This is a genomic window from Pseudomonas sp. TNT2022 ID642, assembly GCF_028656995.1.
Lineage (GTDB): Bacteria > Pseudomonadota > Gammaproteobacteria > Pseudomonadales > Pseudomonadaceae > Aquipseudomonas.
Genome location: NZ_JAMDGW010000013.1, coordinates 57,672 through 113,683 on the forward strand (window position 1 = coordinate 57,672; position 56,012 = coordinate 113,683).

General features: G+C 59.7%; 58 protein-coding genes and 1 tRNA gene (2 of these 59 cut by a window edge). 11 read left to right on the forward strand and 48 right to left on the reverse strand.

What is annotated here, in order from left to right; all coding sequences use genetic code 11:
- From M5G26_RS13870 to M5G26_RS13880, 3 genes are all read left to right on the forward strand, one after another.
- Positions 1-257, forward strand: partial view of an MFS transporter gene (locus M5G26_RS13870; RefSeq protein WP_273915732.1) — the final stretch only. Its footprint begins 940 nt before the window's first position; the window shows 257 of its 1,197 coding nt (coding positions 941-1,197); its start codon lies off the left edge, out of view; its stop codon occupies positions 255-257.
- An 82-nt stretch (positions 258-339) separates the two neighbouring features.
- Complete coding sequence (locus M5G26_RS13875) at positions 340-681, forward strand: hypothetical protein (protein ID WP_008085503.1); 342 nt, start codon at positions 340-342, stop codon at positions 679-681.
- Between the two features lie 44 nt (positions 682-725).
- Positions 726-983, forward strand: coding sequence for a hypothetical protein (locus tag M5G26_RS13880; RefSeq protein WP_016986009.1), 258 nt, complete (start codon positions 726-728; stop codon positions 981-983).
- Between the two features lie 166 nt (positions 984-1,149).
- On the opposite strand, the gene M5G26_RS13885 is transcribed toward M5G26_RS13880, so the two are convergent.
- From M5G26_RS13885 to M5G26_RS14015, 27 genes are all read right to left on the reverse strand, one after another.
- The gene (locus M5G26_RS13885; protein WP_273915733.1) at positions 1,150-2,079 is read right to left on the reverse strand and encodes a PfkB family carbohydrate kinase; all 930 of its coding nucleotides are present in this window, start codon (positions 2,077-2,079) and stop codon (positions 1,150-1,152) included.
- The gene (locus M5G26_RS13890; RefSeq protein ID WP_038364464.1) at positions 2,072-3,538 is read right to left on the reverse strand and encodes a purine-cytosine permease family protein; all 1,467 of its coding nucleotides are present in this window, start codon (positions 3,536-3,538) and stop codon (positions 2,072-2,074) included. The genes M5G26_RS13885 and M5G26_RS13890 overlap by 8 nt, the downstream gene beginning before the upstream one ends.
- 227 nt (positions 3,539-3,765) lie before the next feature.
- Complete coding sequence (locus M5G26_RS13895) at positions 3,766-4,764, reverse strand: ADP-ribosylglycohydrolase family protein (protein ID WP_273915734.1); 999 nt, start codon at positions 4,762-4,764, stop codon at positions 3,766-3,768.
- On the reverse strand, positions 4,761-5,474 hold the full coding sequence (locus M5G26_RS13900) for a GntR family transcriptional regulator (RefSeq protein WP_134176402.1): 714 nt from the start codon (positions 5,472-5,474) through the stop codon (positions 4,761-4,763). The genes M5G26_RS13895 and M5G26_RS13900 overlap by 4 nt, the downstream gene beginning before the upstream one ends.
- A 312-nt stretch (positions 5,475-5,786) precedes the next feature.
- Positions 5,787-6,755: an L-arabinose ABC transporter permease AraH gene (gene araH, locus M5G26_RS13905; RefSeq protein ID WP_026000669.1), complete on the reverse strand. Its 969-nt coding sequence runs from the start codon at positions 6,753-6,755 to the stop codon at positions 5,787-5,789.
- A 12-nt stretch (positions 6,756-6,767) separates the two neighbouring features.
- Positions 6,768-8,312 carry an L-arabinose ABC transporter ATP-binding protein AraG gene (gene araG / locus M5G26_RS13910; RefSeq protein WP_102900019.1) on the reverse strand — a complete coding sequence of 515 codons (1,545 nt, stop codon included), beginning with the start codon at positions 8,310-8,312 and terminating at the stop codon, positions 6,768-6,770.
- Between the two features lie 48 nt (positions 8,313-8,360).
- Positions 8,361-9,365 carry a substrate-binding domain-containing protein gene (locus M5G26_RS13915; protein ID WP_095120568.1) on the reverse strand — a complete coding sequence of 335 codons (1,005 nt, stop codon included), beginning with the start codon at positions 9,363-9,365 and terminating at the stop codon, positions 8,361-8,363.
- 136 nt (positions 9,366-9,501) lie between these two features.
- Positions 9,502-10,320 (reverse strand): SDR family oxidoreductase, encoded by an 819-nt coding sequence (locus M5G26_RS13920; RefSeq protein WP_273915735.1) that lies wholly within the window; start codon positions 10,318-10,320, stop codon positions 9,502-9,504.
- A gap of 271 nt (positions 10,321-10,591) precedes the next feature.
- A complete protein-coding gene (locus M5G26_RS13925; protein WP_273915736.1) occupies positions 10,592-11,467 on the reverse strand; it encodes an SMP-30/gluconolactonase/LRE family protein in 876 nt (291 codons plus the stop codon).
- Positions 11,468-11,602: 135 nt separating this feature from the next.
- Positions 11,603-12,319, reverse strand: a complete 717-nt coding sequence (locus M5G26_RS13930) for a FadR/GntR family transcriptional regulator (protein ID WP_273915737.1) — start codon at positions 12,317-12,319, stop codon at positions 11,603-11,605.
- Between the two features lie 136 nt (positions 12,320-12,455).
- On the reverse strand, positions 12,456-13,016 hold the full coding sequence (locus M5G26_RS13935) for a DUF1285 domain-containing protein (protein WP_134176405.1): 561 nt from the start codon (positions 13,014-13,016) through the stop codon (positions 12,456-12,458).
- A 15-nt stretch (positions 13,017-13,031) separates the two neighbouring features.
- Positions 13,032-13,637 carry a DUF4823 domain-containing protein gene (locus M5G26_RS13940; RefSeq protein WP_007908280.1) on the reverse strand — a complete coding sequence of 202 codons (606 nt, stop codon included), beginning with the start codon at positions 13,635-13,637 and terminating at the stop codon, positions 13,032-13,034.
- A gap of 170 nt (positions 13,638-13,807) precedes the next feature.
- The gene (locus M5G26_RS13945; RefSeq protein WP_273915740.1) at positions 13,808-14,776 is read right to left on the reverse strand and encodes a GTP 3',8-cyclase MoaA; all 969 of its coding nucleotides are present in this window, start codon (positions 14,774-14,776) and stop codon (positions 13,808-13,810) included.
- Between the two features lie 137 nt (positions 14,777-14,913).
- On the reverse strand, positions 14,914-15,552 hold the full coding sequence (locus M5G26_RS13950; RefSeq protein WP_007908276.1) for a TetR/AcrR family transcriptional regulator: 639 nt from the start codon (positions 15,550-15,552) through the stop codon (positions 14,914-14,916).
- Positions 15,553-16,006: 454 nt separating this feature from the next.
- Positions 16,007-16,798 (reverse strand): TatD family hydrolase, encoded by a 792-nt coding sequence (locus M5G26_RS13955; protein WP_273915741.1) that lies wholly within the window; start codon positions 16,796-16,798, stop codon positions 16,007-16,009.
- A gap of 15 nt (positions 16,799-16,813) precedes the next feature.
- Positions 16,814-17,170, reverse strand: a complete 357-nt coding sequence (locus M5G26_RS13960) for a PilZ domain-containing protein (protein WP_273915742.1) — start codon at positions 17,168-17,170, stop codon at positions 16,814-16,816.
- A gap of 42 nt (positions 17,171-17,212) precedes the next feature.
- Positions 17,213-18,196, reverse strand: coding sequence for a DNA polymerase III subunit delta' (locus M5G26_RS13965; RefSeq protein ID WP_134176408.1), 984 nt, complete (start codon positions 18,194-18,196; stop codon positions 17,213-17,215).
- Positions 18,189-18,821, reverse strand: coding sequence for a dTMP kinase (tmk, locus tag M5G26_RS13970; protein WP_122597220.1), 633 nt, complete (start codon positions 18,819-18,821; stop codon positions 18,189-18,191). The genes M5G26_RS13965 and tmk overlap by 8 nt, the downstream gene beginning before the upstream one ends.
- 19 nt (positions 18,822-18,840) lie before the next feature.
- Entirely contained in the window at positions 18,841-20,016 is a 1,176-nt protein-coding gene (gene mltG / locus M5G26_RS13975) for an endolytic transglycosylase MltG (protein ID WP_273915743.1), read from the reverse strand.
- 3 nt (positions 20,017-20,019) lie between these two features.
- Positions 20,020-20,835 carry an aminodeoxychorismate lyase gene (pabC, locus tag M5G26_RS13980; protein WP_273915744.1) on the reverse strand — a complete coding sequence of 272 codons (816 nt, stop codon included), beginning with the start codon at positions 20,833-20,835 and terminating at the stop codon, positions 20,020-20,022.
- Positions 20,835-22,079, reverse strand: a complete 1,245-nt coding sequence (gene fabF, locus M5G26_RS13985; protein WP_273915745.1) for a beta-ketoacyl-ACP synthase II — start codon at positions 22,077-22,079, stop codon at positions 20,835-20,837. The genes pabC and fabF overlap by 1 nt, the downstream gene beginning before the upstream one ends.
- A 111-nt stretch (positions 22,080-22,190) precedes the next feature.
- A complete protein-coding gene (acpP, locus tag M5G26_RS13990; protein ID WP_003175607.1) occupies positions 22,191-22,427 on the reverse strand; it encodes an acyl carrier protein in 237 nt (78 codons plus the stop codon).
- 196 nt (positions 22,428-22,623) lie between these two features.
- Entirely contained in the window at positions 22,624-23,367 is a 744-nt protein-coding gene (gene fabG, locus M5G26_RS13995) for a 3-oxoacyl-ACP reductase FabG (protein WP_034155354.1), read from the reverse strand.
- Positions 23,368-23,383: 16 nt separating this feature from the next.
- Positions 23,384-24,322: an ACP S-malonyltransferase gene (gene fabD / locus M5G26_RS14000; RefSeq protein WP_038364480.1), complete on the reverse strand. Its 939-nt coding sequence runs from the start codon at positions 24,320-24,322 to the stop codon at positions 23,384-23,386.
- 123 nt (positions 24,323-24,445) lie between these two features.
- Positions 24,446-25,456 carry a phosphate acyltransferase PlsX gene (plsX, locus tag M5G26_RS14005; RefSeq protein WP_273915746.1) on the reverse strand — a complete coding sequence of 337 codons (1,011 nt, stop codon included), beginning with the start codon at positions 25,454-25,456 and terminating at the stop codon, positions 24,446-24,448.
- A 4-nt stretch (positions 25,457-25,460) separates the two neighbouring features.
- Complete coding sequence (rpmF, locus tag M5G26_RS14010; RefSeq protein ID WP_003179396.1) at positions 25,461-25,643, reverse strand: 50S ribosomal protein L32; 183 nt, start codon at positions 25,641-25,643, stop codon at positions 25,461-25,463.
- Positions 25,644-25,656: 13 nt separating this feature from the next.
- Entirely contained in the window at positions 25,657-26,184 is a 528-nt protein-coding gene (locus M5G26_RS14015) for a YceD family protein (RefSeq protein WP_038364482.1), read from the reverse strand.
- 105 nt (positions 26,185-26,289) lie between these two features.
- Between M5G26_RS14015 and M5G26_RS14020 the strand changes: the two genes are divergently transcribed.
- Entirely contained in the window at positions 26,290-26,868 is a 579-nt protein-coding gene (locus M5G26_RS14020; protein ID WP_273915747.1) for a Maf family protein, read from the forward strand.
- A gap of 87 nt (positions 26,869-26,955) precedes the next feature.
- On the opposite strand, the gene sppA is transcribed toward M5G26_RS14020, so the two are convergent.
- The 3 genes from sppA to rluC are packed head-to-tail and all read right to left on the reverse strand — an operon-like array spanning position 26,956 to position 29,578.
- A complete protein-coding gene (sppA, locus tag M5G26_RS14025) occupies positions 26,956-27,945 on the reverse strand; it encodes a signal peptide peptidase SppA (RefSeq protein WP_273915748.1) in 990 nt (329 codons plus the stop codon).
- Between the two features lie 24 nt (positions 27,946-27,969).
- Complete coding sequence (locus M5G26_RS14030) at positions 27,970-28,632, reverse strand: HAD-IA family hydrolase (RefSeq protein WP_273915749.1); 663 nt, start codon at positions 28,630-28,632, stop codon at positions 27,970-27,972.
- Complete coding sequence (gene rluC, locus M5G26_RS14035) at positions 28,619-29,578, reverse strand: 23S rRNA pseudouridine(955/2504/2580) synthase RluC (RefSeq protein WP_038364486.1); 960 nt, start codon at positions 29,576-29,578, stop codon at positions 28,619-28,621. The genes M5G26_RS14030 and rluC overlap by 14 nt, the downstream gene beginning before the upstream one ends.
- 699 nt (positions 29,579-30,277) lie before the next feature.
- Here rluC and rne point away from each other — a divergent pair.
- Complete coding sequence (gene rne, locus M5G26_RS14040) at positions 30,278-33,520, forward strand: ribonuclease E (protein ID WP_273915750.1); 3,243 nt, start codon at positions 30,278-30,280, stop codon at positions 33,518-33,520.
- 365 nt (positions 33,521-33,885) lie between these two features.
- On the opposite strand, the gene M5G26_RS14045 is transcribed toward rne, so the two are convergent.
- From M5G26_RS14045 to M5G26_RS14100, 12 genes are all read right to left on the reverse strand, one after another.
- Positions 33,886-34,482, reverse strand: coding sequence for a nucleotidyltransferase family protein (locus M5G26_RS14045; RefSeq protein ID WP_273915751.1), 597 nt, complete (start codon positions 34,480-34,482; stop codon positions 33,886-33,888).
- Positions 34,479-35,459, reverse strand: coding sequence for an XdhC family protein (locus tag M5G26_RS14050; RefSeq protein WP_273915752.1), 981 nt, complete (start codon positions 35,457-35,459; stop codon positions 34,479-34,481). Before M5G26_RS14050 ends, M5G26_RS14045 begins: the two co-directional genes overlap by 4 nt.
- Complete coding sequence (locus M5G26_RS14055) at positions 35,459-37,780, reverse strand: xanthine dehydrogenase family protein molybdopterin-binding subunit (RefSeq protein ID WP_273915753.1); 2,322 nt, start codon at positions 37,778-37,780, stop codon at positions 35,459-35,461. The genes M5G26_RS14050 and M5G26_RS14055 overlap by 1 nt, the downstream gene beginning before the upstream one ends.
- Positions 37,777-38,247: a (2Fe-2S)-binding protein gene (locus tag M5G26_RS14060; protein WP_134178193.1), complete on the reverse strand. Its 471-nt coding sequence runs from the start codon at positions 38,245-38,247 to the stop codon at positions 37,777-37,779. The genes M5G26_RS14055 and M5G26_RS14060 overlap by 4 nt, the downstream gene beginning before the upstream one ends.
- Before the next feature lie 314 nt (positions 38,248-38,561).
- Entirely contained in the window at positions 38,562-39,581 is a 1,020-nt protein-coding gene (murB, locus tag M5G26_RS14065) for a UDP-N-acetylmuramate dehydrogenase (protein ID WP_273915754.1), read from the reverse strand.
- Positions 39,578-40,042 carry a low molecular weight protein-tyrosine-phosphatase gene (locus tag M5G26_RS14070; protein WP_016986041.1) on the reverse strand — a complete coding sequence of 155 codons (465 nt, stop codon included), beginning with the start codon at positions 40,040-40,042 and terminating at the stop codon, positions 39,578-39,580. The genes murB and M5G26_RS14070 overlap by 4 nt, the downstream gene beginning before the upstream one ends.
- Entirely contained in the window at positions 40,042-40,806 is a 765-nt protein-coding gene (gene kdsB / locus M5G26_RS14075; RefSeq protein WP_273915755.1) for a 3-deoxy-manno-octulosonate cytidylyltransferase, read from the reverse strand. Before kdsB ends, M5G26_RS14070 begins: the two co-directional genes overlap by 1 nt.
- The gene (locus M5G26_RS14080) at positions 40,803-40,988 is read right to left on the reverse strand and encodes a Trm112 family protein (RefSeq protein ID WP_003174668.1); all 186 of its coding nucleotides are present in this window, start codon (positions 40,986-40,988) and stop codon (positions 40,803-40,805) included. Before M5G26_RS14080 ends, kdsB begins: the two co-directional genes overlap by 4 nt.
- 21 nt (positions 40,989-41,009) lie before the next feature.
- Entirely contained in the window at positions 41,010-42,020 is a 1,011-nt protein-coding gene (gene lpxK / locus M5G26_RS14085; protein WP_273915756.1) for a tetraacyldisaccharide 4'-kinase, read from the reverse strand.
- Positions 42,020-42,448, reverse strand: coding sequence for an ExbD/TolR family protein (locus tag M5G26_RS14090; protein WP_007908223.1), 429 nt, complete (start codon positions 42,446-42,448; stop codon positions 42,020-42,022). The genes lpxK and M5G26_RS14090 overlap by 1 nt, the downstream gene beginning before the upstream one ends.
- Positions 42,445-43,080, reverse strand: a complete 636-nt coding sequence (locus tag M5G26_RS14095; protein WP_038364506.1) for a MotA/TolQ/ExbB proton channel family protein — start codon at positions 43,078-43,080, stop codon at positions 42,445-42,447. The genes M5G26_RS14090 and M5G26_RS14095 overlap by 4 nt, the downstream gene beginning before the upstream one ends.
- Before the next feature lie 101 nt (positions 43,081-43,181).
- Positions 43,182-45,416, reverse strand: a complete 2,235-nt coding sequence (locus tag M5G26_RS14100) for a DNA internalization-related competence protein ComEC/Rec2 (RefSeq protein ID WP_273915757.1) — start codon at positions 45,414-45,416, stop codon at positions 43,182-43,184.
- A 136-nt stretch (positions 45,417-45,552) separates the two neighbouring features.
- Here M5G26_RS14100 and M5G26_RS14105 point away from each other — a divergent pair, with 136 nt between their 5' ends.
- A complete protein-coding gene (locus M5G26_RS14105) occupies positions 45,553-46,071 on the forward strand; it encodes a DUF2062 domain-containing protein (protein WP_273915758.1) in 519 nt (172 codons plus the stop codon).
- 142 nt (positions 46,072-46,213) lie between these two features.
- Here the strand turns inward: M5G26_RS14105 and M5G26_RS14110 are convergent, their stop codons facing one another.
- The 4 genes from M5G26_RS14110 to M5G26_RS14125 all read right to left on the reverse strand — a co-directional run bounded on the left by M5G26_RS14110 (position 46,214) and on the right by M5G26_RS14125 (position 49,372).
- Positions 46,214-46,993 (reverse strand): ABC transporter permease, encoded by a 780-nt coding sequence (locus M5G26_RS14110; RefSeq protein ID WP_100847682.1) that lies wholly within the window; start codon positions 46,991-46,993, stop codon positions 46,214-46,216.
- Positions 46,990-47,922 (reverse strand): ABC transporter ATP-binding protein, encoded by a 933-nt coding sequence (locus M5G26_RS14115; RefSeq protein WP_134178199.1) that lies wholly within the window; start codon positions 47,920-47,922, stop codon positions 46,990-46,992. Before M5G26_RS14115 ends, M5G26_RS14110 begins: the two co-directional genes overlap by 4 nt.
- A gap of 123 nt (positions 47,923-48,045) precedes the next feature.
- On the reverse strand, positions 48,046-48,669 hold the full coding sequence (locus M5G26_RS14120; RefSeq protein ID WP_273915759.1) for a glutathione S-transferase family protein: 624 nt from the start codon (positions 48,667-48,669) through the stop codon (positions 48,046-48,048).
- 43 nt (positions 48,670-48,712) lie between these two features.
- On the reverse strand, positions 48,713-49,372 hold the full coding sequence (locus M5G26_RS14125; RefSeq protein ID WP_038364514.1) for a transglutaminase-like domain-containing protein: 660 nt from the start codon (positions 49,370-49,372) through the stop codon (positions 48,713-48,715).
- A gap of 248 nt (positions 49,373-49,620) precedes the next feature.
- Between M5G26_RS14125 and M5G26_RS14130 the strand changes: the two genes are divergently transcribed.
- Positions 49,621-52,068 (forward strand): acyl-CoA dehydrogenase, encoded by a 2,448-nt coding sequence (locus tag M5G26_RS14130; RefSeq protein ID WP_273915760.1) that lies wholly within the window; start codon positions 49,621-49,623, stop codon positions 52,066-52,068.
- 74 nt (positions 52,069-52,142) lie between these two features.
- On the forward strand, positions 52,143-52,550 hold the full coding sequence (locus M5G26_RS14135; RefSeq protein ID WP_007967565.1) for a PA2817 family protein: 408 nt from the start codon (positions 52,143-52,145) through the stop codon (positions 52,548-52,550).
- 109 nt (positions 52,551-52,659) lie between these two features.
- On the opposite strand, the gene M5G26_RS14140 is transcribed toward M5G26_RS14135, so the two are convergent.
- Positions 52,660-53,658 (reverse strand): LysR family transcriptional regulator, encoded by a 999-nt coding sequence (locus M5G26_RS14140; protein ID WP_134178203.1) that lies wholly within the window; start codon positions 53,656-53,658, stop codon positions 52,660-52,662.
- 91 nt (positions 53,659-53,749) lie between these two features.
- Here M5G26_RS14140 and M5G26_RS14145 point away from each other — a divergent pair, with 91 nt between their 5' ends.
- The 3 genes from M5G26_RS14145 to M5G26_RS14155 all read left to right on the forward strand — a co-directional run bounded on the left by M5G26_RS14145 (position 53,750) and on the right by M5G26_RS14155 (position 55,876).
- The gene (locus M5G26_RS14145; RefSeq protein WP_134178204.1) at positions 53,750-54,376 is read left to right on the forward strand and encodes an alanyl-tRNA editing protein; all 627 of its coding nucleotides are present in this window, start codon (positions 53,750-53,752) and stop codon (positions 54,374-54,376) included.
- Between the two features lie 89 nt (positions 54,377-54,465).
- The gene (locus tag M5G26_RS14150) at positions 54,466-55,236 is read left to right on the forward strand and encodes a 2OG-Fe(II) oxygenase (RefSeq protein WP_007908184.1); all 771 of its coding nucleotides are present in this window, start codon (positions 54,466-54,468) and stop codon (positions 55,234-55,236) included.
- Between the two features lies 1 nt (position 55,237).
- A complete protein-coding gene (locus M5G26_RS14155; RefSeq protein WP_273915761.1) occupies positions 55,238-55,876 on the forward strand; it encodes a LysE family translocator in 639 nt (212 codons plus the stop codon).
- Between the two features lie 127 nt (positions 55,877-56,003).
- Here M5G26_RS14155 and M5G26_RS14160 read toward each other — a convergent pair.
- Positions 56,004-56,012, reverse strand: a tRNA-Gly gene (locus M5G26_RS14160); it runs 67 nt beyond the window's last position.

The following is a 56,012-nucleotide window of genomic DNA, read 5'->3' on the forward strand; positions in this document are numbered from 1 at the left end:
TGACGTATTCGGTAATCAATGGCCTCGCCGCCAACGAAGCACCGAACGGCACCACATCGCAGGCGTTGTTGCTGTTCAGTCTTTCGTACTTCATCGGTGTATTTGGTTTCCCGCTATTGGCCGGGAAAATCATCGTCGAGCACGGCATGAGCACGCTGCTTTTGACGGTATTGCTCGTCGCGTTGGCCAACTGGCTGATCACCCTTGGGCGCTTGCTCTGGCGCCGTATCAAGGTCAAGACCGCAGCGACGATCTAGACCGTTCGTCGTTCATCAGGCACCAAACCGCTCAGAGGGCAGACCAACGACAGGTAAGGATTCCAATCACTGGAGACGCCCTATGATCCCGTCAAGGTTGACCGCTTTCGTATTCAGCGCCCTGCTCTGCCCTGCGGTTTTCGCCGCATCCGCCACCGCAGCGGGCACTGGCCCTACCGACCCGACTCCGCCACGCGCCCCCGCCATCAACAGTGCCCCCGGTATGAACACCGATGGCTCGGGCGTGCCTTTGATCAATCAGCCTCCTGCGACGGGTACCGATCCGCGCACTCAGGGCAGTGATCCGGGCCGTCAGGGCGGCATGAACACCCCCGATGCCCCCGCAACGCCAGACAATGCTGGCCCCGGCATCGGCTCCAAAACCACCACTGGTGGCTCCGGTTCCGAAGGCTCCGGTCAGTAGTTCGCCGACGCGAGCGTCCTATTCAATCCAATGAAGAGGTAACCATGAACGTCGATAAAAACCTGGAAAAAGAAGTCCTCACCCGCCTGCTGCACGCCCACCCGAGTGGTCTGGGCAAGGAGGTGCTGGACAATTACCGGGGCGAGAAAGTCGTGGCCAGCGCCCTCGCCGCCTTGCAGGATCGCGGACTGATTCACCATGGTCATGTGACCTGCAACGAGGCCGGCGAACATTCGTTGAACCTGCCGATCAAGCTCAGTGCGGCCGGGGTTGAAGCAGCGCGCAAGCTGGATCTGCAGTAGCGATGAAGCCGCTCGCTGCTGATGCGGCGAGCGGCCAATTCAAGTTTTGATTTGAAGCTGATGGCCTAATCGCTGGCAAGCCAGCTCCCACAGAAACCAGGGTGTACACAAATGTGTGCTCACCACAAAAACTTGTGGGAGCTGGCTTGCCAGCGATGGCGGTAGATCAGGCGCCGCCAGACTCGCGGATAAACGCATCCACCTCAACCGCGCCCGGCGAAGTCGCCGGCCCCCAGCGCGTCACCGCCAACGCCGCTGCCGCATTCGCCCGTCGTGCTGCTTCATGCGCCGTCAAACCCTGCGCCAGTCCCGCGACAAAGACGCCGGCATGGGCATCGCCAGCGCCATTGCTGTCCACTGCTTTCACGGCAAACCCCGGCACATGCCGACGCTCGTCACCTTGATGAATCCAGCAGCCTTGCGGCCCGTCACGCACAACCATCAGCACGTCGTTGGGCAGATGCTCAGCGAGACGATCAAGCGCCACCGCTATCTCTTCAGCCCCGGTAAAGCGCAGCGCTTCAACACTGTTGCTGGTCCACACATCGATGCGCGGCAGCAGCGCTTGCATCATCGGTGAATCCGGCGACTCCACCAGTGGCCCCGGATCGAACACCACGTTGATCGTTGCCGGCAACGCCAGCGTCCAATCGAGCAATGCCTTTGCCTTGCCTTCGTGGAGCAGGCTGTAGCCGCTCAGATAAACGTAATCGCCCGCCTCGGCCGCGACGCTGTTCAAATCCTCTTCAGTCACTTCACCTTCGGCACCGATATAGGAAATGAAACTGCGCTCGGCCGACGCATCGGTCAGCGCCACACATAAACCGGTGTCCTTCTGCGCGGGTTCGGTGATGCCGATGTGAATCCCCTCGGCGTTCATCGCCTGACGCGCCAGATCGCCGAAACGCCCGCTGCCATGCCGACCGAGATACACCACCGGCAGGCCGTTACGCACCGCCGCCGCCATCACGTTGAAACCGCCACCTGCTTCGAAACTTGCCGACTGCGCCAGCACATCACCGCCAATCTGCGGCAGTTTATCCACGGCCATGACCAGGTCGATGATGACCTGGCCGGTGTGCAACATCTTAGGCATGAGCATTCTCGGTTTGCGCGGCGCGGCGATCTTTCGCCCCGCCGAGGACGAAGTAAATGCCACCAGCGACGACGAAGGTCACGATCCAGCCGAGGCCGTTGTGGCCCAGCCAAGAGTCGGACAGGAAGCCTTTGAACCAGACGTTCTCGGCAGTGGTGCCGATGGTGGTGAAGCTGAAGCCGAGGACGATGGCAATCGCCCACGCGCCGAACGCGCGCCATTCGATCCCGCCGCGATACCAATAGGCGCTGCTCGGGCTGACGTCGAGCAAATCTGTCGGGCTGTAGTAGTGACGGTGAATCAGGTCGACGACGAAGATCCCGACCCACGCGGTGATCGGTACCGCCAGCAGGGAAATGAAGGTAATGAACGGACCGTAGAAGCTGTCGGCGATCAGCATGAAGTAGATCGAACCGGCGAAGATCGCGACGATATCCACTACCACGGCGTAGACGCGTTTGACCTTCAAGCCAAGGGTCAGCGTGGTCAAACCGGCGGAATACACCGACAGGTTGTTCGACAGCAGCAGGCCACCGAATGCGGTGATCAGGTACGGCACCGCCATCCACGTTGGCAGCATGTCGCGGATTGCCACGATCGGGTCAGTCGCCGACGCCAGATCGTTGTTGCCCACCGACAGCAGACCGCCGAGGGTAATCAACAGCACCAGCGGAATGCCCGCACCGAATGCAGCGGATGCAACCAGACGCACAGCCTTGACGCTGCGGTGCTGATAGCGCGACATGTCGGCGCCAGCATTGGCCCAACCGATGCCGGTGCCCGCAGCCATGGTGCCGATGCCGATGATCATTGCGCTCATCGGCGCTGGCGTGGCGTTGAACACCGCGCTCCAGTCGATGGTCGCGCAGAGGAAGCCACCGACCAGAATGTTCAGCGCACCGAAGACGTAGGTCGCCCACTTCTGAATCACCAGCAAGGTCGCATGGCCGAGGCCGGACACCGACAGGGTCAGCAGAACGAAAATGGCGATGAAGATCAGCGTCAATACCGGTGCGCTTTTCGCTTCGACCGGCGAGCCGAACAGGATCGAGCACAGCGACAGCAACACGAATGCCGCAGTGGTGGTATTGACCGTTTCCCAACCGAGACGCGACATCAGCGAGACCAGCGTCGGGCCGATATTGCCGCGCACACCGAAGATCGCCCGCGACAAAGTCAGGCTCGGTGCACGGCCACGTCGGCCGGCAATCGAGATGATCCCGACCACCGCGAACGAACCGGCAGCGCCGATGATCGCGACGATGATGGCTTGCCAGATCGCCAAGCCGCGAAATGCGACCAACGTGGCGCCCAGCGGCAGGCCGAGGATGGAAATATTGGCGGCGAACCAGACCCAGAACAGTTGCAGCGGATGGCCGTTGCACTCGGCTTCCGGCACCGGTTCGATGCCGCGGGTTTCCAGTTGCCCGGCGCTTTGCCCGGCGTTTGATGAACTCATGAAGGTGCTCCTGTTTGCCTTTTTTGTGGTTGTGGCAATGATGCAAAACGACAAGACATTGCGGCCATCCTCGGCCTGTCTGCGCGATCCATTGCGGGTTGAAAATTCGATTATGCGGTGCGCCTATCGCTGGCAAGCCAGCTCCCACAGGGATCAGGGTGTACACAAATGTGTGTTCACAGCAAAAACCTGTGGGAGCTGGCTTGCCAGCGATGGCGTCAGTTCACTCAGCGCAACGCCAACAGCCCCTGCACCAACGGTTCAAGCTCCAGATGATTAACGGCCTTAACCGTCTCGATCATCTCGGCAGGCCAACTCTCAAGACCCAGGCAAGCCCCGAGCATCGCGCCAAGAATCGCCGCGATGGTGTCAGTGTCACCGCCAAGACTGGCAGCCATGCACAGTGCATCGAACGCGCTCATTTCGCCGACGGCCACTTGCTGCGCCAGCGCGAACGAGACCACCACCGACTCCTGCGACGCTACCGAAGTGCCAATCACGTCGTAGAGCAGATCCGCCAGCAATGCCTTGTCGCTATCGACACTGATGGTGCGCGCCCAACTGATCCGCGAACCAATGCGACCACCGGCGACCCAGTGACCGTGCGCCTCCGCTTGCTGAGCGATTTGCTGGCCGAGGTTGAGCGCCTCGCCCAGATCCACGCCATTGATGCCGGCAGACACCACCGCCGCCACCGCCGCCGCACTGGAAATCCCCAGCGTGGTGTTGTGCGTCACTTGGCAGGCCTGCACCACCGCCGCAATAAACCGCTCTGGGTCGGCAACGTCTGTAGCGATCCCGACCGGGGTAATGCGCATGGCCGCGCCGTTGGTGGTGCCGTAACGCCCCGCTTCCTCCGGCGAATGGCCGGCGAGGATCATCTCGATTGCGCGTTTGGTCGATGGCCCGAGCAAGTCCTGCGAGCCCTTGGCCTGCATCTCGGCTTCCCACTCGATCAAGCGTTGCGCAAGGATTGCCGGTTCGATGCGGCCCTTGCCTTCGACCAGCAACTCGCCGACCAGAATCGCCTGTTCGGTGTCGTCGGTGATCGAGCCTTTGGGCATGTTCGCGGCGATCGGCTGCAAGGGTCCGGCGTCCTGCAGATCGGTGATCTGGCCGAAGCGGGTCTTGATGGTTTCGCGGTTCAGCGATTGCGTCGGCATGCCCAGCGCGTCGCCGAGGGCCAGGCCATAAAAAGCGCCGAGGGCACGGTTGAGCGCAGTCATTTCGATTCTCCAAATTGCAGGTGCAGACGGAAATGCACCGGGTCGAGCAGGCTTTCGACCTGCTCCATGAAACGGTTCTGCCGGTCGTAGGTGGTGCGCAGAGCCTTGAGGAAAACGGTGCCAACCGGGCGCCCGAGCAGTTCGGCGTCTTCGGCATTCAGCGGTTCGGCACCGATCCACTGATCGCCGCGCTCGCCGATGTAGCCGTAGGCGGCCAGGGTGATGGTCAGGGAGTTGTCGATCAGGCCGACGCGCGGCAGGCTTTCCAGGCCGCCGGTGGCCGGCATCAAAGAGCGTTCGAGGGACACCAGCGTGCCGTCGTTGGCACGGCGACGACGGTCGAGGGTGATGAATTGATCAGTGCCGAAACGCGAGAGCAGATCGGCCCGGGTCACGGCTTCCAGACGCAGCACTTCGGTGTTGACCAGCGCTCCGCTGTCGGCCAGCGCCTGCGCCCAGCCACTGCGCTGGTCGAGCGCCACACCGTCGAAGGTGACGATGGAACCGACGCCGCTTTGCGTGGCAATGTAGTTGCGCCGTTTCAGTTCGGCCAGCGCTTCGCGCAGCGTGCCACGGCTGACTTTGAATTCTTGAGCCAACTGATGCTCGCCGGGCAACAGAAAGCCGTCCTCCATGAGGCCGCTTTCGATGCGTCGGACGAGCTCGTCGACCACCCGTTGTTTCTTGTCAAATCGTACCTGTCTAATCATGTACAAATTGATACCCGAAACTAGCGTGGGCGGGCAAGGGATATTTAGCGAGAGTGACGAAAGGCGGGAGAATCAAAAGCCCCCTCACCCTAGCCCTCTCCCGGAGGGAGAGGGGACTGAATGGGGGATATTTGGTAGATACATCGACCTGAAAGTGCTTCGCCGAATCCACAATCGACCTGAAAGTACTTTGCCGAATCCATAATCGACTAGGTCTTTCAGGTCGATGCAGGACGCAAAGCACCCCGGTCGGCCCCCTCTCCCTCCGGGAGAGGGCTGGGCGGGCGGCGTTCCGATGAGGGGCTCTTAATTTTAACGTTGCTTCAGTCGGTCAATGACCACAGCCAGCAGCAGGATCGACCCACGAATCACATACTGATAAAACGTATCAATATTCTTCAAGTTCATCGCATTCTCAATAATCGCCAAAATCAACACCCCGGCAATCACATGCCGGATCATGCCGATCCCGCCGCTCAGCGACACCCCGCCCAGCACGCAAGCCGAGATCACCGTCAGCTCAAATCCCTGACCAATCATCGGCTGCCCCGAGGTCATCCGCGACGCCAGAATCACCCCCGCCAACGCACCGATAACACCGTGCACGGCAAAGATAATGATCTTGGTCCGGTCAACGTTCACGCCCGCGAGCAACGCCGCTTCCTGGTTGCCACCGATGGCCATGGTGTTGCGCCCGTAGGTGGTGTAATTCAGCAGCCAGCCAAAAAACAGAAAGCAAACGATGGTGATCAGAATCGGCACCGGCACGCCAAACAGCTGGCCGTTACCGAAGACGAAGAACGATTCCTGCGACACGCCCACCGCCTTGCCGTTGGCAAAAATGTACGCCAGACCGCGAACAATCTGCATGGTCGCCAACGTCGTGATCAAGGCGTTGACGCGCAACTTGGCAATCACGATCCCGTTGATCAACCCGACAATCAGGCCCATCACCAACGCTGCACTGACACCGAGAAACACGCTGTTGGTGTCACGCATCACCACCGCCGCGACCACGCCAGCGCAGGCAATCACCGAGCCCACCGACAAGTCGAAATGCCCCGACGCCAGGCAATACAACATCGTGCACGCGGCAATCCCGGTGGTAGAAATCGCCAGGCCCAGGCCACGCATGTTCAGCGGCGAAAGGAAGTTGTCGATCAGCAGCGTACAGGCAACGAAGATGCCCACGGCCGCCAGCAGCATGACCCAGTCGTCGAGGAAGCGGCGCATGTCCAGAGGTTTGCGCTCTTTGGGCAGGGTTTCGTTTTGGGTTGTCATCATAGTCACCTCTCAGTTCGCCACGCCGTCAGCGCGGTGGCGCGGCAAAGCCAGTTGCAGCAGGTTGGATTCATTGGCCTGGTCGCGGCTGATTTCGCCGCGCAGAGCGCCTTCGCAAAGCACCAGAATGCGGTCGGAAATGCCCATCACTTCCATCAGATCGCTGGACACCACGATCACCGAAATGCCGTCGGCGGCAAGGTTATGGATGATCTGGTAGATCTCGGCCTTGGCGCCGATGTCGATACCGCGCGTCGGCTCGTCGAGCAGCAAGACCTTCATCGGCATCGACAGCCAGCGACCGAGAATGGCCTTCTGCTGATTGCCACCGGAAAGGAATTTGATCTGCTGGCCGGCATGCGGGGTTTTCACTTTCAGGGCTTTGATCTGTTTGTCGGCGTTGCCCTTTTCCCACAAACCACGAATCAGGCAACCGAGACCCGAATGCGCGCCGCGCGCACTGATGTTGATGTTCTCGGCAACGCTGGCCAGCGGGATGATGCCTTCCTTCTTGCGGTCTTCCGGACAGAGCAAAATGCCCGCCGCAATCGCGTCGCGCGGTGAACGCAGTTTCAGTTCATGACCGCGCAATTCGAGGCGTCCGGCGGTGTTGCGTTCCAGCCCGCTGAGCAGGCGAAACAGCTCGGTGCGCCCCGCCCCGACCAGTCCGAACAAACCAAGGATTTCACCTTTGTGTGCCTCGAAACTGATCGGCTCGCGCAGACCCGGGCCGAGCAGGCCGGAGACCTTCAGGGCCACTGCGCCGCGTGGACGATGGCGATAATCGTAGATGTCCTGAATGTCGCGACCGACCATGCAGGTCACCAGTTGATCATGGGTCAGCTGGCTCATGTCCTCGAAAGTGCGCACGTAGCGACCGTCCTTGAACACCGTCACCGCGTCGCAAATGCGGAACACTTCTTCCATGCGATGGGAAACATAAAGCACAACTTTGCCTTCGTCGCGCAGGCGGCCGATGATCGTCATCAAGCGGTCGATTTCGCGGGCCGAAAGGCTGCTGGTCGGTTCGTCGAAAGCGATGACGTGGGCACCACGCGACAGCGCCTTGGCGATTTCCACCAGTTGTCGCTGGCCGAGGGACAAGCGTCCGACCTTGGTCTGCGGATCGATTTCATCGGCCAGGCCTTTCAAGCAATTCAACGCTTGCTGGCGTAACACACCGCGATTGATCAAACCGAAACTGGCCGGCAGATGGCCGAGAAACAGGTTCTCGGCGACGGTCATTTCCGGCACCAGATGCAGCTCCTGGTGAATCACCGCGACGCCGCTGCCGATGCTGTCAGCCGTCGATTTGAACGCCATGGTCTGCTCGCCGATCTGCAACTCGCCGCTGCTCGGGATGTAAGCACCGCCGAGGATTTTCAGCAGGGTCGATTTGCCGGCGCCGTTCTCGCCCATCAAGGCGTGAACCTGGCCGGGATGGGCGACGAAGCTGATCGCGTCCAGCGCTTTCACCCCGGGAAAGGTTTTGCCGATCCCGTTGAAGCGCAGGCTACCGCTGGCACTGTGTTGTTGTGTTTGTACTTGCGCGTGCATTTAAGCCACCTCAATCAAACGGCCCGGTTGCCCGGGCCGGCGTTGCCGTCAGTTCCACAAGCCGATTTTTTCCAGCTCTTGCTTGAAGTTCTCGCGGGTGATCAGGGTGACGTCGTCCATCGCGGTGTACTTCGGCGGTTCTTTGCCGGTGGTGACCCACTCGTACATCATCTCGGCGGTCTTGTAGCCTTCGATGTGCGGGCTCGGCAGCATCGAACCGAAGAAACCGCTGTTGGGCTTTTTCAGTTCGCCGATGGCGTCAGTGCCGTTGATGCCGATGCCGATCACGTTGGCCGCGGCAAAACCGGCGGCTTCGGTTGCGCGTACGCCGCCAAGCACGGTGTTGTCGTTCATACCGCCGATGATCAGGTTTTTTGCGCCGCTCGGCAGTTTCACCAGTGCCGAGTTGGTCGCGTCCATGCTGCCCGGTACGTCGAGGGTTTTCAGCGCGGCGAACAGAATGTGATCCTTCGGCATGCCGGCGTCTTCGAGGGACTTCACCGAGCCGTCGGTGCGTTTCTTGCCGGTGTCGAGTTCGTTATAGGTGTTGACCACCGCGTAGGTGTCTTTCCAGTCCCAGTTGCGTTTTTTCGCTTCGGCAACCATGGCGTTGCCCTGCTTCTGGCCGACCTCGAACGCGGCCATGCCGAGGTACGGCACGTCTTCCATGAACTTGCCGTTGGCGTCGACGAAACGGTCATCGACGGCAATCACTTTCAGGTCATTGAGTTTGGCTTTGGCCATGATCGCCGGGCCGAGCGACACGTCCGGCGGGCAAATGACGAAGCCCTTGGCACCGTTGGCGGCGAGGCTGTCGATGGCCGAGAGGGTTTTCTCGCCGTCCGGCACAGCGATCTTGATCAGTTCGAAGCCCTTGTCCTTGGCGGCTTTCTCGGCGAAGGCCCACTCGGTCTGAAACCACGGCTCTTCAGCCTGCTTGACCAGAAAACCGATTTTTACGGTGTCGGCAGCGAGCAGCGCACTGCTCAGGCTGAACGCGGTAACCGCCAAAGCGGTACTGCACAGGGTACGAATCCCGAAACGACGTTTCATAAGCTGACTCCTTGTTATTTTTTTTGAGCAATGTTTGAAAAGCGTTAAAGCGTGTTCTCAGTGAAGCGGGTTGAAAATAGTCATATCGTATGATGATTGGATTTTAAGCGTAGTTCAGCGCTCGAAATCTATTTATTCAGTCGTGGTACATCACCGAGCGGCCACCATCGATGGTGATACACGAGGCATTGATGAACGGCGCTTCATCACTGGCCAGAAACACCGCCGTCATTGCCACTTCCAGAGGCTGACCGATGCGTTTCGGCGGGTGCAGATCGAAAGCACGCTGACGCTCGGCGTGCGGGTTGGCGAAACCGTTCCAGTAATCGACGTTCAGTTGCGTTTCGATGTAGCCCGGCGCGATGGCGTTGACGCGGATGCCTTTCGCCGCGTATTCGATGCCAAGCGCGCGGGTCAGGCCGAGCAAACCGTGTTTGGCCACCGGGTACGGAAAGCAGCCGGGAATAATGTGACTGGAATGGGTCGAGGCGATGTTGATGATGCTGCCGACGCCCTGCTCGATCATCTGTGGCAACACCGCTTTGCAGCCGAACCAGGCGCCATCCAGATCGATGGCGAAGCAGCGACGCCAGTCTTCTTCAGTCATTTGCAAAGGATCACGGAACACGTTGACCCCGGCGCAATTGACCAGCACATCGATACGCCCGTGCAGTTCAACCGCGCGTCTGGCCATAGCATGCAGATCCTGCTGACGCGAAACATCAGCCTTCAGCGCTTGGACGTCGTAACCCTGCTCACGCCAATGGGCGGCTACCTGCTCGACTTTCTCAGCCTGGATATCGCTGATCAGCAGTTTCGCTTGCTGCGAGGCGCAGGCAGCGACGATGGCTTCGCCAATGCCTTGCGCAGCACCGGTCAGCAGCACGACCTTGTTTTTCAGACGCTCGCCCTTCGGCGGTGCGGGCACCGGCGGCAGGGTAAGAGGTTCAGCCATGGATCAGGACTCCTGTTTCGCAAGCGCAAAAAAACCGGGCATCTGCCGATGTCCGGTCTGGAAGGCGGTTTGAACGAAACAGGCAGGCGCGGCCGACGGCATCGAGCCGTTGCGAGACGCGGACTCCACACGGGAGTGCGATAGACATTCGCTGCATCACTTCACCTGTTTTGTTCTTTTTAAGTGTGAGTGCGTGTTACTGCTGCAGCCGACTATAAACCCGACTGCCAAATAATCTCAATATATAATTTTGCATCCCATATTTTGGGATTTAATCCGCAAAGCGCGTACAGAGTTTTCCTGCGACATCCACGCGCATCGACAGTACCGAGCCATCCAGTGGATGGTTGTGCGGACTCTGGGCGCTGGTGATGAACAGGGTTTTCAGGTCTTCACCGCCGAATACACAACTGGTCGGGCGGCTGACCGGTAGATCGATCTTGCGCTCGACCTGGCCGTCAGGTGTCAGGCGCAACAGACAACTGCCATCCCAACGGGCATTCCACACGCATCCTTCGGCGTCCATCGCCGAGCCGTCCGGGCCGCCCTGCTGATCGGGGCCGTACCAGACTTGCGCGACATCGAGATTGCCGTCGGTGTGAATGAAATAGCGGTGCAGCGTGCTGTCGAGGCTGTCACCGAACAGCAGCGTGGTGCCGTCGTCACTCCACAGCAGCGTGTTGGGTATACCCAGGCCACGCAGCAAAGGCGTGACGCGTTTATCCGGATCGATCCGGAACAGGCCACCGGAGCGACGGGTGATCGGCAGATCTTCGCCCTGCTCACCAATGTTGTTTTGCATGGTGCCAAGCCACAGTCGGCCTTGAGCATCGCAACGCGCTTCATTGGGGCGATTGCCCGGTTGCGGGTCCGCGACGCAGAGCAGCGTTAGACGTGGTTCGAGGCCCGGGGAGTCGAGATCGAGGCGGTATACGCCACTGCTCAGGGTCACCAGTGCATCGCCGCTGGCGCAGGGGATGAACGCGGAGACGTGCTCAGGCAGCTGCCAGATCTGTACATTCTGGCCAATCAGGCGCAGCGCCTGTTTGCCGGCGATATCGACCCAGTACAACGCCTGGGTCGGCGCGTCCCAGAACGGGCCTTCACCGAGCTGGGCACGGTGTTGGGTCAGGGCGGTCCACGGCATATCAACTCCTCGGATCTTGTTGTTGTTATTTAATGTGGGAGCGAGCCTGCTCGCGAAAGCGTCGTGTCAGTCGATGCATGAGTTACCTGATACACAGCCTTCGCGAGCAGGCTCGCTCCCACAGGGAAACTTGTATTAACTGGCTTTTTTGTCGGCCATGACTTTCGGGTAGAAACGTTTGATCGCCAGGTCTGCGTTGTCGATCAGGGTCATGCACGCCCACACGCCTCGCGCGGAATCGCGGGCGGCGATGGCGTCGGCCATATCTTTGTGGATCGGCAGCGTACGGCGCAGCTCATCGGGGTCAGCGGCGGAGACTTCGAACGATACCGCCAGCAACGCACCGAGCGCCGGGACCATTTGTTCGATGAATTGATTGTGGCTGGCGGCGAGAATGCATTCGTGGAAGAACTGGTCGGCGCGATTGTAATCGGTGCCGCTGTCGACCGCGCGCTCAAGGGCGTTATAGGCCAGTTGCACCGCTTCGATCTGGTCCAGCGTCGCCCGCTCACACGCCCAGCGCACGGCCATGGGTTCGATAGTGCGGCGCAGGTCGAGCAAGTCATCGACAAAGTTTTCCGGCAGCCCGTTGCGCGACAGCCACCCGACCACTTGCGGATCGAACAGATTCCAGCGCCGCACCGGCAGCACGCGGGTACCGACTTTCGGCCCGACTTCGAGCATGCCTTTGGCAACGAGGGTTTTGATTGATTCGCGAATAACCGTGCGACTGACCCCGAGCTGTTCACCCAGATCGGCCTCGACCTTGATGGTCTGCCCCGGTTTGACCTGGCCAGCGGCAATCCAGCTGCCCAGCCAGTCAACGGTCGACGCATGAAAGCTGCTGGACATGAACACCTCAAAGCGGATCGCGATGGGTGATCAAGCTAATCATCATATGATTAGGTGTCAACGACAAAAAAGATCGCAGCCTTCGGCAGCTCCTACAGATGTACGCCATGTAGGAGCTGCCGAAAGCTGCGATCTTTTAAGGTTCGAGGCCGATGCGGAAAAACTCGCCGCCGCTCCATACGCCAAGCCAGCGCTGCCCGTCGACCTCGCGGCTGACCGCCAGCTCCACCAGTTGATAGAACACATTTCGGTGGATCAGCGCTTCAAGGTTGGTACGCACATGCACGTAGGGCGCGGGCTCTTGCGTCGTCGGATCAATCTCGACGCGGATCGGATGCTCCGGCCCGGCCTCGGCGGTTTCCTCGACGTTGGTGGTGAAGCGCAACAGCTGCGCCTCCCCCTCGCCTTCAACCTCGACGGCAATCGCCACGAACGGCGCGTCATCGACCTTGATCCCGACCTTCTCGACCGGAGTGATCAGGAAATAATCATCGCCATCGCGGCGCATGATCGTGGAGAACAATTTGACCATCGGCTTGCGCCCGATCGGCGTGCCCAAGTAATACCAGGTGCCGTCGCGGGCGATGCGCATGTCGATGTCGCCGCAGAAGTCCGGGTTCCACAAGTGCACCGGCGGCAAGCCTTTGGTTTTCGGGATCTGTCCCAACAGGTCATTGGCTTTTTGCGGGCCACTCATGGCGTTCTCCTTGAATTATTGGTCGCCGACTCCCAACAGGCTGCGCGCGTACTGGGCCAGCGGCGGGCCGATCAGGTCTTCGGGCTTGCTGTCGTGGAACGTCAGTAAACCGCCACGACTCTTGATCCGTGCAGTATCAATCAAATACTGGGTGCTGGTCTCGATCAACATGATCTGAATCACGCCGCCGTCGATACCGAGGCGATCAACAGCTTCTTCATCCAGCCACTCATCGGAGTTGCCGATGCGGTCGTCAGCTTTGGCGAAACGCGTGTACAGCAGATAGTGCGCGCCGGCGTCACGGGCTTCACCCATCGCCTGATCGAGGCCTTCCGGCGCACGGGCGCGGCGGACCATCGGGAAGTATTCGACGAAACCCTTGAAGGCCTCTTCGGCCACGACATTGGGGCGCGGGTAAGAACCGCCCGGCGGTGCGAACGCGCCTTGGGCGATGTAGATGAACGAGTCCGGCTGAATGCGGAAGTTGTTCACGCGGCGGCTGTCGCTGTGGTCCAGCAAGCCTGCGTCGCTCATTTGGTAGCGAGTGCCTTCGGCCATATCGCTGACAGTCATACAGCCGCCAAGCGCCAAAACGGCCAGCAGCAAAACCAGGCTACGCATCCTATTCCTCCAGAGGCCGGTGACGGAAAACCGGCGAATGGCCGTAGGATGCAGCTTTTGCGCCAGCTCAAGAAATTTGTTGATGGTTAAATCGTATTCGCGAGCAGGCTCGCTCCCACAGGGGGAATACATTCCAAGGTGGGAGCGAGCCTGCTCGCGAAAGCGGTTGATCAGCCGCCGATAATTTTCATCACTGTCGCGCCGCCAGAGAACGCCACTTCCTGCTTGTCGCCCAACGCCTTGACCAGCAAACGCTGGAGCGCCGGCAGCGCCTGATGACGCGGCTTGTCGAGCAAATCGCCGACATAGTGACGATTGCTCGACGACAGGCAGCCATGCAGCCACCCGGTCGACGACAGGCGCAAGCGCGAGCACGTCCGGCAGAACGGCACGCTTTCGTTGGCGATCACGCCAAAGTTGCCCAGGCCGGGAATCGCATAACGCACGGCGGTGGCGTCTACGGGGGCATCGGTTTGCGCGTACTCGTAGCGTTCGCCAATCAGCTCCAGCAACTGCTGCAGGCTGACGAACTGTTGCAGGAACGCATTGTTGTCCTTGGCCAAGTGGCCCATACGCATCAACTCGATAAAGCGCAGCTCATATCCGCGTTCCAGACAGTAATCCAGCAGCGGCATGACCTGATCGAGGTTCTGCCCGCGCAATGGCACCATATTGACCTTGATCTTCATCCCCGCCTCTTTCGCCTGATCCATGCCATCGAGCACAGTGGCCAAATCACCGCCTCGGGCGATGCTGCGGAAAGCACCGGCGTCGAGGGTATCGAGGGACACGTTGATCCGACGCAGGCCGGCATCCACCAGCAACGGCAGTTTCTTCGCGAGGAGTTGACCGTTGGTGGTCAGGCTGATGTCGTCCAGGCCCATCTTGCCGACGGCGGTCATGAACGATTCGAGTTTGGGACTGACCAGCGGTTCGCCGCCGGTGATGCGCAACCGCTCGATGCCGGCAGCCTCGATCAGATACGCCACGCCACGCGCCATGGCGTCGGCCGACAGTTCATCCTGCGCAGCCACCAACCGCTTGCCGTTGGGCACGCAGTAAGTACACGCGTAATTGCAGGCTGAAGTCAGACTGATCCGCAAATTGCGAAAACGCCTGCCTTGACGGTCAACGATCATGATCACTCCGGCGAAAGAATTTCGAGCCGCTAAAACTTGACTCACAAATCAAGTTTTAGCAAGCCCTATGCCTGAGTATATTCCTGCGGTACTGCGACATGTAGCGAAATCATGGCGCAATAAGCCAGCTGAATGGCTCAGCTGCTCGGCGTTTCCGGGTCGCGCTTGCGCTTGTTGCCCATGCGCACGCCGATGTCCATGAGGAACTGGAAGAAGCCTTCCTGATCTTCCAGCACATTGCTCCAGAACGGCGAGTGATAAAGCGCGACAGCGCCGTGCACCAGTGCCCAGGACGCGCAGTAATGGAAGTACGGCGGCACGTCTTCGAGCTTGCCTTCGCTGATGCGGCCCTTGATCAACAAGGTCAGGCGTTCGAAGTTCGAGGCACGGATCTTGTGCAGCTCCTCGACCATTTCCGGCACCTGATTGCCTTTGACGACCTTCTCTTCGAGACGGTCGAACAGGCGATAGCGCTGCGGGTCGCGCATGCGGAATTCGAAGTAGGCGCGGGACAGCGCTTCCTTGTCCTTGTCGACATCGGCCGAATGCAGCAGCTCGTTCAAATCGCGCTCGTAATCGAGCATCAGGCGCAGATAGATCTCGGCCTTGGATTTGAAGTGCTTGTAGATCGTGCCTTTGCCGATACCCACGGCATCAGCAATCATCTCGACGGTGACACTGTCTTCACCTTGGTCGAGGAACAGCTTGAGCGCGGTATCGAGAATTTCTTGCTCGCGGCGACGAAACTCACGGACCTTACGAGGTTCTTTGTGCATAAGAAAAGGTCTGAAGGGTCAAAATTCGAAGCCGCGTATTATGCCTAACTTGCGCAAAAATGCACGGATCATCCGACCATATATGTGTTTCTTGTTCATTTTGAGAACGTTTTGGGCGCAATGAGAACTCAACTGAAGCAAACGTATTCCAAATTTGTTTAAAAACCCCGACCGGGTAACTGGACTGCACGCCAGACTGATCAATACTTGAACTGTCGGGCGACATCTCCCCCAAGTGTCGCGCCGATAAAGGTACCAAGGGACCGCGTGCCTTTGTTTTACTCCTAATGGTCTTAACCCGGATTCACCCCCCAGAACCCGGGTTTTTTTTGCCTGCGATTTGACGCTTGGCGCAGCTACCTGCACATCACAACTGTAGGAGCTGCCGCAGGCTGCGATCTTTTGCCTTTGCCTGTCAAAATCAAGATCAAAAGATCGCAGCCTTCGGCAGCTCCTACACGGCAGATTTAACGGAGGCCAATGGGAACAGTCGCTTGAAGTTCTCGGTGGTCTGCTCGGCAAAACGCTCGTAGTTCTCACCGCGCAGCATCGCCAGAAACTCCGCCACTTCGCGCACATACTGCGGCAGGTTGGGCTTGCCGCGATAAGGGATCGGCGCCAGATAAGGCGAGTCGGTCTCCACCAGCAGACGATCCGCCGGGACCTTGCTCGCGACATCACGCAACGCATCGGCATTGCGGAACGTGACAATGCCCGACAAGGAAATGTAATAACCCATGTCCAATGCAGCCTTGGCCATGTCCCAGTCTTCCGTAAAGCAATGCAGCACACCGGCCTGCGGCAACGCCGCGTCGCGCAACAGCTCAAGGGTGTCGGCACGGGCGCCACGGGTGTGGATGATCACCGGTTTGCCAGTGTGCTGCGCCGCTTGCAGGTGCAGACGGAATGACTCTTGCTGCAACTCTGCGGCTTCCGGTTCGTAGTGATAATCCAGACCGGTTTCACCGATCGCCACCACTTTCGGGTGGTTGAGTTCGTGCAGCAGCCAGTCCAGCGCTGGGGCAGCGCCGGGTTGCACATCGAGCGGATGCACGCCGACCGAACAGTCGACATCGTCATAACGCTCAGCCAGGGCTTTGACGTCGGCAGCGTTATCGGCACTCACGCCGATGCACAGGAAGTGCCCTACTCCGCGCTGCCGGGCGGCATCGAGTGCAGCATCCAGCGAGCCGTCGTGGGCGGCGAGGTCGAGGCGATCAAGGTGACAATGGGAATCTACGAGCATAAAAAAGACGGCTACTTACATCGTATGAGTGGGACGGTCGGATTTTAGCGCTCCGGCCAGATGGGTTTCGATGCGACTACGCGCGGTGTTGTCGCCGTCGTTGAACTGCACGCCGACGCCGGCAGCGCGATTGCCTTGCGCCCCTTTCGGGGTGATCCACGCGACCCTGCCAGCCACCGGGATCTTCTCGGCCTCGTCCATCAGGTTGAGCAGCATGAACACCTCATCGCCCAGCCTGTAACTCTTGTTGGTCGGGATGAACAAGCCACCGTTCTTGATGAACGGCATGTAGGCGGCGTAAAGCACCGACTTGTCCTTGATGGTCAGGGACAAAATGCCGTTGCGCGGCCCGGGGCTGACGGGTTCATTCATGTTGACCTCCACTGCTGATGTTCAGAGTCTAGGTACACATTCTTATCTTTGACCAGGCAATCCCGCCCATTGCACCAACAACGCTTCCAGCAGCAAGGCCGGATTCAGGTTGGCCTTGCTCATGACCTTCTGCCGCTGGGCGAGAATCCAGTCCTGAATCTCGAGGACTTTACCTTGCGCACTTTTCTGCGCCAGGTACTGCACGACTTTACGCATGTCGCTCAGACCGAGACCCGCTTCATCCTGAGTCAATTGATAACGCAGGATCAGGCTAGACCAATCGCAGAACCAGTCGAACAGACGCAGCATCGGAATGCTTTTCCATTCTTCGGCCAATTGCGTCGGCGATTGCTGCTGCTTGAGCAGCTTCTTCACGCCCTCGACCACTTGCGCGCGCTGTTCGCGCACGCCTTGGGATTGCAGACTGACCGCCATCAACGGCGAGCCGGCCGCCAGCGTCAGCAATTCGACACGTTCGTCTTCGGAACAATCGGGCAGCGCCTGGGCCAGCCATTGCAGGCTCATCGCCTCGCCCGGCAACGGACAGGCCTGTTGCACGCAGCGGCTCTTGATCGTCGGCAGCAACCGGCTGGTCTGATGGCTGACCAACAACAACACGGTATCGCCGGACGGCTCTTCAAGGCTTTTCAGCAAGGCGTTGGCGGCGTTGATGTTCATCGACTCGACTGGCTCGATCAGCACCACTTTGCGCCCGCCCAGTTGCGCGGTCTGCACCACGAAACTGACCAGATCACGCACCTGATCGACCTTGATCGCCTTGTCGGCTTCTTCCGGTTCGAGGATGTAATTATCCGGGTGACTACCGGCCTTGAGCAGCAGACAGGATTTGCACTCGCCGCAGGCTTCCGGCGTCGGACGCTGGCACAACAGACTCGCCATCAGACGCTCGGCCAGTGCGCGCTTGCCGATCCCGGCCGGGCCATGCAGCAGATAGGCGTGCGCGTGCTGCTTACGCCCGGCCAGTTGCTGCCAGAGGCTGTCCTGCCATGGATAGGCCTCAGCCACGGGCCAGCTCCAGCAAGTTCGGCAGCAAGGTATCCAGCGATTGTTGAACCTTGGCCAACGGCTGGCCGGCATCGATGCGCACATAGCGCGCAGGATCGGCTTCGGCGCGTTTCAGAAACGCATTGCGCACTGCCTCGAAAAACGCCCGACCCTCCAGCTCGAAACGATCCAGACGGCCACGGGCACTGGCGCGAGCCAGGCCGATTTCCACCGGCAGATCAAAAATCAGCGTCAGATCCGGACGCAGATCGCCCTGCACAAAAGTTTCCAGCGTGGCGATGCGCTCCAGCGACAAACCGCGACCGCCACCCTGATAGGCGTAAGTCGAATCGGTGAAGCGATCACACAGCACCACCGCACCACGGTTCAGCGCCGGACGGATCACTTCAGCCAAGTGCTGAGCGCGCGCGGCGAATACCAGCAACAGCTCGGCGTCCGGGTTCATGACCTCGTCGGCCGGCGCCAGCAGCACATCGCGAATCCGCTCGGCCAATGGCGTGCCACCCGGCTCACGGGTCAGCACCACCTCGATACCGGCGGCGCGCAGGCGCTCGGCGAGGTATTCGCGGTTGGTGCTTTTGCCGGCGCCTTCCGGGCCTTCCAGGGTAATAAACAAGCCAGTCACAGGCAGTCCTTAATCAAAGTCATTGCGTGTTTTGTGGGGCGGCGGCTTCTGGAGCGGGCGCAGGCTCCTGCGGCGCAACTTGTGGCAACGCTTCCGGCGCTGTATCCGGAGACGCTGCCGGAGTCGCTTCCTCGTTGGCAGGAGCGGCTTCAGGCGTTGTCGCCGGCGCCGGACTGGAGCGGTAATCGGCACGTCGCTTGAGCTGATACTCACGCACCGCATTGTTGTGTGCATCCAGATCATCGGAGAACACATGGCTGCCATCGCCACGTGCAACGAAGTACAGGCTGGTGCCGTCCACCGGATTCAGTGCCGCGTGAATCGCTTCACGCCCGACCATCGCAATCGGTGTCGGCGGCAAGCCGGGAATCACGTAAGTGTTATACGCCGTTGGCTCCTTCAAGTGAGCACGGGTCAGCTTACCGTTGTAGCGATCACCCAAACCGTAAATCACCGTCGGATCGGTCTGCAACTGCATGCCCAGAGCCATGCGGCGCACGAAGACCCCGGCAATCTGCCCGCGCTCCTGCGGCACGCCGGTTTCCTTTTCGACCAGCGACGCCATGATCAGCGCTTGATACGGTTCGGTATACGGCACATCGGCAGAACGACTTTCCCACTCCTTGGCCAATACCTCGTCGAGACGATCGAAAGCCTTTTTCAGCAGTTCGGCATCGGACATGCCGCGCACGAAACGGTAGGTATCCGGGAAGAACCGCCCTTCCGGAAACAGTCCTTTATGGCCGATCTTCGCCATGACGTCGCTGTCGCTCAAACCGTTGAGGGTCTGCTCGATCTTTTCATCTTTGGCCAGTGCGGCGCGCACTTGATGGAAGTTCCAGCCTTCGACCAGGGTCAGGCTGTACTGCACCACTTCACCACGCTTCCACAAGTCGATCAGACCATTGACGGTCATGCCCGGTTGCATGCGGTACTCACCGCTGTGAATCGGCGTGCCCGCGAGATTGAAGCGCCAGTAAACCCGCAGCCAGAACGCATCCTTGATGACGCCGTCGGTTTCGAGTGAAAGGAAAGTGCGGGTCGGTGTAGAGCCTTTCGGCACATCCAGCAGTTCTTCCTGCTTGATGTTCAGAGGCTGTTCCAGTGCAGAGTGAATCTTCCAGGCGCTGGCGCCCATCAACAGCCCTGCCAGAACCAGTCCGGTTTCCAGCAGCAGCAAAAGTTTACGTCTCACAAATCAGGCATCCAGTAGGGCGCGGGCAATGGTTTGCAGTTTACGGGTGAGCGGGCCAACCGGCCAGCTCAGTGCAGCACAGGCGCGTACCGGCCAGACGCCATACACGCTGTTGCAGACAAACACTTCATCGGCCCATTGCAGCTGTTCGAGGCTGATATCGGCGATTTGCGTGGGGATGGCCATTGACTCGGCCTGAAACAATATTTCGGCGCGCATCACACCGGCGACACCGCAACGCTTGAGGTCCGGCGTTATCAGCACACCGTCGCTTACCAGAAACAGATTGCTGAACACGCCCTCGATCACTCGGCCGGCCTGATCGAGCATCAAGCCTTCGGCGTGCTCGCTGTCCTGCCATTCGGCACGGGCAAGAACCTGCTCCAATCGATTGAGATGTTTGAGTCCGGCGAGAAGCGGCTGTTTGGACAGTCGCGTGTTGCATGGAAACAGGCGAACGCCTTGTTCAGCATGCACAGCAGGATAAGCCGCCGCAGGATTGCCCTGCAGAATGCGCCGGCCCGGCGCTGCGGGATCGGGCGCATAACCGCGCAAGCCGTCGCCACGGGTGAGGATGAGCTTGAGCACGCCCTCGCCCATCGCTGCCGCATAGCTCAGCAGCTCATGGCGAATCAGCTCGATATCGGCCGCGATAGCAAGGCGCGCGCAACCATCGGCCAGACGCGCCAGGTGCCGATCCAGCAGGATCGGCTGGCCGCTACGCACGGCGATCGTCTCGAACAGACCATCACCGTAAGCCAGGCCGCGATCTTTCAGCGACAGACTGTCAGCCGGTTGACCGTCGACCCAGCAGTCCATCAGCCTGCAAACCGGCGGAATGCCAGGGTGCCGTTGGTGCCGCCAAAACCGAAGGAGTTGGACAGCACGACATCGATATCCATGTTGCGCGCAGTGTGCGGCACGAAATCGAGATCGCAGCCTTCGTCCGGCTCATCGAGGTTGATGGTCGGCGGCGCTACCTGGCTGTTGATCGCCAGCACGCTGAAGATCGCCTCGACCGCGCCCGCCGCACCCAGCAGGTGACCGGTCATCGACTTGGTCGAGCTGACGGCGAGTTTGTAGGCGTGATCACCGAACACGGTCTTGATCGCATTGGCTTCGGCGAGGTCACCAGCCGGAGTCGAAGTACCGTGAGCGTTGATGTACTGCACTTGATCGATGTTGATCTTCGCATCGCGCAGCGCGTTGGTGATGCAGCGTGCTGCACCGGCGCCGTCGGCTGGCGGCGAGGTCATGTGGAATGCATCACCGCTGGTGCCGAAGCCGATCAGCTCGGCGTAGATGGTCGCGCCACGCGCCTTGGCGTGTTCCAGTTCTTCAAGAACCAGTGCACCGGCGCCGTCGGACAGGACGAAGCCGTCACGCCCCTTGTCCCACGGACGGCTGGCGCGAGTCGGCTCTTCGTTGCGCGTCGACAACGCTCGGGACGCGCCGAAGCCGCCCATGCCCAGACCGCATGCAGCCATTTCGGCACCGCCGGCAATCATCACGTCGGCTTCGTCGTACATGATGTTGCGCGCCGCCATGCCAATGCAGTGCGTACCGGTGGTACACGCGGTGGCGATGGCGTAGTTAGGCCCCTGTGCACCCAGGTGGATGGACAGGAAACCGGAAATCATATTGATGATCGAGCCTGGCACGAAGAATGGCGAGATACGACGCGGGCCCGTCTCATGCAGGGTACGACTGGTTTCTTCGATGTTGGTCAGACCGCCGATACCCGAACCCATGGCCACGCCAATGCGTTCACGGTTGGCGTCGGTGACTTCCAGACCAGCGTTGCGTACGGCTTGAAAGCCAGCAGCGAGGCCGTACTGAATGAACAGGTCGAGCTTGCGCGCTTCCTTGACCGACAGGTATTCCTCGACATTGAAGCCCTTTACCGAGCCGCCAAAGCGGGTGGAATAGGCAGAAAGGTCGGTGTGTTCGATCAGACCAATGCCACTGCGGCCAGCCAGAATGCCCTGCCAACTGCTCGGCACATCCGTGCCCAGTGGCGACAACATACCCATACCGGTGACTACGACGCGTCTACGCGACACAGCACTCTCCTTTTTCAAATGACGACGACTTTGCATCAGGCCTAAAGAAAAAACCGCACGCCATGATGGCAGTGCGGTTTTTCCATGACAGCAAACAACGATTACAAACTATTACGCCTGGTGGCTAGTAACGTAATCGATTGCAGCTTGTACAGTAGTGATCTTCTCAGCTTCTTCGTCAGGGATTTCGGTCTCGAATTCCTCTTCCAGAGCCATCACCAGCTCAACGGTGTCAAGGGAGTCGGCACCCAGGTCTTCTACGAAGGAAGCGGTGTTGACCACTTCTTCTTCTTTAACACCCAGTTGCTCGGCAACGATTTTCTTGACGCGCTCTTCGATGGTGCTCATACCTTGTTTTCACTCCTAATGGACAAATTCAGGCAGCTGGCCAGTGGGTAAGTGTATAGAAAGACTTTTCAGTTTTTCAACTGAAAGCTTCACTCCTCAAACCCTGCGACCCTCTGCCTATAAATAGATTGCAGCTTTATAACGGATTTTAGACAGCTCGTATGACATTTTTTTGAAGCAATCCGTCACATTTTACTTACATGTACATCCCACCGTTCACCGGGATTGTAGCCCCAGTGACGTATGCCGCACCGTCGGATGCAAGAAAAGCGACCACGGACGCGATCTCTTGAGCTTGTCCCAGACGACCCAGCGGAATCTGCGTCTGCAAGGCTTCACGCTGTGCTTCAGGCAGCTCGCGCGTCATATCGGTGTCGATAAACCCTGGGGTTACCGAGTTGACCGTAATCGAACGCGAACCGACTTCACGCGCCATCGCACGGCTGAAACCTTCCAGACCGGCCTTGGCGGCTGCATAGTTTACTTGGCCTGCGTTGCCCATGGCACCCACCACCGAGCCAATACTGATAATTCGACCCCAACGCGCCTTGGTCATGCCGCGCAGAACGCCCTTGGACAGGCGATACAGACTGTTCAGGTTGGTATCGATCACGTCGTACCACTCGTCGTCTTTCATGCGCATCATCAGGTTATCGCGGGTGATGCCGGCATTATTGACCAGGATCGCCACTGGCGCACCGAACTGCTCCTGAATGCCCGCCAGCACTGCGCTGACCGATTCATCGCTGGTGACATTGAGTTCGAAGCCAGCGCCCTGAATACCGTTTTCCTTCAGGGTGGCAGCAATACGCTCAGCGCCCGAAGCGGAAGTCGCGGTGCCAATGACGATGGCGCCCTGACGACCCAGTTCCAGCGCGATAGCCTGACCAATGCCACGGCTTGCACCGGTGACCAGTGCAACTTTACCTTGCAGACTCATGCAAGTTTCTCCTGATTCAGGCTTGCGCTGCGCGAGCGGCAGCGAAAGCGTCTGGGGTATTGAGGTTGGAAGTCGCCACGCCTTCAGCGCAGCGCTTGTTCAGGCCGGCCAGGACTTTACCCGGGCCGCATTCGACCAGATTGGTCGCGCCCTTGGCGGCCAGAGTCTGTACCGACTCGACCCAGCGCACAGGCTTGTACAATTGTTCGAGCAGATCACGCTTGAGGGTTTCCAGATCGGCCGGCACTTGCGCGCTGACGTTCTGTACAACCGGGATCTGCGGCGCCTGCCAGTCGATGGCGGCGATGGATTCGGCAAAGCGCTCGGCCGCCGGACGCATCAGCTCGCAGTGCGACGGCACGCTCACTGGCAACGGCATGGCGCGCTTGGCGCCACGCGCCTTGCAGCCTTCGATGGCACGCTCAACGGCCGCCTTGGCACCGGCAATCACCACCTGGCCCGGCGAGTTGAAGTTGACCGCGCTGACCACTTCACCTTGCGCAGCTTCAGCGCAGGCCGCCAGCACATCGGCATCTTCCAGACCGAGGATGGCAGCCATGCCGCCCTGCCCGGCCGGAACGGCTTCCTGCATCAACTGACCGCGACGCTCAACGAGCTTCACCGCATCAGCCAGTGTCAGGCTGCCGGCAGCGACCAGCGCGCTGTATTCACCCAGGCTGTGACCGGCAACGAATGCCGGACGCGCACCACCTTCCGCCAGCCACAAACGCCACAGAGCGATCGAAGCGGTCAGAATGGCCGGTTGAGTTTTATCGGTTTGATTAAGCTGCTCTTCCGGGCCCTGCTGGGTCAGTGCCCACAGGTCATAACCCAGAGCCTCAGAGGCTTCTTTGAAAGTTTCGAGGATCAACGGATATTCCGCGCCCAGCTCGGCCAGCATGCCGAGGGACTGCGAACCCTGTCCTGGAAAGACGAATGCGAGGGAAGCAGACATGTAACAAGCCCCTAATGATCTTGTCGTCGAAAAATGACGCCCCACTGAGGGACGCAAGAAACTGACAGTTGGATGGCCCTTTGAACCGGGCGGTCACATTTAAGCATTGTCCGACGAAAACGCCTAAGACAACAAATCCTCCAGACGACCGTGGAGGCGCTCGGGAAGATTTTCCTGGATCTCGATCAGTGCACGGGAAATAGCACTCTGAAAGCCCTGAACCCCGGCCGAACCGTGGCTTTTCACGACAATGCCCTGCAAACCGAGAAAGCTTGCGCCGTTATGTCGCGCCGGCGCCAGATCGGCCTGCAAGCGCTTCATCAGCGGCAACGCCAAAGCCCCCACTGCACGGGAGACCAGATTCTTTTTGAACAGCGCTTCGATGCGCGCAGCAATCATCGTCGCCAGGCCTTCGCTGGACTTGAGCAGGATATTGCCGACGAAACCATCACACACCACGACATCGGCCTCGCCACGGTACAAACCATCGCCCTCAATGAAGCCGATGTAGTTGATACCGCGCGCAGCGTGCAACAGCGTCGCGGCCAGCTTGACCTGCTGATTGCCCTTGATGTCTTCGGTGCCGATGTTCAGCAGCGCGACACGCGGGCGATGAATGCCCAGCGTCTGCGCCGCCACCGAGCCCATCACCGCAAACTGCAGCAAATGCTCGGCACTGCAATCGACGTTGGCGCCCAAGTCGAGCAACTGACAAAAGCCCTTCTGCGTCGGTATCGCGGCCACCATCGCCGGGCGATCGATACCCGGCAACGTCTTCAATACAAATCGCGACAGCGCCATCAACGCACCGGTATTGCCGGCACTGACACAGGCCTGAGCCTTGCCATCACGCACCAGTTCCAGGGCGACACGCATCGACGAATCCGGCTTGCCACGCAAGGCCTGGGTCGGTTTTTCGTCCATGGTGATGACTTCGCTGGCCCCGACAATTGTCAGGCGCGCGCGATCGGCAGCCGATTGGCCGTTGATCAATTCTTCAAGAAGGGAGGGTTGACCGACGAGGGTCAGGTGCAGCGAGGGCGTAGCAGAAAGGCAAGCAAGACTGGCCTGAACAATGCTGCGGGGACCGAAGTCCCCGCCCATTGCGTCAATCGCGATGACTTGAGCGGACAAGTGATTACTCGTCAGCGCCCTTGTCGATCACTTTACGGCCACGGTATACGCCTTCTGGCGATACGTGGTGACGCAGGTGAACTTCACCAGTGGTTTTTTCTACAGACAGGGTGCTAGCCTCGAGAGCGTCGTGCGAACGGCGCATGTCACGGGCAGAGCGGGATTTTTTGTTCTGCTGAACAGCCATAATTGATTAACTCCTAAACGTTTGGGTCACGCTTTAACTGCGCCAATACACTGAACGGGTTGGACCGCGTTACCTCGTCCTCGCTCGGTTCGGGCTCATCTGCTCCCGCCGGCTGCTGGCATTCTTCCGGATGATGAGCAGGCACAATAGGCAAGGCAAGCAGAAGCTCTTCCTCGACCAGTGACTGCAGATCCAATGGATCTTCGCCCAGTTCCAGCACGTCATAACCTTTCGGTAACGACTGGGTATTCGCACCCTCCTTCACCACAGCGTAACTGCATTCGCTATGGATCGGCAGGGTGACCAGCTCAAGACAACGCTGGCAAACCATTTTGACCTCGGTGTCGATAAAGCTGTGGATCACCACAGATTTACGTTCATCTCGTTCAAAAACGAATTTCGCCTGCACCGTACCGACATCGTCGGAAAGCGGGTCGCAGAGTCTCTTCAAATCGGCCAGCAGCAGTTCACCTTGAAGGGTGGTGCCACGGTCAGCCAATTTGCGCGGGTCAACGTGAGGTGGAATCGGGTCATTCAACATAGGCGCAGCATTATAGGGATGCACCCACCCATGTCAAAGGAAATTGTGCCCTGTCCGTCACTTGCGTGCCTCCGCTAGAATTCGCACCTGCCTCAGGAGACGCGAATGCTGCCTTTATTACTCGCTTCAAGCTCGACCTATCGCCGGGAATTGCTCACCCGCCTGCACTTGCCGTTCGTCTGCAGCTCGCCGGATATCGATGAAAGTCATCGCCCGGGCGAGTCAGCCATCGAACTGGTCAAACGCCTCGCCGAACAAAAAGCCCGGGCACTGGCTGACAGCCACCCCGCTCATCTGATTATCGGCTCGGACCAGGTTGCCGTACTCGGCGAGCAGATTATCGGCAAGCCGCACACATTCGAGAAGGCCCGCGAACAACTAATGGCCGCCAGCGGCGCCAGCGTGACCTTCCTGACCGGCCTGGCACTGCTCAACAGCCAGACCGGCCAATGCCAGGTTGACTGCGTGCCGTTTACCGTACACATGCGCCACCTCGATCAAGCACGCGTCGAGCGCTACCTGCGCATCGAACAGCCGTACGACTGCGCCGGCAGCTTCAAAGCTGAAGGCCTCGGTGTGAGTCTGTTTCAATCTACCGAAGGCCCTGACGCCACCAGCCTGATCGGTCTGCCACTGATTCGCCTGATTGACATGCTACTGGTAGAAGGCGTGCAGATCCCTTAAAGCAAAAGATCGCAGCCTGCGGCAGCTCCTACATGGGTTTAATGTAGGAGCTGCCGCAGGCTGCGATCTTTTGATCGTTACAACGAATCAGCGCAACGAAGGCCCGTGGAAACCCATCCACATCGCCAACTGCTCAGCCACACTGGCGCCAAGCTTCTTCGAGAAGCGATCAAACGGCGATTCCTGAACGGTGAAGTCCACCAGCTCCTTCTCGCCAATCACGTCCCGCGCCACCGAACTGGCATTGCCCAGACCATCGATCAGACCCAGCGGCAGCGCCTGCTCACCCGACCAGACCAACCCGGAGAACAGCTCTGGATGATCCTTATCTTTCAGACGATCGCCACGACCCTGCTTGACGCTGTTGATGAACTGCTTGTGCGTGGTATCGAGCACACTCTGCCAGAACGCGGTTTCTTCAGGTTTCTGCGGCTGGAACGGGTCCAGGAACGATTTGTGCTCGCCCGAGGTGTATGTACGACGCTCGACACCCAGTTTCTCCATGGTGCCGACAAAACCGTAACCGGCCGCCGTCACACCAATCGAACCGACCAGACTCGCCTTGTCGGCGTAGATCTGATCCGCCGCGCTGGCGATGTAATAGGCACCGGACGCACCGAGATCGGAAATCACCGCATACACCTTGATCTCCGGATGCAGGCCGCGCAGGCGCTTGATCTCGTCATACACGTAACCCGACTGCACCGGACTGCCGCCCGGGCTGTTGATCCGCAGGATCACACCCTTGACCTTCTTGTCCTCGAACGCTGCCCGCAGACTGCCGACGATGTTATCGGCACTGGCCGGTTCTTTGTCGGCGATCACGCCAGTGACGTCGATCAACGCGGTGTAGTTAGGCCCACGCGTGGCGCTTTTTTCCATGTCCATCAGCGGCGTGAACAAAATCAGCGCCACAAACAGATAAACAAACGTCAACAGCTTGAAGAAAATCCCCCAACGGCGCGAGCGACGCTGTTCCTGCACGCCGGCGAGCAGCGTTTTCTCCAATAGCTTCCAGCTTTTCTGATCACCGTCGTCGGCACTTGCCTTGGCCGGTGCTTTCCATTCGTCGGTCATGCCATCCACCCCAGCAAAAACGTATTAAGCCTGCTGCGCCAGCCAGGCATGCAATTCAGAAAAACGGTCGATCGACAGGCGCGGCTCGAACTGCTGCAGCGATTCGATCGATTGCGCGCCATAACTGACCGCCACCGAATCCATCCCCGCATTGCGCGCCATCAGCAGATCAAAGGACGAATCCCCGACCATCAGCGCCTGCTCCGCACGCACACCACAATGCGCAAGGATCTGCTCCAGCATCAGAGGGTGCGGCTTGCTCGCAGTTTCATCGGCAGCACGGGTGATATCGAAATAATCTTCCCAGCCATTGGCTTTGAGCACACGATCCAGGCCGCGGCGATTTTTGCCAGTAGCCACAGCCAAGTGATAACCCTGATCGCGAAAGGACGCCATCGACTCGACGACACCTTCAAACAACGGCGAAGGTACGGCTTCTGCGGCGATGTAGTGATCAGCGTAATACTCACGAAACGCGACCATTTCGGCATCACTGATTTCGGGATACAGCGTGCGAATCGCCTCGGGCAAACCCAGACCGATGATGCCCTTGACGGCAAAATCATCGCGCAATTCAAAACCGGAACGCCCGGACGCCGAATGCATCGCTTCGACGATCCGGTGAATGGAGTCGGCCAGCGTGCCGTCCCAATCGAAAATCAGCAGTTTGTAATCAGATGGGCGCACTCAATCGCTCCACGGTCTTGGCCCACATTTCATCGACCGGCGCCTGCAAGGTCAGCTTGCCACCATCGGGCAGCGGCACGGTCAGCATGTAGGCGTGCAGGAACAGGCGCTTGCCGCCCAGATCGCGAATTTCCTTGGTGAAATCCTCGTCGCCATACTTGCTGTCACCAGCAATGCAATGGCCGGCATGCAAGGTATGCACGCGAATCTGGTGGGTACGACCGGTAACCGGTTTAGCCTCAACCATGGTGGCAAAGTCACCGAAGCGGCGCAGCACCTTGAACATCGTCAGGGCTTCTTTGCCTTCTTCGTTGACTTCAACCATGCGCTCGCCGGAACGCAGATTGCTCTTGAGCAATGGCGCGCTGACTTTCTTGATCGAGGTCGCCCAGTTGCCGCGAACCAGCGCCATGTAGCGCTTGTCGACGCCATCGCCGCGCAATTGCTCGTGCAAGTGACGCAACATGCTGCGCTTCTTGGCGATCATCAGCAGGCCGGAGGTGTCACGGTCGAGACGGTGAACCAGTTCCAGTTCTTTGGCATCAGGACGCAACTGACGAAAGGCTTCGATCACGCCGAAATTCAGGCCACTGCCACCGTGAACCGCAATGCCGGCGGGCTTATTGATCACGATCAGGGCTTTGTCTTCGAAGACAATCGAGGCTTCCAGGCGCTGCAACAAGCCTTGGGCCAATGGCACCGGCTCATCGCGCTCAGGCACGCGAACGGGCGGCACGCGCACGATATCACCGGCCTGCAGCTTGTATTCGGGCTTGATCCTACCCTTGTTCACGCGCACTTCGCCTTTACGCAAAATGCGGTAAATCAAGGTCTTGGGCACGCCTTTGAGCCGGGCGAGGAGAAAGTTGTCGATTCGTTGGCCGGCATACTCCGGCGAGACTTCAAGCAATTGAACGCCTGGAGTCGAAGGGGCAGTAGTTGTCATGCCGCGGATGATAACAATTTTTATGGAATTGAAGCACTTAATCATTGCTGCTATAGTCGCGAACGCCGCCAAAAGCGGCCTGGACAGAGGAACCACGGTCAAAAACCGGCCCTGACCAACGCAATTCACCAGGACGCGAGGCCGTCCTACGGGGCTTTCGCTACGTAACGGTGGAGTTTTCAGTTGTAACAAGCGCAGGTGACATGAGGCCTGAATTACACCGCCGAGCAGAGTTTTTACTCGCCTGGCAGGCACACATTCAAGGCCAGTTCACAAAGTGCAGTCAGCTGCAGATGACCCCGAGCGAATGCTTCGGAAACAACGCCTGAATTAGCCATGATGCGTGACTTCCCCTTTCGGAGCTCACGGTAAATGCCAACCCGCTGCGGATTCTGCGCGCGGCAGCACCCGAATTATCAGGGATACGTGTAGGGTGGAGATGCACAACCGCTGGACTGTGTAGCAATAGGCTTTATCAAGACGCTTCATCTCGTCCACAGCCGCCGGTTGATTCCTCCTCCTGACTGAGTGCTTAAGTAGCCACAGCAAGCAGGACGCGTACGTCGCTGTATCGGCCCAATTGGCCGCATATCGCTGGACACGGGAATGGCCAACCACTCCCGACGCACCTGACACCGACCGTGAGAAGTCGTGTGTGCCGAACGCCGTTTCCGGCAGCCCGGAAACCGACGGTACTACATGAAAAGAATGCTGATTAACGCAACTCAACCCGAAGAGTTGCGTGTTGCACTGGTAGATGGCCAACGCCTCTACGACCTGGACATCGAATCCGGTGCACGCGAGCAGAAGAAGGCCAACATCTATAAAGGCCGCATCACTCGCATCGAACCAAGCCTTGAGGCTGCCTTTGTCGATTTCGGCTCCGAGCGCCACGGCTTCCTGCCCCTCAAAGAAATCTCCCGCGAATACTTCAAGAAAGCCCCTGAAGGCCGCGTCAACATCAAGGACGTCCTGAGCGAAGGCCAGGAAGTCATCGTTCAGGTCGAAAAAGAAGAACGTGGCAACAAGGGCGCCGCCCTGACCACCTTCATCAGCCTGGCCGGTCGTTACCTCGTGCTGATGCCGAACAACCCACGTGCCGGCGGTATCTCCCGTCGCATTGAAGGCGAAGAGCGCAATGAACTGCGTGAAGCGCTGAACGGTCTGGTTGCACCGGCCGACATGGGTCTGATCGTGCGCACTGCCGGCCTTGGCCGCAGCAGCGAAGAAATGCAGTGGGACCTCGATTACCTGCTGCAACTGTGGACTGCTATTAAAGAAGCCTCGCTGGATCGCTCCGCGCCATTCCTGATCTACCAGGAAAGCAACGTGATCATCCGCGCCATCCGCGATTACCTGCGCCAGGACATCGGCGAAGTGCTGATCGACAGCGTTGAAGCCCAGGACGAAGCCCTGACCTTCATCCGCCAGGTGATGCCGCAGTACGCCAGCAAGATCAAGCTGTATGAAGACAGCGTTCCGCTGTTCAACCGTTTCCAGATCGAAAGCCAGATCGAGACCGCTTTCCAGCGCGTCGTTGAACTGCCTTCCGGCGGCTCCATCGTCATCGATCCGACCGAAGCGCTGGTGTCCATCGACATCAACTCGGCGCGCGCCACCAAAGGCAGCGACATCGAAGAAACCGCCCTGCAGACCAACCTTGAAGCTGCCGAAGAAATCGCCCGTCAGTTGCGCCTGCGCGACATCGGCGGCCTGATCGTCATCGACTTCATCGACATGACCCCTGCCAAGAACCAGCGCGCCGTGGAAGAGAAAGTCCGCGAATGCCTGGAAGCCGACCGCGCTCGCGTGCAGATCGGCCGCATCTCGCGCTTCGGCCTGCTGGAAATGTCCCGTCAGCGCCTGCGTCCATCCCTGGGCGAAAGCAGCGGCATCGTCTGCCCGCGTTGCAACGGCACCGGCATCATCCGTGACGTTGAATCGCTGTCGCTGGCGATCCTGCGCCTGATCGAAGAAGAAGCCCTGAAAGACCGCACTGCCGAAGTGCGCGCTCAGGTGCCGATCCCGGTCGCCGCGTTCCTGCTCAACGAAAAACGCAACTCGATCACCAAGATCGAACTGCGCACCCGTGCCCGTATCGTCATTCTGCCGAACGATCACCTCGAAACGCCGCACTTCGAAGTTCAGCGTCTGCGTGATGACAGCCCGGAAGCCGCGACCAACCAGTCCAGCTACGAAATCGCGGCTGCCGCCGCCGAAGTCGAAGAAGTCCAGCCAGCCGCTGCGACCCGCACCCTGGTTCGCCAGGAAGCTGCGGTCAAGACTGCTCCGGCCCGCGCCAACGCTCCGGTTCCGACCGAAGCCGCCGCGCCTGCCGCTCCAGCACCGGCTCCGGTTGCCGCGCCAGAGCCAAGCCTGTTCAAAGGCCTGGTGAAATCGCTGGTAAGCCTGTTCGCCACCAAGGAAGAGCCAGCCGCTCCGGTTGTGGTTGAAAAACCAGCCAGCGAACGTCCGGCCCGTAACGAAGAGCGCCGCAACGGTCGTCAGCAGAGCCGCAACCGTAACGGTCGCCGCGATGAAGAGCGCAAGCCACGTGAAGAACGTGCACCGCGTGAAGAGCGCGCCCCACGTGAGCCGCGCGAAGAGCGTGCACCACGTGAAGCCCGTGAAGTCCGCGAGCCTCGTGAAGCCCGTGCCGAAGCGCCAGTTGCTCGCGAGGAACGCGCACCACGCGCTCCGCGTGAAGAACGTGCACCACGTGCGCCGCGTGAAGATCGCAAGCCACGTGGCGAGCGTGAAGAACGCGTACGTGAACTGCGCGAGCCACTGGACGCCGTTCCAGCTGCTGCAGCCGCCGTTGCCGTGACCGCTGAAGAACGTCCGGCCCGTCAGCCACGCGAAGAGCGCGCACCGCGTCCGCCGCGTGAAGAACGTCAACCGCGCGCCGAACAGGCCGCTGCTGCCGTCGCTGAAGAAGAAGTGAACAGCAACGAAGAGCAACTGCCGGAAGACGGTTCGGAGAGCGCCGAAGGCGATCGTCCACGTCGTCGTTCGCGCGGTCAGCGTCGTCGCAGCAACCGTCGTGAGCGTCAGCGTGATGCCAACGGCAACGTGATCGAAGGTTCGGAAGAATCCGAAGCCGGCGAAAACGGCGAAGGCCCAAGCACTGCCGATCTGGCTGCTGGCCTGGCAGTTACCGCCGCTGATGCCAGCACCGTGATCAGCGCCCCGGCTGAAGCACAAGCCCACGAGCAAGCCGAACGCGCCAACGCTGCTGTTCAGGAAACCGCTCCAGTGGAAGCGCCGGTTGTTGAAGCGACTACTCCAGTAGAAGTCGTTGCTGCTCCGGAAGTCGAAGTGGCACCGGTTCAAGAGACCCTGCCTCAGGTAGAGCCAGCGCCGGTTGTGGCTGCCGAGCCGGTGGTTGAAACCGTCGCAGAAACCGTGACTGAAACCGTGCGTGAAGTTCGCGAAGAGCAGACCGCTTTCAACTGGGTCGCCGAGCCGGCTGTTGCTGAAACCCCAGCGCCAGTGGTTGAAGCACCGGTTGTTGAAAAGCCAGTGTTCGAAGCGCCTGTGGTTGAAGAGACCAAAGTTGCCGAGCCAGTGGTCGTTGCTGAACCAGCGCCAGCTTTCGAAGCACCAGTGGTTGCCGAAGCGCCAGCTCCTGTGGCTGAAGCACCGGCGCCAGTCAGCGCTCTGACGCCAAGCGGCCGCGCGCCAAACGACCCACGTGAAGTGCGTCGTCGCAAGCGTGAAGAAGAGCGTCTGCAGAAGGAAGCCGAACTGGCTGCCGCTGCTGCTCCAGTCGCTGCCGAGCCAGCCGTGGTTGCTGAAGTGGTCGAGGCAGCTCCTGCCCCGGTGACGGAAGAAGCCGTGGTTGAGTCGGTGATCGCTGAAGCACCACGCTCCGTTCAGGACGCGGTCGAGCAACACCAAGAGGCCGAGGAAAAAGAGCACGAGCCTAAACCACTCGTGTAATTTCCAAAGCCGTTAAAAAGCCCCGCCTGATGAAAACCTGGCGGGGCTTTTTTATGCCTCGATTTTTTGTGGTGGATTCTAGATCGACCCCCCTCACCCCAGCCCTCTCCCCACGGGGCGAGGGGGAAAGGGAGCCGATCTCAGTGTGCTTCAAGGCCGAAGTTCGACTCGAAGTTTCAGGTCGGTGTACCTCGAAAGAACACCTCGGTCAGTCCCCTCTTCCGTGTGCTTCAAGGCCGGAGTTCGACTCGAAGTTTCAGGTCGGTGTACCTTGAAAGAACACCTCGGTCAGTCCCCTCTCCCTCTGGGCGGTCCGACGTTTCGGGAGGGTTAGGGTGAGGGCTTCTAAGGAATTCACACAGACCTCAAGACGAGGCAAAAACCAAAGCCCCAGGCACATCGATATCCCACAGAACGCCTGGATCATCGACGGCAACCTCCACCACCCTGCCCTGCGTGAACAACGGTCTGGCCCCACGATCACCACTCAACCCCTGCAACCCCGGACCAAACGATCGACCAAACCCCACCGGATGACCAAACTCGCCAGCCTGCACCGGCACGCTCACCCCATCATCAACCATGGCCGCGACCACCCGCTCAATACTCGACGGCAAGATAAACGGCATATCCCCCAGCACAATCAACCAGCCATCGGCATCCGGGCAAGCGGCAACGCCTGCGGCAATGCTGTCACCCATCCCGGTGGATTCAATCGACACCACGTCACAGCCATAGGCCTGCGCCATGCGCATCGCCTGTGGCCGCGCCTCAGTCGTCACCAGCACCCGCTTATCAAGTTCGGCTGGCAGATTCACCAACACCTGCTCGATCACCGAACGCACCGCACCATCACGCCCGGCGCAGTCCGCCAGCAACTTGTCCTTGTCGGTACCTGCCACCTGGCGAAAGCGACTGCCCTCGCCCGCCGCCAGCACAATCACTGCAATGGATCGACTCATGCGCCCTCCAGTGTTTTTTTCTGCTTCAGCTCGACGCCGTTCTTGATGGCGACGATTTCCGCCAACAACGACAAGGCAATTTCCGCTGGCGAATGACTGCCGATATGTAAACCGATCGGGCCATGCAGTCGATTGATCGCCTCTACCGACAAGCCTAGCTGAGCGAGATTCTCTCGACGTTTCTGGCTATTGACCCGTGAACCGAGCGCCCCCACATAAAAGGCCGGCGAATCCAGCGCCGTGAGCAGTGCCATATCATCCAGACGCGGATCGTGAGTCAACGCGACAATCGCCGTGCGCTCATCCGTTTGAATGCTCAACACCGCATCATCCGGCATGCCTGGGACGAAACGCCCGTGATGCTCTTCCCAACCGTAGACAAACTCGGTGCGCGGATCGCAGATCAGCACCTCGAAATCCAGCAGTCGCGCCATGTCCGCCACGTAACGTGACAACTGCCCGGCGCCGATCAACAGCAGACGCCAGCGCGGACCGTAAATGGCGCGAAGGGTTTTGCCATTGAATTCCAGCGCATCGGATTTACTTGCCGGCGACAGCAGCACTTCACCGGTTTCGATGTTCAACTCGCGAGCGACAATCTCGTGGGCCTCGCAACGGGCCAGTAATTCGGCAACCCACGCAGGATCACCGACGCGCTCTTCGGTCAGGCGCAACGTACCGCCACAAGGCAATCCGAAGCGCGCCGCCTCTTCACGGGTCACGCCATAAGTGATCAATTGCACCGGCGGCCCATCGGAGGCGATGCGGCCGTCGTGCAGACGGGCGATCAAGTCATCCTCGACACACCCGCCCGACACCGAACCGATCACCACGCCATCTTCGCGTAAGGCGAGCATGGCGCCAGGCGCACGCGGCGCCGTGCCCCAGGTCTGCACCACGCTGAACAGCACCACCCGCTGCCCGGCGCGGCGCCATTCAAGGACGCTGCGCAGGACATTGAGGTCGACACTGTCCATTACGCCTCTGCCTTCTGCCAGTCCTGCAACTGATAACGCACCGGCAGATTGCGGATGCGTTTGCCGGTGGCGGCGAAGATCGCATTGCACAGTGCCGGCGCAATTGGTGGTACGCCCGGTTCGCCGACACCGCCCAAGGGCACGTCGCCCGGCGGCGTCACCAGATGCACGGCAACTTCCTTCGGCGCCAGCGACATGCGCGCCACTTCGTACATATGGAAATTGTCCTGTTGGACCTTGCCGTCCTTGAAGCTGATTTCGCCCAGTACTGCGTTACCGAGGCCCATCACGCAGGCGCCTTCGAACTGCGAACGGATACGTTCAGGGTTGATCTGCGGCCCGCAATCCACGGCGATGTCAGCCTTGTGCACGATCAGCGTACCGTCGTCCTTGACCTCGACTTCGATCACCGCCGCCACGTACGTGACGAAGCTGTAATGCACCGCCAGACCCAGACCACGGCCCTTCGGCAGTTTGCGCCCCCAACCGGCTGCTTTCGCGGCGGTTTCCAACACGGTGCGCATGCGCCCGGTATCGATCGGATACCGCTCGGGCGATTCGCCGTAGTTCCACTCTTCGCTCAAGGTGCGCGGGTCGATCTGGCGATCCGGGCCGAGCAGTTTGATCTGGTATTTGAGCGGATCTTCGCCGGCCTTGTGTGCCAGCTCATCGACGAAACTCTGGATCGCGAAACCATGGGGAATGTTCGATACCGAGCGATACCAGCCGACTCGCGTGTGCACGGTGGCTTCGGGGTTTTCCAGACGCACATTGGGAATCGCGTAGGCCATGTTGGTGAAGCCCATGCCCAGTTCGAATGCCGCTTCATGGTTCATGCCCGGCGCGAACAACGCAGTGATGCTCGGTGCCACGGTGCGATGCAGCCAACCGGAAGGCATACCGTCCTTGCCCACGCCCGCCTTGAGGTACTCAGCAGACACAGTGTGGAAATACGAGTTGTGGATGTCATCTTCACGCGTCCACTGCACCCGCACTGCTTTACCGGGAAACTCTTTGGCGAGAATCGCTGCTTCAACGACGAAGTCCGGTTTCGATTTGCGACCGAAACCACCGCCAAGCAAAGTGACATTGAAGGTGACATTGTCGAACGGCAAACCAAGGCGCTCGCCGATTCGCTCACGGGTGACTTGTGGCGCCTGACTCGGTGCCCACGCTTCGCAAACGCCGTCCTTGTAACGGGCGATGGCAACCATCGGCTCCATCGGCGACTGTGCCAGATGCGGCAGATAGTACGACGCTTCGAGCGTACTCGCGGCGCCGCTCAGGGCCTTGTCGATATCGCCGGTGTTGCGCACCACTTTGCCGGGCTTCAGCGAGGCGGCTTCCAGCTCTTTGCGATAGGCGATCGAGTCGTAACTGGCGTTCGGGCCGTCATCCCATTCGATCTTCAGCGCCTCACGGCCCTTGATCGCTGCCCAGGTATTGCTGGCGACGACTGCCACGCCACCCAACGGCTGAAACTCCGAAGGCAGCGGCCGGCTTTCGATCTGTAGCACTTTAAGCACGCCGGGGACTTTCAGCGCAGCGCTGTCATCCACTGATTTGACCTTGCCGCCGTACACCGCCGGACGGGCGATAGTCGCGTACAACATGCCCTCGAAATGCACGTCGGCGCCGTACACCGCGCGACCGTTGACGATGTCGACGCCGTCGATGGCTTTGCTGCCTTCCTTGCCGATGTAGCGAAATTCCGACGGCTGCTTGAGGCGCAGGCTTTCACGCGCTGGTACTGGCAACGCACTAGCTGCGGCGGCGAGTTCGCCATAGCCCAGCTCACGGCCAGACGGTTTGTGCAGCACTTTATGCAACTGCGCGTGACACTCGCCGACCGGCACTTTCCACTGCGCAGCGGCAGCTTGTTCGAGCATGGTTCGCGCCGCCGCGCCGCAACGACGCATCGGCTCGTACCAGTGACGCATGCTGCGCGAACCGTCAGTGTCCTGGTTACCGAAACGCACCTCATCACCCGGTGCCTGCTGCACTTTGACCTGGGCCCAATCGGCTTCCAGCTCATCGGCGACGACCATGCTCAGGCTGGTGCGCACGCCCTGGCCCATCTCGGAACGGTTGCACACAACGGTGACGGTGCCGTCAGCGGCGATGCTGACGTAGACCTTCGGATCATCGATCCAGCCATTGGGCATGCCATCGGCGCCGAACTGTTTCGGCTTGTCCTCGGCCAACGCATCCTGCCAACCCCAACTCGCGGCCAGCACCAACGCGCCAGTGGCGCCGACGCCCTTGAGGAAACCGCGACGACTAAGGTTGCTCAAGGCGAAATCATTCGGAAGACGACTCATGCCTTGGCCTCCTTCAAGTGAGTGGAGGCCTGACGAATAGCGGTTTTGATTCGGTTGTAAGTGCCGCAGCGGCAAATGTTGCCGACCATAGCCTCTTCGATTTGCTCATCGCTGGGGTTCGGATTGGTCTTGAGCAACGCGGTGGCCGACATGATCTGCCCGCCCTGACAGAAACCGCATTGGGCTACAGCGGTGTCGAGCCAGGCTTGCTGAACCACCTGGCCGACCGGGTCGGCGTGCAGGTTATCGATGGTGCTGACGTTCTGGCCGACCACCGAGCCAATCGGCGTGATGCAACTGCGCGCGGGCAAGCCATCGATATGAATGGTGCACGCGCCGCACAGGCCCATGCCGCAGCCGAATTTGGTGCCGTTGTAACCGGCAACATCACGAATCGCCCACAACAGCGGCATGTCTTCGGTGACATCGAGGGGATGGTCTTGACCGTTGAGTTTCAGGGTAATCATGGGCACGCCCGCATATTTTTAGTGGTTATGGGGTCGAGCAATCTGCCGCCGGAAAATCAGCGGTGTGGTTCGCGCAGATCGACTCAGGCTAATGCGGCTCTCTTGTGCCGACGCGAACGTCTGCACCGGGCCTTTGGTGGAGCAAATGACGGTTATCGTTAGCTCGCTAAGTTAACCCAACATTAACGAAAAAGCCCTGCTGATACAGGGCTTTTCAGTTACGTGCTTTTAGCTACAAGCTAAAAGTAAAAGCAGTAGCTGGCTCACGCTCAAGATTGTAGCTTGCCGCTAGAAGCTTGAAGCTCGACGCTGCTTCAATACCGATTGGGCTCCATTTCCAGGTCGACATTGAATCGTTCGGCAATGTCTTTCTGGATGCGTTGCGCGAGGTCGAGCAGTTGCAGACCGGTCGCCGTGCCGTAATTGACCAGCACCAGTGCCTGCAATTTATGCACGCCGGCATCGGCCTCACGGAAACCCTTCCAGCCAGCGCGCTCGATCAACCAGCCAGCAGCCAGTTTCATCTGCCCGTCCGGTTGCGCGTATGCCACCACGTCCGGGTGCTGCGTTTTGATTTGCGCGACGACGGCCGCCGACACCAGCGGATTCTTGAAGAAGCTGCCGGCATTGCCGAGCACCGCCGGGTCTGGCAGTTTTTCACTGCGGATGCTGCAGATGGCGCGGCTGACGTCACTTGGCGTCGGCTGCTCGACGCCCTGCTCGGTCAGGCGCTGGCGCACCGGGCCGTATTCCAGATGCAGGTGCGCGACGCGGTCGAGGGTAAAACGCACGCGCAGAATCAGCCAGCGCCCCGGCTGCTGCTTGAACAGACTGTCGCGATAGGCGAAGTTGCATTCATCGAGGCTGAAGTCGCGCAGCTCACCAGTCTGGCGATCCAGCGCGGTGAGCCCGGCAAATACATCCTTGATCTCGACGCCGTAGGCACCGATGTTCTGCATTGGCGCAGCGCCGACGGTGCCGGGAATCAGGCTGAGGTTTTCCAGTCCGGAAAAACCCTGCGCCAGCGTGTGCTGAACAAACGGATGCCAAGGCTCGCCGGCTTCAGCTTCGATCACCACACGGTCGCCGTCATCGCTGATCACGCGGATGCCACGGGTGGCCATGCGCAGCACCAACGCCGCAATGTCGGCAGTCAGCAGCAAATTGCTGCCACCACCGATCACCAGCAACGGCACGTCGTGCGCGGTGGCATACGCCAGCGCTTCACGGACATCGGCATCGCTGTGGGCTTCGGCGAACAGTTGCGCGCGCACATCGACGCCGAAACTGTTAAACGGTTTCAGGGAAACCTGCGGTTGCACCTGCAAACTCATAACCGGCCCTTCACTTCGATCAACAATTGGTCACAGGCTGCTTCGATCAGATCCAGCACCTGCTCGAACCCTTGATCGCCGTCGTAATACGGATCCGGCACTTCATCGACCACACCGGCATAACGGCGCAGAAACAGATCCAGCTCGGCTTTGCCGGTAGACGGTTGCAACGCCTTGAGATTGCGCAGGTTGCTGTTGTCCATCGCCAGAATCAGGTCATAACTGGCAAAGTCGGCACGGCTGACCTGCTGCGCGCGTTGCGCCGACAGGTCATAGCCGCGCACTTTCGCTGCAGCCTGGCTGCGTTTGTCCGGCGGGTTGCCGACGTGCCAGTCGCCGGTGCCGGCGGAGGCCACTTCGACCTGATCGGCCAGCCCCGCTTCACGCAGTTTGTGCCGCAACACGCCTTCAGCGGTGGGCGAACGGCAAATGTTGCCCAGGCACACAAACAGAACGCGCATCAGGCCCCCAGCAATCGGCGAACGCGCTCGAGGTCTTCGGCAGTGTCGACACCGGTGGGCGGCGCGATCAGTGCATCGGCGACATGAATGCGTACGCCGTGCCACAGGGCACGCAGTTGCTCGAGGGATTCAGTGTTTTCCAGCCAGCACGGGCCCCAGCTCACGAAGTCATGAAGGAAACCGGCGCGGTAGGCGTAAATGCCGATGTGGCGACGGTACGGCACGCCTTCGGGCAGTTGCTCGCGGTTTTTGGCAAAGGCATCGCGCGCCCACGGCAAAGTGGAACGGCTGAAGGTCAACGCAAGACCGTTGATGTCACTGACGACCTTGACCACGTTCGGGTTGAACAGGGTGTCGACGTCTTCGATCGGCTCGGCCAAAGTGGCCATACGCGCCTCGGTGTGAGCAGCCAGGTTGGCGGCGACCTGATCGATCACGCTCGGCGGGATCAGCGGCTCGTCACCCTGCACATTGACCACGATCGCGTCGGGCTCAAGGCCCAGTTTCGCCGCGACTTCGGCCAGACGGTCGGTGCCGGAATTATGATCTTCACGGGTCAGCACCACTTCGGCGCCAAAGGCCTTGCAGGCCTCGACGATGCGCGCATCGTCAGTCGCAATAACAACACGGGTCGCGCTGCTTTTGCTCGCCTGTTCCCAGACGTGCTGGATCATCGGCTTGCCGGCAATGTCCAGCAGCGGCTTGCCCGGCAAGCGGGTCGAGGCGAAACGCGACGGGATGACAACGGTGAAGGCAGTGGTCATTTATCCAGACGCTCGTCGGTGGTCAGAGTGCGGGCTTCGCTTTCGAGCATCACCGGGATGCCATCGCGGATCGGGTACGCCAGACCGGCGCCCTTGCTGATCAGTTCGGTCTTGTCGGCGCTGAGCTTGAGCGGGCCTTTGCAGATCGGGCACGCGAGGATATCGAGCAATTTGGTGTCCATGAACATTCCCTGAGTAAAGAGTTAAGGCAAAAGCCGATCGGGCAACAGGCGCATCAGCTGTGTGTCGAACCAGGCCACGAAGGCCGGCGACGGCACGGCATCGACCGCCAGATACCACCAGTCAGCAGCAGCGAAGGCACGGCACTTCACCGCGTCCTTTTCGGTCATCACCAACGGCAATGACGGTTTGAAATTCAAGGCCTGCACGCTGTATTCAGCGTGGTCGGCAAACGCATGGGGGACTGCCCGCCAGTCTAGCGCTTCGAGGGTATTGAAGAAACGTTGCGGATTGCCGATCCCGGCGACCGCGTGGACGGCCTGGCCGGAGGGGAAATGATCGAGCGGCTTGCGCTCGCCACTGCGCAGATTGACCAGCGCGGTGGGTTGCAGACGAAAAGCGAAACCGTCGGCGCGATCTTCGGTGGCACCGTTGAACAGCACGCCGTCGACGCTTTGCAAGCGTTCGATTGGCTCGCGCAAAGGCCCGGCCGGCAGGCAACGCTTGTTGCCGAGGCCGCGAGCGGCGTCGATCAGCACCAGCTCCAGATCCCGTGCCAGACGATAATGCTGCATGCCGTCATCGGAGAGGATCAGATCCAGCGGTTCGCTGGCGAGCAAGGCTTTGACGGCGGCGCTGCGATCGGGGTCGATCATCAGCGGCACGCCGGTGCGCTGGACGATCAGCAGCGGTTCGTCGCCGGCGATATCGGCGGTTTGATCGGCCTCAACACGCCACGGCAGCTGTGGTGGTTTGGCACCGTAGCCACGGCTGACCACACCGACGCGCAAACCACTGCGTCGGCAATGCTCGATCAACCAGAGGATCATCGGCGTCTTGCCAGTACCGCCCACAGTGATATTGCCGACCACGATCAACGGCACCGGCGGCTGATAGATTTCGCCTTCACCGTCGAGAAAGCGCTGGCGTTTACCGACCACCACGCGGCGATAGAGCATTTCCAGCGGCCGCAACAGCGTCAGGGCCGGGTGCCCCTGATACCACGCGGCGAGCAAGCGATCGGACAGGCTCATCAGGATTTGGGCGCCGCCTCGACCGTGGTCATGCGCAGATGGCTGAAACCGAGCTTGCCGGCCGCGTCCATGGCGGTGATCACTGATTGATGCTGAGTCTTGCCGTCGGCACTGATCGACAACGGCATGTTGGTGTCACCGTTGGACTCTTTCTGCATGGCTTCCATCAGGGTCGCCAGATCGTTCTTCGGCAGAATCTTGTTGTTCACCGAAAACACGCCCTCAGCGCTGATGGCGACATCGATCTGCTTGAGCTGCTGATCCTCGGCTGGAGAGCCGCTGACCGCTTCCGGCAAATCAACACGCAACTGGGTTTCGCGGGTAAACGTAGTGGTCACGACAAAAAACAGCAGCAATATGAACACCACGTCGATCAGCGACGCGAGGTTGATGTCGATGGTTTCCCGAGGCTTGCGACGGAATTTCACACCCGGCCCTCGGCCAGATCGACGTCACGGTCGCCCTGCACCACTTCAACCAGTTTGATCGCTTCCTGCTCCATGCCCACCACCAGTTCATCAATGCGGCGTTGCAGGAACCGGTGGAAGAACACTGCCGGGATACCCACCATCAGGCCTGCTGCAGTGGTGATCAGCGCCTTGGAAATACCACCGGCCAATACCGAGGCATTGGTGGTCATGCCGGAACCGGTGAAGGCGCTGAAGATATCGATCATGCCCAACACAGTGCCCAGCAGACCCAGCAGCGGCGACATCGCGGCAATGGTGCCCAGTGCGTTGACGTAGCGTTCGAGCTCGTGAATAACGCGGGCGGCGGCCTCTTCAATGCACTCCTTCATGATCTCGCGACCATGCTTGGAGTTGGCCAGACCGGCGGCGAGGATTTCTCCCAGCGGCGAATTGGCGCGCAATTCCTTGAGCTTTTCTTTATTGAGCTGCTTGTCCTTGATCCACACCCAGACCTGGCCCAGCAGATGCTCGGGGGTGACGCGACTGGCGCGCAGGGTCCACAGGCGTTCGGCGACGATCGCCATGGCCGCGATGGAGCTCAGAATGATCGGCAACATCATCCAGCCGCCGGATTTGACCAATTCCCACACAGTGACAGTCCCCTCGAAAAAGTGCGCCACTTTACCATACCGATCCGCGATTAAGACCCGCCGCCCCGACGACCGTGACACCCCGTTCGTCCACGTCCCGATCAGCGGGCCAGCGCGGGCGGGTCACGCCAGAAACGCCGCTGATGACGCATCGTCCTGGGTAGCGTGAAAGTGCCCAGTTGCAGATGAATGGCGCCTTGCTCGGCGCTGTCGTAAATGCGCAGACCGAGTTTGCGGTAACGCGCCAGCACGGTCGGGTGAGGATGGCCAAAAGAGTTGCCATGGCCTCGAGAGATCAGCACGGACTCAGGCTTCAAGACGTTGAGCAGCGCCATTGACGACGAACTGCGGCTGCCATGATGGGGCGATTGCAGCCATTGCGTCGGCACGGCCAACGGGCTTTCGAGCAGCACGCGTTCGGCGTGGGTATCGATATCGCCGGTCAGCAGCAGGCGCTCGCCATTGGCTTCAATCTGCAACACACAGGAACGCTGATTGCTGTCGCGGGCGTCCGACCACTGCCAGAGTTGAAAACGCACGCCATCCCACTGCCATTGCTGGCCGCTTGCACAGGCTTCGGCGCTCAACGCCGCGGGCAGTCCCTCCGGGTCGCCGCTGATCACTCGATCGACGGTCAAACCGCGCATGACCGCCAAAGCGCCACCCGCGTGATCGGCATCCGCATGACTGAGCAGCATCAGATCGAGTTTTGCCACATTGAGTTTGCGCAAAGCGGGCAGCACCACGCGCTCGCCGAGATCGAAATCGCCGAAGCGCGGCCCGGCGTCATACAGCAGTGTGTGATGACGGGTGCGGATCAGAAAGGCCAAACCCTGGCCGACATCGAGTTGCCAGACATCGGCCAGCCCTTCATCCAGGCGCTCGCGGGGCGGCACGACCAGCAGCAATAGCAATGGCCAGCCCAGTGCACGCATTGGCACGCCGCGCGGCAACAGCAGCAACAAGGCACCCAGGCTGCCGAGCAGCCAGACCCAGCCCGGCACGGCGGCGGCTGTCCATGCCGGCCACTGCCCGGCAATCACCGCCAAAGCGCGAAACAGCGCATCGATCAAACCGCCGGCCAGCCACAAAAGACCTTCACCGACAAACGGCACCGGCAACATCAGGGTGCCGAGCAAGGCCGGCGGCAACACCACGAGACTGACCCAAGGCACGGCCAACAGGTTCGCCAACGGCCCGCTAAGACTGATCGGCAGATTCAGTGCCAGCAACACCGGACACAGCCCGATGGCAATCAACCACTGCGCCCGCGTCCAGGTCTGCCACCAACGCCACGCGCCCAGCCGACCGCCAAACGTGAAGATCAGCACCGCAACAGCCGTAAAGGACAGCCAGAAACCGGGGCGCAGGCTGGCCAGGGGATCGAACAAAAGCACCGCATTGAACGCCAGCAACAACGGCCACCACGCACCAAGATGACGAAAGCGCAGGCGCCACAACAGTACCAGCCCGACCATCACGCAGGCGCGCTGTACCGGCACGTCGAATCCGGCGAGCAGGCCATAACCGAGCGCCGCCGCGAATGCCAGACCACAGGCCCACGGCAGCCAGGGCCAGCGCAGCGGCCACAGGCCAAAGCGGGCCAATCCGCCGACGAGCATGTACATCACCGCCGCCAGCAAGCCAATGTGCTGACCGGAAATCACCAGCAAATGCACGGTGCCGGTGTCCTGCAAAATCTGCCAGTCCTCGCGACTGAGTCCCGAGCCATCGCCCAGCACCAGCGCCGCCAGTGCCCCGCCCCGTCCCTGTGCGTCTACCTCGAGCAAACGCTGACGAATACTGTCGCGCCAGGCCCAGCGTGCTTCGCTCAGGCGTTGGCCGTCCTTGATCGTGCCGGTGGCGCCGATGCGTTGCGCCAGCAGCCAAGCCTCGTAATCGAATGCGTCGGGATTGCGTAAACCCGCCGCACGCTTGAGCTTGACCGCCAGGCGCCAACGCTCGCCGCTGTTGACCGGCGGCCCGGCATACCAGGCCAGCCGCATCCGCGTTGGCAGTTTTTCGTGACGCGAGCGCGCATCCGCCAGTTCGAAACGCACCACGCCGTCGCTGTTCTGCGGCAAGCCGACGACCCGCCCTTCAAGCCAGCGGGTTTCGCCATCCAGCTCAACGGGCAAACGATCATTCAATGCCCATTGCGCCCCGACAGAGGCCCAAGTGAAACCAAACAGCAAAAACGCCCACGGATAGCTGCGAAACGGCAGCAGCATCAAAGCCACAACCGGCAACAACAGCATCAACCAGACCGGCGGTAATGCCGGCATAAAAACCGCGACCAGCAGACCGACTGCGAGCGCCATCATCCCTGTGCGCATAAGCCCGTCCTTGAGAGTTCCACACTTAGGCATAGCGGGTGTCGGGCACGTCCGTCGTCAACAATTGTCACAAAGTCTGAATGGGCGCTTCGTAGAATCCAGACATACTTGCCGCCTTAACCGACCGAGAAGCCTTATGCCCCGGCGCTTATTCAAACGTTACATGCCCGATCCGACGAGCATCAGGGAACACAAATCCTTACGCTTTCTCGGCAAGTTGCTGCATGACCCGAACCTCTGGCACCTCAATCGCCACTCGGTCGCCCGGGCGATGGCGGTCGGCCTGTTCGCGGCGTTCCTGCCGATTCCGGCGCAAATGCTGGTGGCCGCCGCCCTCGCCGTCATGGTGCGGGGGAACATGCCGATTGCGGTCAGTCTGGTGTGGCTGACCAATCCGATCACCATGCCGGCAGTGTTTTTCTGCACTTATCAGGCCGGGGCGTTTTTGATGGACGTGCCCGCCCGACATCTACCGGATGAAATGACCTGGGAGTGGATCAGCGGCGAGTTGTCGACGTTGTGGCAGCCGTTTCTGCTCGGCTCGGTGGTGGTAGGGCTGGTACTCGGCGCCCTCGCCTATTGCCTGGTGATGATGTATTGGCGCTGGTGGGTCGCGCGGCAATGGGCGCGGCGCAAGAAAAGCCGCATGCGCTGAATGCAAAACGGCCTCCGCAGTGGGAGGCCGTTTTGTTTTGTTGCGTCTGTATTGGCCCATCGCGAGCAGGCTCACTCCTACATTGGAATGCGTTCCCCTGTAGGAGTGAGCCTGCTCGCGATGGGCACGACTCGGTCTGGAGTCAAGTACGCATCCCGCGCCCACTCACCAGCAGCCGTGCACAGCCGAGATACAGCACTACCGTCGCCACCAGCATAAAGGTGATCGCGATGCCGATGCGGATATCCGAAACACCCAGAATGCCGTAACGGAAAGCGTTGACCATATGCAGCACCGGGTTGGCCAGCGACACGGTCTGCCAGAACGGCGGCAGCAGCGTGATCGAGTAGAACACCCCACCCAGGTACGTCAGAGGCGTCAGCACAAAAGTCGGGATGATCGAAATATCATCGAAGTTGCGCGCAAACACGGCGTTGATGAAGCCCAGCAACGAGAAGATCGTCGCCGTCAGCACCACCACCAGCACGGTCACGCCCAGATGATGTACCTGCAAATGGGTGAAGAACAGCGACAGGATCGTCACGATCACGCCAACCATCAGACCACGCAACACACCGCCAATGGTGAAGCCGATCAGAATCGTATGCGGCGATACCGGCGACACCATCAATTCCTCGATCGAACGCTGGAACTTGCTGCCGAAGAAACTCGAGACCACGTTGCCGTAAGAGTTAGTGATCACCGACATCATGATCAGCCCCGGTACGATGTACTCCATGTAAGTGAAGCCACCCATGTCGCCGATCTGGCGACCGATCAGATTGCCGAAAATCACGAAGTACAGAACCATGGTGATCGCCGGCGGCAGCAGCGTTTGCGGCCAGATCCGCGTGAAGCGTTTGACCTCGCGGTAAACAATGGTCTGCAGGGCGACGAGGTTGGGACGGAATTCGGAACTCATACCGCCACCTTCGACAGATTTTTCTCGACCAGGGACACGAACAGCTCCTCGAGGCGATTGGTTTTGTTACGCAGGCTCAATACTTCGATGTTCTGCTGCGCCAACTGGGTGAACAACGCCGTGATGCCCATGGATTTGTCGACCTGGACTTCCAGGGTGTGACCGTCGATCAACCGGGCGGGGTAGCCGAGCAATTGCGGCGCGGCGTTCAAGTCGTTTTTCAGGTCCAGCAAAAAGGTTTCTACGTGCAACTGGCCCAGCAATTGTTTCATGCTGGTGTTCTCGACGATGGTGCCGTGGTCGATGATGCCGATGTTGCGACACAACTGCTCAGCCTCCTCCAGATAGTGCGTGGTGAGGATGATGGTGATGCCTTTCTGGTTCAGCTCGGTGAGGAACGTCCACATCGAACGGCGCAACTCGATATCGACGCCTGCGGTCGGTTCATCGAGGATCAGCAGACGCGGTTCGTGCACCAGCGCGCGGGCAATCATCAAGCGCCGCTTCATGCCGCCGGACAGCGAACGCGACGGCACATCGCGCTTGTCCCACAAGCCCAGTTGGGTCAGGTACTGCTCGGCGCGTTCCTTGGCGATCTTCGCCGGAATGCCGTAGTAACCGGCCTGCGTGACGACGATGTCGAACGTCTTCTCAAACTGGTTGAAGTTGAATTCCTGGGGCACGACACCGATCGAGCGCTTGAGCGCCGCCGGGTTCTTGTCCAAGTCATGACCGAAGATATTCACCGTGCCGCTGGTCTTGTTGACCAGGGTCGAGAGAATGCCGATGGTCGTGGATTTGCCGGCACCGTTGGGGCCGAGCAAGGCGAAAAAGTCACCTTCGGCGACGTCCAGATCGATACCACTCAAGGCCTGGAACCCGTTGCCGTAGGTTTTGGTTAGCTGCCGGATGGACAGAGCGGAACTCATATCTGATTTACGCACCAGTGAAGGGAAAAAGGAGACGGCGGCGAAGGATCGAACCGCAGCGCAAGTGCGCAATGGTGCTTGCCGCCGCCGTACAAGTACAGTCAAGTGTGTCGATAGTAGGTATTAAGTCAACGCGGTCATGACGGCTTTCCGGTAGGCCGGACGCTGCTTCAGGCGCTCGTACCAGGCTTGCAGATGCGGTTGCGGGGCGCGTTCGATGGGCATCTCGAACCAGGCATAAATGAAACTGCCTAGCGGGATATCGCCCATGCCGATGTCTTTTCCGGAGAGGTAAGGCTGACTGGCCAAGGCACTGTCTGCCATGCCCAGCAACTCGTTGCATTCCTTGATCGCTGCATTGATTGCCGCCCAGTCCTGCTTGTCTGCCGGGGTGCGCAACACGCCCCAGAAAACCGTGCGGAACGGGCCGGCAAAACTCGACGTGGTCCAGTCCATCCATTTGTCGGCGATGGCGCGAGCTCGCGGATCGGCCGAATACCAGTTGCTGTCGGGCGCATGCCTGGCCAGCAGGTAGCGCACGATGGCGTTGGATTCCCACAGCACAAAACCGTCGTCCTCGATCACCGGTACCCGGCCGTTCGGGTTCATCGCCCGGTACTCGGGTGTGTCGACGACGCCGAATGCGCCACCGGCATCGATCGCCTCGTAAGCCAGGCCAAGCTCTTCAGCGGCCCACAAAGGCTTCCTGACATTCGATGAGTTTTTCCGTCCCCAGATCTTCAGCATGACCGCCTCTTTGCAAATGAGTGGGCAGGCAGCATACGCCGGATCAGGTACGGCTCAAATCACTCTGCATATCGCCCAGCAACTGTGGTTGCTGATCAGTGAACAGATGCGGATAGCACTTTTGCAGATGCTCGAAGAAGAACGTTTCCGGCACATCGGCGAATTGACCGTGATCGACCAGATACTCCATCAACTGTGCACCGTCGCGGTTGAACGGGTGGAAAACGCTGTCGTTGATACCGTCGAACTCAAGCGGCGCGACATTGAACAACGCGCAGAGCTTCTGGTTGAACGCCGGTGTTGCCTTGATCCAGCGATCATTGAGAAAGAACTCGGTATAGCCGTGCATGGCGAACATATCGCTTTTCAGCAACTCGAGCAGACGCGGGGTCGACAGGTGATTTTTCACATCGGCCAGACCGATACGCGCCGGGATCCCGCAATGCCGCGCGCAGCCCGCCAGCAGCGTGGCTTTCGGTACGCAATAACTCTCCCCCGTCGCCAACGCATAGCTGCCGCGCAAGGTCTGCGGATCGCGGCTGAAGGTGTACGGGTTGTAACGCACCGCCTCGCGCACAGCGTAATAAAGACTGATCGCCTGCTCGAGCGGATCGCGGCTGGCACCCCGATGTTGTTCGGCGAACTCCACCACCGCCGGGTGGTCACTATCGATGAAGCGGCCGGGACTCAGATACTCGTGCATGACGACAATCTCCTGGATGAGTCCCGAGTCTAGCGACAGCTTCAGCACAGAGATAACGACGTTTCGGCCAAACTTGGACGCAAAGACGCGGGATCGGCGAACGATTTCCCACACGTGTTGCCCACCGAACCTACGAAAACCATCCGGGGTTTCCCACGATTTCAATCACCTTGGTCTGACCACCCGCTTTTACAGATGCCGTCTAAGCTCTGGAGGGTCGATTTGCCTTGGTTCACGGAGGACTGAATATGCTGTTGTTGTGGATACTGGTTTTGATCGTCGGCGTGGCGTATCTCGCCCACCGGCGCATCGCCCCGCTGCCTGCGTTGGGCATCGTTGCCGTTTACCTGCTGGCGATGGGTATTTTCAGTCATGCGCCGGGCTGGTTATTGGCGGTGTTGTGGATCTTGCTGGCGGTGGTCGCTGCACCGCTGCTGTTGCCTGACCTGCGCCGCAAACATTTCACTGCGCCGCTGTTCAACTGGTTCCAGAAAACCCTGCCGCCGATGTCGCAGACCGAACGCGACGCGATCGACGCCGGCACCGTGTGGTGGGACGGCGAACTGTTCAGCGGCCGCCCGGACTGGGACAAGCTGCTGGCCTATCCCAAGGCGCAATTGAGCGAAGAAGAACAGGCGTTCATCGACGGCCCGACCGAAGAGCTTTGCGCGATGGTCACTGACTGGCAGATCGGCCAGTCGATGGACCTGCCGGCCGAAGCCTGGACGCACATCAAGGAACACAGCTTTTTTGCCCTGATCATTCCGAAAGAATTCGGCGGTAAAGGCTTCTCTGCATACGCGCACTCGCAAGTGGCGATGAAACTGGCCACCCGCAGCGGTGACCTCGCCTCCACTGTCATGGTGCCGAACTCACTCGGCCCGGCCGAACTGCTGCTGCATTACGGCACCGACGAACAACGCAATCACTACCTGCCGCGTCTGGCCCGGGGCGATGACATTCCGTGCTTTGCCCTCACCGGCCCGCTCGCGGGTTCCGATGCCGGTGCGATGCCCGACACAGGGATCATCTGCAAAGGCGAATGGGAAGGTCAGGAAGTCATCGGCCTGCGCCTGAACTGGGAAAAACGCTACATCACCCTCGGCCCGGTCGCTACCCTCCTCGGCCTGGCTTTCAAGGCCTATGACCCGGAACATCTGCTGGGCGACAAGGAAGACCTCGGCATCAGCCTGGCGCTGATCCCGACCGATACCGCCGGCGTGGAAATCGGTCGTCGTCACCTGCCACTGGGCGCGGCATTCATGAACGGCCCGAACTCCGGCAAGGATGTGTTCATCCCGCTGGACTTCCTTATCGGCGGTCAGGAAATGCTCGGCAAGGGCTGGATGATGCTGATGAACTGCCTGTCGGTCGGCCGTTCGATCTCGTTGCCAGCCGTCGGTACCGGCGCGGCGAAATTCACCAGTCTGGTCACTGGCCAGTACGCGCAGATTCGTGAGCAATTCAACGTGCCGCTGTCGGCGTTCGAAGGTATTCAGGAGGCCATGGCGCGCATCGGCGGCAACGCATGGATGATGGATGCCGCGCGGATGCTCACTGCCAACGCGGTGGACCTGGGCGAAAAACCTTCGGTGCTGTCGGCGATCCTCAAGTACCACCTCACCGAACGCGGCCGCGAGTGCATCAGCCATGCGATGGATGTGCACGGCGGCAAGGCGATCATCATGGGGCCGAACAACTACCTCGGGCGCAGCTGGAACGGTGCGCCGATCTTCATCACCGTGGAGGGCGCGAACATCCTTTCGCGCAACCTGATGATCTTCGGTCAGGGCGCGATTCGCTGCCATCCGTTTGTACTGAAGGAGATGGCTCTGGCCGGCCGCGAAGACAAGGATCAGGCGCTGAAAGAGTTCGATGGCCTGCTGCTCAAACACATCGGTTTCGCCGTGAGCAACGCGGCCAGCACGCTGGTGCTGAACCTCGGTTTCGGCCACTTCGAACATGCGCCGGGCGACAAGATCAGTCAGGGTTACTTCCGCGCACTCAACCGTCAGGCAGCGGCATTCGCCATGCTCGCCGACTTCAGCATGATGTTGCTGGGCGGCGAACTGAAGCGTCGTGAACGTCTGTCGGCGCGTCTGGGCGATGTATTGAGCAACCTGTATCTGGCTTCTGCCGCGCTCAAGCGTTATCACGATCTGGACTCGCCGGCTTACATGGAGCCGCTGTTCCGCTGGGCGATGGAAGAAAGCCTCGGCCAATCGGAACGGGCGCTGGATGAATTGCTGCGCAACTTCCCGAACAAAGTGTTCGGTTGTCTGTTGCGAGTCATCGTTTTCCCGTTCGGTCGTCGTCACAAAGGCCCGTCGGACAAACTCGGTGCCGAAGTGGCTGGCGTGATTGGTCGCGCCAAGGGCGATCCGGCGCTGGAAGAACTGCTTGCCGGTTGCTATCGCCCGCAGTCGGCAGACGATGCCGTCGGCGCGCTGCAACACGCCAGCGATCTGCTCAATGCTGCGCAGCCGTTGCACAAAAAACTGCACACCTCGCTGAAAAGCGGTCAGGTCAAACCGGTCGCGGGCGAACACGCCATCGATGCCGCGCTTGAAGCTGGAGTATTGCAACCGGTGGAAGCGCAGAGTCTGCGCGATGCCGAAGCGGCGCGACGCAAGGTGATCGATGTCGATGATTTCGACAAAGAGGAGTTGACGCTGGCAGAGGGTAAAGTCCGCTGATCCTGACAACCATGTCCAAGAGGGCGCAGGAGCTTTATACTCCCGCGCCCGTTTTGCTCTTGAGGACTTATCTCGTGTCCAACGTCGTTGCCGATCATCTTGTTTTGCTCGACCACCTGCGCAGTATCCTGGTCGCCGTAGGTGAGGCCGAACAGGTTCCCGAAGAAAGCCATGCCTTGTTCCTGGAGCGCTTCGACGAACTGCTGGCATCGCTGCCGATCGATCCGATCGAAAGCCAGTACCTGGGCCAGGACATCCTGACTCAAGTGATTACCCGTTATCCGCAGATCGCCCACCTGATCCCGCGCGATTTGCTGTGGTTCTTTGCCGGTGACTGTCTGCATTACCTGTCCGATGAAGAGATCGACCTGTATCAGGCACTGGAAGAACGCCGTTACGAAGCCGAACAGAACGATGAGCCGTTCGACTGGAATCAGGAAAAACAGCTGCTGGCGATGTCCGCTCAGGACAGCAAGCACTGATTTAACTGTTTGGTTGAAAATCAAAAGATCGCAGCCTTCGGCAGCTCCTACAGTGGACTCACGCAATCCTCTGTAGGAGCTGCCGAAGGCTGCGATCTTTTGCTTTGCGTTACAACAACCCTTCACTTTCGGGCAATTCATACGCCATCGCCGCGTTGCTTTCCCCCACTGATTTGCCCGGCTTGCTCAAGGTCGGCTCTTTCTGCAGGCACTCCACCAGATAGTCGATAAACACCCGCAACTTGGGTGGCAGATAGCGCGTCGGCGAATGCAGCAGCCAAAGTCCGCCGTGATAGGAAGCAAGAAAGGTCCAGTCCGGCAACACCTGCACCACCAACTTTTGCTCCAGCGCATAGCGGGCAGTGAAATACGGCAAGCTGCCAATGCCGATGTGCTGCAACACCGCGCCTAATCGAACGCCAGTGTGATTGGCGGCATAGCGCCCGCGCACACCCACCGTTACCGCCTTGCTGCCTTTCTTGAATTTCCAGCGTGCATCGCTCGGGGTTTCCCCCAGATAAATACAACTGTGATTGAGCAAATCATGCGGGTGAGTCGGTGTGCCGTGCTCGGCCAGGTATTGCGGCGTGGCACAGAGCAAGTGGTCAATGGTCAGCAATTGCCGCCCGACCAGTCCGGCCGGTGGTCGATCGGTGATGCGAATCGCCAGATCGACATGGTCGTCGATCAAATCGACCTGGCGATCCTCAAGCAACAGCTCGACATCGACCTTGGGATAACGCCGCAGAAACTCGGGCATGTGCGGATGAATCACAAAGCGCCCTACCGCTTTCGGTACGCTGACCCGCACCAGTCCTTCCGCTTCATGGGTGAACTGGCCACTGATCTCCATGACCGATTTGGCTGCGCTGACCATTTCCTGACAGCGCTTGAATACCTCCTCGCCGCCGTCACTCAGGCGCAGTTTGCGCGTGGTGCGCTGCAGCAATCGTGTGGCCAAGGCCTTTTCCAGCCGCGAAATACTGCGGCTCACCGCTGACGGCGATGAACCCAGTTGCCGAGCGGCCTCAGAGAAGCTGCCGGTCTCCACGACCTTGACGAAAATCGCCATTTCACCGAGCAGCGGTAGCGGCAGATTGATGCTCACAGCGCACAAGTCCTTTGATGTTTGAACGGATTATCACGTTATTACACGATTCATATAATAAAAAATAGAAACTTTCCTAAGGGCATGGAATATGACGCTTCGCCTGTTTTTCCATAGCGATGACCTCAAGGCGAACGTGGAAGTCCTCGACTGCACGCCCCACGAGAATGAATTCGCCGTTGTACTTCGCGCCACGCTGTTCCATCCGCAGGGCGGTGGTCAGCCTTGCGATACCGGCTGGATTGGCGATAGCCAAGTGCTGCGCGTGGTGCAGGAGCCGGATCGTATCGTGCATTTCGTCGACCAACCGGTGGAACTGGGCATGACCTGTATCCGCATCGACGAACAGCGCCGCCACTTCAACACACGCATGCATTCGGCCGGCCACTTGATCGGGCATTTCGTTCAGGCGCTGGGCTGGACGCCGATCAAGGCCCACCACTGGCCGGATGAAGGCCGCGTGCAATTCAAACCCGGTGACGCCGCGCAGGAAGTCGATGCCGAGACCGTTCAGTGCGGCATCGGCCAGTGGATCGAGCACGATCTGCCCCGCCTGACCTCGCTGCGCGAAGGTGCGCGGGAAATCGGTTTTGGTGAACTGCCCGCCTATGGCTGTGGCGGCACCCATGTACGTAGCCTGAAGGATCTGGGCACAGTCACGATCGCGTCGCTTTCGCAGAAGAAAGGCACGTTGTCCGTCCACTACAGCGTGGATTGAGCATTTCGGACGTTGCCTCACGCAACGTCCGACGCCGGGGAACTGCACTCGCAGCTTCCGTAGACTATCGATAGATGGACCTAAAAAAAATGATGCTAGACGTCGAGCGTCTCGATGAGACGTGCATAAAAAAACTGGCCAACGAAGAAGTCCTCGCCATTCGCGTCAAAGGCTTTTTGCCGGAGCCGCTGGCCATTCAGATTGGCGACAAGATTCTCGCTCCAGGCTTTGAGGGTTACATCAACGCGCCCAGTATCGGCCGCATCGGCATGGCTTTTTATGAGGCGGAAAACCAGCCGCTGCTGATCGAGGATTACTTCGAACGCGCCACCAGCAACATCGCCGAACTGCGCAATCGCTGCGCGCCCTACTCTTCACCGATCGACACCTTGCGCTGCATGCTTGACGAATCCTGGCCGGCCGGCGCGCACCTGGAAAACCTCTACGGCCGCAAAATGTATGTCGGCCTTTCGCGCGTGGTGAAACCCGGCGTGTGCTTCCTCGCCCATCACGACATCTTCGCCAAGGACGCCCCTGACAGTTTCCAGGCCCGCAGCCTGGAAGCGCAGTTCGCCTGCAACGTCTATCTGAACATGCCGACCGAGGGCGGTGCCCTGCAGATGTGGGACGACGACATCAGCCCGGATCAATTCGATGAAATGCGTGGCGACAGTTATGGCATCGAACCGGCGCTGCTCGGCCCTCCAGCACTCGAAGTGAGACCGCAACCCGGCGATTTCATCATGTTCAACTCGCGTCGCATGCACTCGGTGACCCCGGGTGTGGCCGATCCGCGCTTGAGCCTTTCCTTTTTTGTCGGCTATCGCGGCAATGCTTCACCCCTGACCTACTGGAGCTGAGATGTATTCGAATTATCTGGGCGAGTTTCTCGCGCTGGCAACCATTCACTTTCTGGCCGTGGTGGCTCCCGGTCCGGACTTCGCGGTCACTATTCGCCAAAGCGTTCGATTCGGCCGACTGGTGGGGATCTGCACGGCGCTGGGGATCGGCGCCGGGATTTCCGTACACGTGCTCTACACACTGCTGGGGGTCGGGGCGTTGATGCACACCACCCCGTGGTTGCTGACCGTGGCCAAAGTGGTTGGCGGTGCTTACATCCTGTATCTGGGTGTCAGCCTGCTGCGCAGCAAACCCAAATCGGCCGTTGAAGGTGAGAAAACCAGCGAGGAACCGGTGGTTGAACAAACGCTGTTCAAAGCGTTCAGTACCGGTTTCCTGACCAATGCGACCAACCCCAAGGCCACGCTGTTTTTCCTGGCCATTTTCACAACGATCATCAGCGCCGAAACCCCTCTGCAAGTCCAGGCGTTCTATGGTTTGTGGATGTGTTTTGTAAACGCGCTTTGGTTCGTGATCGTTGCGCTGTTTTTCTCAAGCAACAAAGTACGCCTGCTGTTCATGCGCATGGGGCATTGGTTCGAGCGCACCATGGGTGTGGTGCTGATCCTGTTTGCCGGTCGCTTGATGCTGTCCTGGTAAGCAGTCGCAAAAACGCAAAAAAGGCCCGCCGAATCACCTCGGCGGGCCTTTTCTTTTATGCCTGATGACACGACCACAAATCGCGCATACAAAAACGCCGCTCTATTGAGCGGCGTTTTTGTGAATATGGAGCGGG

What these genes read in the sequence shown, in the direction of transcription:
- M5G26_RS13875 (WP_008085503.1), top strand. Translation starts at nt 340, where the DNA reads ATGATCCCGTCAAGGTTGACCGCTTTCGTATTCAGCGCCCTGCTCTGC.
- M5G26_RS13880 (WP_016986009.1), top strand. Translation starts at nt 726, where the DNA reads ATGAACGTCGATAAAAACCTGGAAAAAGAAGTCCTCACCCGCCTGCTG.
- M5G26_RS13885 (WP_273915733.1), bottom strand. Translation starts at nt 2,079, where the DNA reads ATGCCTAAGATGTTGCACACCGGCCAGGTCATCATCGACCTGGTCATG.
- M5G26_RS13890 (WP_038364464.1), bottom strand. Translation starts at nt 3,538, where the DNA reads ATGAGTTCATCAAACGCCGGGCAAAGCGCCGGGCAACTGGAAACCCGC.
- M5G26_RS13895 (WP_273915734.1), bottom strand. Translation starts at nt 4,764, where the DNA reads ATGACTGCGCTCAACCGTGCCCTCGGCGCTTTTTATGGCCTGGCCCTC.
- M5G26_RS13900 (WP_134176402.1), bottom strand. Translation starts at nt 5,474, where the DNA reads ATGATTAGACAGGTACGATTTGACAAGAAACAACGGGTGGTCGACGAG.
- araH (WP_026000669.1), bottom strand. Translation starts at nt 6,755, where the DNA reads ATGACAACCCAAAACGAAACCCTGCCCAAAGAGCGCAAACCTCTGGAC.
- araG (WP_102900019.1), bottom strand. Translation starts at nt 8,312, where the DNA reads ATGCACGCGCAAGTACAAACACAACAACACAGTGCCAGCGGTAGCCTG.
- M5G26_RS13915 (WP_095120568.1), bottom strand. Translation starts at nt 9,365, where the DNA reads ATGAAACGTCGTTTCGGGATTCGTACCCTGTGCAGTACCGCTTTGGCG.
- M5G26_RS13920 (WP_273915735.1), bottom strand. Translation starts at nt 10,320, where the DNA reads ATGGCTGAACCTCTTACCCTGCCGCCGGTGCCCGCACCGCCGAAGGGC.
- M5G26_RS13925 (WP_273915736.1), bottom strand. Translation starts at nt 11,467, where the DNA reads ATGCCGTGGACCGCCCTGACCCAACACCGTGCCCAGCTCGGTGAAGGC.
- M5G26_RS13930 (WP_273915737.1), bottom strand. Translation starts at nt 12,319, where the DNA reads ATGTCCAGCAGCTTTCATGCGTCGACCGTTGACTGGCTGGGCAGCTGG.
- M5G26_RS13935 (WP_134176405.1), bottom strand. Translation starts at nt 13,016, where the DNA reads ATGAGTGGCCCGCAAAAAGCCAATGACCTGTTGGGACAGATCCCGAAA.
- M5G26_RS13940 (WP_007908280.1), bottom strand. Translation starts at nt 13,637, where the DNA reads ATGCGTAGCCTGGTTTTGCTGCTGGCCGTTTTGGCGCTTGGCGGCTGT.
- M5G26_RS13945 (WP_273915740.1), bottom strand. Translation starts at nt 14,776, where the DNA reads ATGATCGTTGACCGTCAAGGCAGGCGTTTTCGCAATTTGCGGATCAGT.
- M5G26_RS13950 (WP_007908276.1), bottom strand. Translation starts at nt 15,552, where the DNA reads ATGCACAAAGAACCTCGTAAGGTCCGTGAGTTTCGTCGCCGCGAGCAA.
- M5G26_RS13955 (WP_273915741.1), bottom strand. Translation starts at nt 16,798, where the DNA reads ATGCTCGTAGATTCCCATTGTCACCTTGATCGCCTCGACCTCGCCGCC.
- M5G26_RS13960 (WP_273915742.1), bottom strand. Translation starts at nt 17,170, where the DNA reads ATGAATGAACCCGTCAGCCCCGGGCCGCGCAACGGCATTTTGTCCCTG.
- pabC (WP_273915744.1), bottom strand. Translation starts at nt 20,835, where the DNA reads ATGGACTGCTGGGTCGACGGTCAACCGGCTGACAGTCTGTCGCTGAAA.
- acpP (WP_003175607.1), bottom strand. Translation starts at nt 22,427, where the DNA reads ATGAGCACCATCGAAGAGCGCGTCAAGAAAATCGTTGCCGAGCAACTG.
- fabG (WP_034155354.1), bottom strand. Translation starts at nt 23,367, where the DNA reads ATGAGTCTGCAAGGTAAAGTTGCACTGGTCACCGGTGCAAGCCGTGGC.
- fabD (WP_038364480.1), bottom strand. Translation starts at nt 24,322, where the DNA reads ATGTCTGCTTCCCTCGCATTCGTCTTTCCAGGACAGGGTTCGCAGTCC.
- rpmF (WP_003179396.1), bottom strand. Translation starts at nt 25,643, where the DNA reads ATGGCTGTTCAGCAGAACAAAAAATCCCGCTCTGCCCGTGACATGCGC.
- M5G26_RS14015 (WP_038364482.1), bottom strand. Translation starts at nt 26,184, where the DNA reads ATGTTGAATGACCCGATTCCACCTCACGTTGACCCGCGCAAATTGGCT.
- M5G26_RS14020 (WP_273915747.1), top strand. Translation starts at nt 26,290, where the DNA reads ATGCTGCCTTTATTACTCGCTTCAAGCTCGACCTATCGCCGGGAATTG.
- sppA (WP_273915748.1), bottom strand. Translation starts at nt 27,945, where the DNA reads ATGACCGACGAATGGAAAGCACCGGCCAAGGCAAGTGCCGACGACGGT.
- rluC (WP_038364486.1), bottom strand. Translation starts at nt 29,578, where the DNA reads ATGACAACTACTGCCCCTTCGACTCCAGGCGTTCAATTGCTTGAAGTC.
- rne (WP_273915750.1), top strand. Translation starts at nt 30,278, where the DNA reads ATGAAAAGAATGCTGATTAACGCAACTCAACCCGAAGAGTTGCGTGTT.
- M5G26_RS14045 (WP_273915751.1), bottom strand. Translation starts at nt 34,482, where the DNA reads ATGAGTCGATCCATTGCAGTGATTGTGCTGGCGGCGGGCGAGGGCAGT.
- M5G26_RS14050 (WP_273915752.1), bottom strand. Translation starts at nt 35,459, where the DNA reads ATGGACAGTGTCGACCTCAATGTCCTGCGCAGCGTCCTTGAATGGCGC.
- M5G26_RS14055 (WP_273915753.1), bottom strand. Translation starts at nt 37,780, where the DNA reads ATGAGTCGTCTTCCGAATGATTTCGCCTTGAGCAACCTTAGTCGTCGC.
- M5G26_RS14060 (WP_134178193.1), bottom strand. Translation starts at nt 38,247, where the DNA reads ATGATTACCCTGAAACTCAACGGTCAAGACCATCCCCTCGATGTCACC.
- murB (WP_273915754.1), bottom strand. Translation starts at nt 39,581, where the DNA reads ATGAGTTTGCAGGTGCAACCGCAGGTTTCCCTGAAACCGTTTAACAGT.
- M5G26_RS14070 (WP_016986041.1), bottom strand. Translation starts at nt 40,042, where the DNA reads ATGCGCGTTCTGTTTGTGTGCCTGGGCAACATTTGCCGTTCGCCCACC.
- kdsB (WP_273915755.1), bottom strand. Translation starts at nt 40,806, where the DNA reads ATGACCACTGCCTTCACCGTTGTCATCCCGTCGCGTTTCGCCTCGACC.
- M5G26_RS14080 (WP_003174668.1), bottom strand. Translation starts at nt 40,988, where the DNA reads ATGGACACCAAATTGCTCGATATCCTCGCGTGCCCGATCTGCAAAGGC.
- lpxK (WP_273915756.1), bottom strand. Translation starts at nt 42,020, where the DNA reads ATGAGCCTGTCCGATCGCTTGCTCGCCGCGTGGTATCAGGGGCACCCG.
- M5G26_RS14100 (WP_273915757.1), bottom strand. Translation starts at nt 45,416, where the DNA reads ATGCGCACAGGGATGATGGCGCTCGCAGTCGGTCTGCTGGTCGCGGTT.
- M5G26_RS14105 (WP_273915758.1), top strand. Translation starts at nt 45,553, where the DNA reads ATGCCCCGGCGCTTATTCAAACGTTACATGCCCGATCCGACGAGCATC.
- M5G26_RS14110 (WP_100847682.1), bottom strand. Translation starts at nt 46,993, where the DNA reads ATGAGTTCCGAATTCCGTCCCAACCTCGTCGCCCTGCAGACCATTGTT.
- M5G26_RS14115 (WP_134178199.1), bottom strand. Translation starts at nt 47,922, where the DNA reads ATGAGTTCCGCTCTGTCCATCCGGCAGCTAACCAAAACCTACGGCAAC.
- M5G26_RS14120 (WP_273915759.1), bottom strand. Translation starts at nt 48,669, where the DNA reads ATGCTGAAGATCTGGGGACGGAAAAACTCATCGAATGTCAGGAAGCCT.
- M5G26_RS14125 (WP_038364514.1), bottom strand. Translation starts at nt 49,372, where the DNA reads ATGCACGAGTATCTGAGTCCCGGCCGCTTCATCGATAGTGACCACCCG.
- M5G26_RS14130 (WP_273915760.1), top strand. Translation starts at nt 49,621, where the DNA reads ATGCTGTTGTTGTGGATACTGGTTTTGATCGTCGGCGTGGCGTATCTC.
- M5G26_RS14145 (WP_134178204.1), top strand. Translation starts at nt 53,750, where the DNA reads ATGACGCTTCGCCTGTTTTTCCATAGCGATGACCTCAAGGCGAACGTG.
- M5G26_RS14150 (WP_007908184.1), top strand. Translation starts at nt 54,466, where the DNA reads ATGATGCTAGACGTCGAGCGTCTCGATGAGACGTGCATAAAAAAACTG.
- M5G26_RS14155 (WP_273915761.1), top strand. Translation starts at nt 55,238, where the DNA reads ATGTATTCGAATTATCTGGGCGAGTTTCTCGCGCTGGCAACCATTCAC.